The organism is Brevibacterium sp. UCMA 11754, from assembly GCF_021532275.1.
Lineage (GTDB): Bacteria > Actinomycetota > Actinomycetes > Actinomycetales > Brevibacteriaceae > Brevibacterium.
Window position 1 is genome coordinate 400600 of sequence record NZ_JACBOT010000001.1, and the last position, 57671, is coordinate 458270.

At 62.8% G+C, this 57671-nt stretch carries 47 protein-coding genes, 1 pseudogene and 1 riboswitch; of the genes and pseudogenes, 23 read left to right on the plus strand and 25 right to left on the minus strand.

Features of this window, described 5'->3' with window-relative positions; translation table 11 throughout:
- Positions 1–51: 51 nt before the first annotated feature.
- Complete coding sequence (locus HX613_RS01820) at positions 52–2085, plus strand: MFS transporter (protein ID WP_235343791.1); 2034 nt, start codon at positions 52–54, stop codon at positions 2083–2085.
- Between the two features lie 248 nt (positions 2086–2333).
- Complete coding sequence (locus HX613_RS01825; RefSeq protein WP_235343792.1) at positions 2334–2630, plus strand: hypothetical protein; 297 nt, start codon at positions 2334–2336, stop codon at positions 2628–2630.
- Positions 2631–2669: 39 nt separating this feature from the next.
- Here the strand turns inward: HX613_RS01825 and HX613_RS01830 are convergent, their stop codons facing one another.
- Positions 2670–4445 carry an FAD-dependent oxidoreductase gene (locus HX613_RS01830; protein ID WP_235343793.1) on the minus strand — a complete coding sequence of 592 codons (1776 nt, stop codon included), beginning with the start codon at positions 4443–4445 and terminating at the stop codon, positions 2670–2672.
- Between the two features lie 77 nt (positions 4446–4522).
- Here HX613_RS01830 and HX613_RS01835 point away from each other — a divergent pair, with 77 nt between their 5' ends.
- Positions 4523–5512, plus strand: a complete 990-nt coding sequence (locus HX613_RS01835) for a LysR family transcriptional regulator (protein ID WP_235343794.1) — start codon at positions 4523–4525, stop codon at positions 5510–5512.
- Between the two features lie 19 nt (positions 5513–5531).
- Here HX613_RS01835 and HX613_RS01840 read toward each other — a convergent pair whose 3' ends face one another.
- The 5 genes from HX613_RS01840 to HX613_RS01860 all read right to left on the minus strand — a co-directional run bounded on the left by HX613_RS01840 (position 5532) and on the right by HX613_RS01860 (position 8689).
- Positions 5532–5843 carry a hypothetical protein gene (locus tag HX613_RS01840; RefSeq protein WP_235343795.1) on the minus strand — a complete coding sequence of 104 codons (312 nt, stop codon included), beginning with the start codon at positions 5841–5843 and terminating at the stop codon, positions 5532–5534.
- A 91-nt stretch (positions 5844–5934) separates the two neighbouring features.
- Positions 5935–6318 carry a MerR family transcriptional regulator gene (locus HX613_RS01845; RefSeq protein WP_235343796.1) on the minus strand — a complete coding sequence of 128 codons (384 nt, stop codon included), beginning with the start codon at positions 6316–6318 and terminating at the stop codon, positions 5935–5937.
- A gap of 16 nt (positions 6319–6334) precedes the next feature.
- A complete protein-coding gene (locus tag HX613_RS01850) occupies positions 6335–7318 on the minus strand; it encodes an LLM class flavin-dependent oxidoreductase (RefSeq protein WP_235343798.1) in 984 nt (327 codons plus the stop codon).
- Positions 7319–7492: 174 nt separating this feature from the next.
- The gene (locus HX613_RS01855; RefSeq protein ID WP_235343800.1) at positions 7493–8143 is read right to left on the minus strand and encodes a copper resistance CopC family protein; all 651 of its coding nucleotides are present in this window, start codon (positions 8141–8143) and stop codon (positions 7493–7495) included.
- A 33-nt stretch (positions 8144–8176) separates the two neighbouring features.
- Positions 8177–8689, minus strand: coding sequence for a low molecular weight protein-tyrosine-phosphatase (locus tag HX613_RS01860; RefSeq protein WP_235343802.1), 513 nt, complete (start codon positions 8687–8689; stop codon positions 8177–8179).
- A gap of 109 nt (positions 8690–8798) precedes the next feature.
- Between HX613_RS01860 and HX613_RS01865 the strand changes: the two genes are divergently transcribed.
- Entirely contained in the window at positions 8799–10745 is a 1947-nt protein-coding gene (locus HX613_RS01865) for a M13 family metallopeptidase (protein ID WP_235343804.1), read from the plus strand.
- A gap of 184 nt (positions 10746–10929) precedes the next feature.
- Here the strand turns inward: HX613_RS01865 and HX613_RS01870 are convergent, their stop codons facing one another.
- Positions 10930–12444: a DUF1684 domain-containing protein gene (locus HX613_RS01870; protein ID WP_235343805.1), complete on the minus strand. Its 1515-nt coding sequence runs from the start codon at positions 12442–12444 to the stop codon at positions 10930–10932.
- 218 nt (positions 12445–12662) lie between these two features.
- On the opposite strand from HX613_RS01870, the gene HX613_RS01875 reads away from it, so the two are divergent.
- Entirely contained in the window at positions 12663–14027 is a 1365-nt protein-coding gene (locus HX613_RS01875; protein WP_235343806.1) for a M18 family aminopeptidase, read from the plus strand.
- 77 nt (positions 14028–14104) lie between these two features.
- Positions 14105–14626: a GNAT family N-acetyltransferase gene (locus tag HX613_RS01880; RefSeq protein WP_235343807.1), complete on the plus strand. Its 522-nt coding sequence runs from the start codon at positions 14105–14107 to the stop codon at positions 14624–14626.
- Positions 14627–14859: 233 nt separating this feature from the next.
- On the opposite strand, the gene HX613_RS01885 is transcribed toward HX613_RS01880, so the two are convergent.
- The 3 genes and pseudogenes from HX613_RS01885 to HX613_RS22440 all read right to left on the minus strand — a co-directional run.
- The gene (locus HX613_RS01885; RefSeq protein WP_235343808.1) at positions 14860–15852 is read right to left on the minus strand and encodes a TAXI family TRAP transporter solute-binding subunit; all 993 of its coding nucleotides are present in this window, start codon (positions 15850–15852) and stop codon (positions 14860–14862) included.
- A gap of 16 nt (positions 15853–15868) precedes the next feature.
- On the minus strand, positions 15869–16633 hold the full coding sequence (locus tag HX613_RS21960; RefSeq protein ID WP_328284880.1) for a TRAP transporter large permease subunit: 765 nt from the start codon (positions 16631–16633) through the stop codon (positions 15869–15871).
- Positions 16634–16841: 208 nt separating this feature from the next.
- Positions 16842–18095 (minus strand): annotated as a pseudogene (locus tag HX613_RS22440) (TRAP transporter permease); the annotation flags it as partial.
- A gap of 334 nt (positions 18096–18429) precedes the next feature.
- Between HX613_RS22440 and HX613_RS01895 the strand changes: the two are divergent.
- A complete protein-coding gene (locus HX613_RS01895) occupies positions 18430–19200 on the plus strand; it encodes an amidohydrolase family protein (protein WP_235343809.1) in 771 nt (256 codons plus the stop codon).
- Between the two features lie 105 nt (positions 19201–19305).
- Positions 19306–20982, plus strand: coding sequence for an ABC-ATPase domain-containing protein (locus HX613_RS01900; protein ID WP_235343810.1), 1677 nt, complete (start codon positions 19306–19308; stop codon positions 20980–20982).
- A gap of 47 nt (positions 20983–21029) precedes the next feature.
- Here HX613_RS01900 and HX613_RS01905 read toward each other — a convergent pair whose 3' ends face one another.
- Positions 21030–22508 (minus strand): MFS transporter, encoded by a 1479-nt coding sequence (locus HX613_RS01905; RefSeq protein ID WP_235343812.1) that lies wholly within the window; start codon positions 22506–22508, stop codon positions 21030–21032.
- A gap of 294 nt (positions 22509–22802) precedes the next feature.
- Here HX613_RS01905 and HX613_RS01910 point away from each other — a divergent pair, with 294 nt between their 5' ends.
- Complete coding sequence (locus HX613_RS01910) at positions 22803–23543, plus strand: TetR/AcrR family transcriptional regulator (protein WP_235343814.1); 741 nt, start codon at positions 22803–22805, stop codon at positions 23541–23543.
- A gap of 18 nt (positions 23544–23561) precedes the next feature.
- Here the strand turns inward: HX613_RS01910 and HX613_RS01915 are convergent, their stop codons facing one another.
- Entirely contained in the window at positions 23562–25856 is a 2295-nt protein-coding gene (locus HX613_RS01915; RefSeq protein WP_235343815.1) for a thioredoxin domain-containing protein, read from the minus strand.
- A 149-nt stretch (positions 25857–26005) separates the two neighbouring features.
- Here HX613_RS01915 and HX613_RS01920 point away from each other — a divergent pair, with 149 nt between their 5' ends.
- Positions 26006–26899, plus strand: a complete 894-nt coding sequence (locus tag HX613_RS01920; protein ID WP_235343817.1) for a hypothetical protein — start codon at positions 26006–26008, stop codon at positions 26897–26899.
- Positions 26900–26975: 76 nt separating this feature from the next.
- On the opposite strand, the gene HX613_RS01925 is transcribed toward HX613_RS01920, so the two are convergent.
- Complete coding sequence (locus HX613_RS01925) at positions 26976–27791, minus strand: glycerophosphodiester phosphodiesterase (protein ID WP_235343818.1); 816 nt, start codon at positions 27789–27791, stop codon at positions 26976–26978.
- Positions 27792–28091: 300 nt separating this feature from the next.
- Between HX613_RS01925 and HX613_RS01930 the strand changes: the two genes are divergently transcribed.
- The 7 genes from HX613_RS01930 (at position 28092) to HX613_RS01960 (ending at position 35804) form a co-directional block, all read left to right on the plus strand.
- Positions 28092–29123 (plus strand): Lrp/AsnC family transcriptional regulator, encoded by a 1032-nt coding sequence (locus HX613_RS01930; protein ID WP_235343819.1) that lies wholly within the window; start codon positions 28092–28094, stop codon positions 29121–29123.
- Positions 29124–29210: 87 nt separating this feature from the next.
- On the plus strand, positions 29211–30155 hold the full coding sequence (locus HX613_RS01935; protein ID WP_235343820.1) for a polysaccharide deacetylase family protein: 945 nt from the start codon (positions 29211–29213) through the stop codon (positions 30153–30155).
- Between the two features lie 109 nt (positions 30156–30264).
- The gene (locus HX613_RS01940; protein ID WP_235343821.1) at positions 30265–31578 is read left to right on the plus strand and encodes an MFS transporter; all 1314 of its coding nucleotides are present in this window, start codon (positions 30265–30267) and stop codon (positions 31576–31578) included.
- Entirely contained in the window at positions 31575–32429 is an 855-nt protein-coding gene (locus HX613_RS01945; RefSeq protein ID WP_235343822.1) for an SDR family NAD(P)-dependent oxidoreductase, read from the plus strand. The genes HX613_RS01940 and HX613_RS01945 overlap by 4 nt, the downstream gene beginning before the upstream one ends.
- Positions 32426–33451 carry a ketopantoate reductase family protein gene (locus tag HX613_RS01950; protein WP_235343823.1) on the plus strand — a complete coding sequence of 342 codons (1026 nt, stop codon included), beginning with the start codon at positions 32426–32428 and terminating at the stop codon, positions 33449–33451. Before HX613_RS01945 ends, HX613_RS01950 begins: the two co-directional genes overlap by 4 nt.
- A gap of 462 nt (positions 33452–33913) precedes the next feature.
- Positions 33914–35407, plus strand: coding sequence for an alanine/glycine:cation symporter family protein (locus HX613_RS01955; protein WP_235343824.1), 1494 nt, complete (start codon positions 33914–33916; stop codon positions 35405–35407).
- Positions 35408–35504: 97 nt separating this feature from the next.
- The gene (locus HX613_RS01960) at positions 35505–35804 is read left to right on the plus strand and encodes a hypothetical protein (protein ID WP_235343825.1); all 300 of its coding nucleotides are present in this window, start codon (positions 35505–35507) and stop codon (positions 35802–35804) included.
- A 37-nt stretch (positions 35805–35841) separates the two neighbouring features.
- Here the strand turns inward: HX613_RS01960 and HX613_RS01965 are convergent, their stop codons facing one another.
- Positions 35842–36561: a hypothetical protein gene (locus HX613_RS01965; protein ID WP_235343826.1), complete on the minus strand. Its 720-nt coding sequence runs from the start codon at positions 36559–36561 to the stop codon at positions 35842–35844.
- 124 nt (positions 36562–36685) lie between these two features.
- Complete coding sequence (locus HX613_RS01970; protein WP_235343827.1) at positions 36686–37999, minus strand: APC family permease; 1314 nt, start codon at positions 37997–37999, stop codon at positions 36686–36688.
- Positions 38000–38052: 53 nt separating this feature from the next.
- On the opposite strand from HX613_RS01970, the gene HX613_RS01975 reads away from it, so the two are divergent.
- Positions 38053–39039: a GlxA family transcriptional regulator gene (locus tag HX613_RS01975; protein ID WP_235343828.1), complete on the plus strand. Its 987-nt coding sequence runs from the start codon at positions 38053–38055 to the stop codon at positions 39037–39039.
- Positions 39040–39233: 194 nt separating this feature from the next.
- Here the strand turns inward: HX613_RS01975 and HX613_RS01980 are convergent, their stop codons facing one another.
- From HX613_RS01980 to HX613_RS02015, 8 genes are all read right to left on the minus strand, one after another.
- Positions 39234–39626 carry an ectoine synthase gene (locus tag HX613_RS01980; RefSeq protein ID WP_101573238.1) on the minus strand — a complete coding sequence of 131 codons (393 nt, stop codon included), beginning with the start codon at positions 39624–39626 and terminating at the stop codon, positions 39234–39236.
- 155 nt (positions 39627–39781) lie between these two features.
- A complete protein-coding gene (gene ectB, locus HX613_RS01985) occupies positions 39782–41074 on the minus strand; it encodes a diaminobutyrate--2-oxoglutarate transaminase (protein ID WP_235343829.1) in 1293 nt (430 codons plus the stop codon).
- A 166-nt stretch (positions 41075–41240) separates the two neighbouring features.
- Positions 41241–41681: a diaminobutyrate acetyltransferase gene (gene ectA / locus HX613_RS01990; RefSeq protein ID WP_186293117.1), complete on the minus strand. Its 441-nt coding sequence runs from the start codon at positions 41679–41681 to the stop codon at positions 41241–41243.
- A gap of 661 nt (positions 41682–42342) precedes the next feature.
- A complete protein-coding gene (locus HX613_RS01995) occupies positions 42343–43854 on the minus strand; it encodes an L-serine ammonia-lyase (RefSeq protein WP_235343831.1) in 1512 nt (503 codons plus the stop codon).
- A gap of 115 nt (positions 43855–43969) precedes the next feature.
- Positions 43970–44368, minus strand: coding sequence for a glycine cleavage system protein GcvH (gene gcvH, locus HX613_RS02000; RefSeq protein WP_235343832.1), 399 nt, complete (start codon positions 44366–44368; stop codon positions 43970–43972).
- A gap of 93 nt (positions 44369–44461) precedes the next feature.
- Positions 44462–45745: an aminomethyltransferase family protein gene (locus tag HX613_RS02005; protein WP_235343833.1), complete on the minus strand. Its 1284-nt coding sequence runs from the start codon at positions 45743–45745 to the stop codon at positions 44462–44464.
- Positions 45745–48696: an aminomethyl-transferring glycine dehydrogenase gene (gene gcvP / locus HX613_RS02010; RefSeq protein WP_235343834.1), complete on the minus strand. Its 2952-nt coding sequence runs from the start codon at positions 48694–48696 to the stop codon at positions 45745–45747. The genes HX613_RS02005 and gcvP overlap by 1 nt, the downstream gene beginning before the upstream one ends.
- Positions 48697–48869: 173 nt before the next feature.
- A riboswitch (glycine riboswitch) is annotated at positions 48870–48991 on the minus strand.
- A gap of 252 nt (positions 48992–49243) precedes the next feature.
- A complete protein-coding gene (locus HX613_RS02015; RefSeq protein WP_235343836.1) occupies positions 49244–50044 on the minus strand; it encodes an SDR family oxidoreductase in 801 nt (266 codons plus the stop codon).
- 120 nt (positions 50045–50164) lie between these two features.
- On the opposite strand from HX613_RS02015, the gene HX613_RS02020 reads away from it, so the two are divergent.
- Both HX613_RS02020 and HX613_RS02025 read left to right on the plus strand, forming a co-directional pair.
- On the plus strand, positions 50165–50662 hold the full coding sequence (locus HX613_RS02020; protein ID WP_235343837.1) for a DUF1990 family protein: 498 nt from the start codon (positions 50165–50167) through the stop codon (positions 50660–50662).
- A complete protein-coding gene (locus HX613_RS02025; protein ID WP_235343838.1) occupies positions 50655–51476 on the plus strand; it encodes a phosphotransferase family protein in 822 nt (273 codons plus the stop codon). The genes HX613_RS02020 and HX613_RS02025 overlap by 8 nt, the downstream gene beginning before the upstream one ends.
- 28 nt (positions 51477–51504) lie before the next feature.
- Here the strand turns inward: HX613_RS02025 and HX613_RS02030 are convergent, their stop codons facing one another.
- A complete protein-coding gene (locus HX613_RS02030) occupies positions 51505–52404 on the minus strand; it encodes a LysR substrate-binding domain-containing protein (protein WP_235343839.1) in 900 nt (299 codons plus the stop codon).
- 162 nt (positions 52405–52566) lie between these two features.
- On the opposite strand from HX613_RS02030, the gene HX613_RS02035 reads away from it, so the two are divergent.
- The 3 genes from HX613_RS02035 to fabG all read left to right on the plus strand — a co-directional run bounded on the left by HX613_RS02035 (position 52567) and on the right by fabG (position 55906).
- Positions 52567–53808, plus strand: coding sequence for a CaiB/BaiF CoA transferase family protein (locus HX613_RS02035; RefSeq protein WP_235343840.1), 1242 nt, complete (start codon positions 52567–52569; stop codon positions 53806–53808).
- Positions 53809–53893: 85 nt separating this feature from the next.
- Positions 53894–55057 carry an acyl-CoA dehydrogenase family protein gene (locus tag HX613_RS02040; RefSeq protein ID WP_235343842.1) on the plus strand — a complete coding sequence of 388 codons (1164 nt, stop codon included), beginning with the start codon at positions 53894–53896 and terminating at the stop codon, positions 55055–55057.
- 51 nt (positions 55058–55108) lie between these two features.
- A complete protein-coding gene (fabG, locus tag HX613_RS02045; RefSeq protein WP_235343844.1) occupies positions 55109–55906 on the plus strand; it encodes a 3-oxoacyl-ACP reductase FabG in 798 nt (265 codons plus the stop codon).
- Positions 55907–55980: 74 nt separating this feature from the next.
- On the opposite strand, the gene HX613_RS02050 is transcribed toward fabG, so the two are convergent.
- Entirely contained in the window at positions 55981–57450 is a 1470-nt protein-coding gene (locus HX613_RS02050) for a serine hydrolase domain-containing protein (RefSeq protein WP_235343846.1), read from the minus strand.
- Positions 57451–57671: the final 221 nt, after the last annotated feature.

Sequence of the window (57671 nt, forward strand, 5' to 3'; positions counted from 1 at the left end):
CTGACACGGCACGGTCGAGCAACAATCCCCGTCGACATGTCAGGAGAACTGATGACTTCATCTGTCCAATCCCGCCCGCGTTCCACAGGACGCGCAGGCTGGATGATCGCAGTCGCGGCAGCCGCCGCGTTCCTCGCCACCTTCAACGAGACGTTCCTCAACGTCGCATTCACGCCGATCATGTCCGACTTCGGCGTCGACGTGAGCACGGTCCAGTGGCTGACCACCGCCTATCTGCTCGTTGCTGCGGTCTTCGTGCCCGTCGCCAATGTCCTCTATCACCGCTTCCACACGCGCACACTCTTCATCAGCGTGGTCGCGATCATGGTCATCGGCTCGATCGTGGGCGCACTCGCTCCAAGCTTCAGCGTCCTCCTCATCGGCCGCCTGCTGCAGGCCATCGGCACCGGTCTCCTCACGCCCATCGGCATGAACATCACTCTGGCGGTTTCGCCGCGCGAGAAGCTCGGCATGAACATGGGCATCATGGCCGCGATGACCACGCTTGGACCGTCACTTGCCATCGTGCTCTCCGGCGCGCTGCTCACCATCGCTCCGTGGACGACCCTGATGTGGGTCTTCGGTGCCCTCTGCGTCGTCGTACTCATCGCCGGCGCCGTCTTCCTGCGCACCGTCGCCGAGCTCGGCCGCCCCGTCCTCGACGTCCTCTCGTTCCTGCTCGTGGCCGTCGCTCTGATCGGCATCCTCTACGGCGTCACCGCGGCATTCGGCGGTTCTGCTCTGGTGGCCGTCGGCTCCTTCGTCGTCGGGCTCATCGCCCTGTGGCTGTTCATCGTCCGCCAGCGTCGCATCGAGGATCCCCTGCTCGACCTGCGTCCGTTCTCCAGCAGGCCCTTTGTGCTCGGAGTGATCATGACGATGCTCGGCCTGCTGTTCGTCTTCGCCATGAACGTCGTCATCCCGCTCTTCCTCCAGGCCGCACGCGGCATGGAACCCATGGGAGCCTCGATCACCCTGGCACCAGGAATCCTGCTGACCGTGATCCTCGGCCCCGTCGCCGGTCGCATGTTCGATCGCCACGGCGGCAAGTGGTCGATCCCGCTCGGCTTCCTCGTCATGGCCGTCTTCGTCACTCTGGTCGGCGTTGCAGCCGGCGGCACGTCCATCCTGCTCTTCGGAATCCTCTACATTCCGGCCGTGCTGGCCACCGCGTTCGTCATCGGACCGGCACAGACCTTCGCGCTGTCCCATCTCGACCGTGAGACCAGCCCGCACGGCGTAACCGTCGTCTCGACGAGCTTCCAGATCGCTGGTTGTGTCGGCACCTCCCTGGCCGCCGGAATCTACGGCGCGCTCAGCGGTGCTCGTATGAGTTCAGGTGCCAGTGAGATCGACTCGCTGCTCACCGGTTTCCATGGATCAGTCGGACTCGTCGTGCTCACCTCGGTCATTGGCATCGTGCTGGCGATCGCCGCCTACCGGTCCGTGCGTGGACGTTCGGCTGCGGACGCCGCGGATGCATCCGCCGTCGACGCTTCGAAGGCCGGCGCCGAGGCGGTTCAGAGCTCCGAGCACACCATGACCTCTGAGAATACCGTCGCCTCGATCATGAAGTCCGAAGTGTTCGCTCTGTCTTCGGACCAGACGGTCCTCGAGGCTCTGCAGATGTTCACCGAACGCGGCATCTCCGGCGCACCGATCCTGGCTGAGGACGGTTCGCTCGCGGGCTTCCTCTCCGACGGTGACGTCATGCGCAATCTATCGGCGGCCCACCCGTCATCGACGTCGATCTACTCGTTTGCGATCGGAGCCGAGAACGATCTGGAGCACGCGCTGGCCGATCTCTCGAAGCTCAATGTCATGCGTCTGGCCACGCGGGACGTCATAACGATCGACGCCGGCGCTTCGGTCGCCGACGCGGTGGCTGCATTGTCGGATGCCAACTTGAAGAAGGTTCCGGTCATCGACGGCGAGAATGCTCGTGTCGTCGGCATCGTCAGTCGCTCGGCGATCAACCGTCTGGCCATCGGCAGCTACCTGCATTCGCGGGCCTCAGCGCCAGCCGACGCACGGGCGAGAGCTCGGACAACCTCGGCGTCGTCGGAGGGCATGACCACCGTCTGATCGTCACGAGCTGATCACACGACACTGCAGGCCGGGTTCTTTTGGACCCGGCCTGCAGTGTCATCAGCGTTCTTCGGGCAGGACCGGCAACGTTGCACTGGTGGGAGAATTGCCGGCGCTGCACACAGCGCGATCGAAACACACGGCAACACCTACTGTATTCAACGTTCCTTGTCAGTTATTGTAGTCCTCGGCGCTAACCCGCGCTCGATGTCGAGCACAACTACAGAGGAGATTCCCGGGCACCCATGAGTTGGGCATTCGGTGGTGTGATCAACGTGGAATCAGTTATCTGGAGCGCCATCACCCTCAGCTTCATCACCGGAATGCTGTCGAAGGCTTTGCCTCGAGTTCCGGGCGCGGTCGTGGGAACCGTGTGGGGAGCCACTGCACTGGCGGTGACCGGAGTTCTTCTAGTCAGAGACACCGCCGACACCAACCTTGAGATCGTTGGGCTCGGACTTTTAGCCACTTTCCCGGCCTTCCTCACAGGTTTCACCCTGATCAGCCTCGTCGGGGATTGGAAGCGCGAGCTCACCGCCTGACAGTTCTGGCGGTGAGTTCGCGGTTTGAGGAATGCTTCCTCACTCCACGAGCTTGCCGACCTGACTGATCTCCTCGTGGCGCATGAGTTCGGCGACCTCGGGATCGACAGCCGAAATGTCCTCCTTCACAACCCCGGTCGAGGGCGACCACACGAGGTTGACCTGCAGGTTCTCATCCTGCTCGGGGTAGTCGCTGCGGTTGTGGCAGCCGCGGGTCTCCCTGCGTTCGAGCGCGCATTCGAGCGTCGCTCGAGCAGCCAGCACCGAAGACTTGAGGTCGAAGGCGTGCGAAAGGTCGGAGAATCCGGCGATGTCGGGGTGGATGCCCACCTCGCTCATGCGTGCTTCGATCGACGCGAGCTTCTCAAGCCCTTCGGCCAATCCAGCCTCATCGCGGACGACTCCGGCATGCTCGGTCATGAGGTTGCGGATCTCGCGCTGCAGCGCCCTGACGTTCTCCGTTCCCTCGGAGGACAGGAGATCATCGATCTCAGCCCTCGCCTCGGCGATGGCAGACTGCGACCGCACCTGCGCACCCAGCTCAGACGAATACGCGATGGCGGACTGACCGACGATGCGGCCGAAGACGAGGAGTTCGATGAGCGAATTGCCGCCGAGGCGATTCGCCCCGTGCAGCCCGGACGAGGCCTCGCCGATGGCCCACAGGCCCTCGACGTCGGTGCTGTGCTCGACCGGGTCGACCCACACCCCGCCCATCGAGTAGTGCGCGGTCGGGGCGATCTCGATCGGTGACTGGGTGATGTCGAGCATCTGCGTCTCCATCATCGTCTGGAACACGCGGGGCAGACGGTTCATGATGGTCTCGCGCGGCAGATGCGAGACGTCGAGCCAGATGCCGCCGTTCTCCGTGCCGCGGCCCTCGGCGATCTCGGTGTAGGCGGCCAGGGCCACACGGTCGCGAGTGGAGAGTTCCATGCGTTCGGGGTCGTAACGTTCCATGAACCGCTCCCTCAGTCCGTTGCGTAGGATTCCGCCCTCACCACGTGCGGCTTCGGAGACGAGTGTGCCGGCAGCGTTCTCTGGTTCGATGATGCCTGAGGGGTGGAACTGGACGAGCTCGGCGTCGCGCAGGCATGCTCCTGCCTCGACGGCCAGGCGGAAGGAGTCGCCGGTGTTCTCATCACGGCGGGAGGAGGTGCGGCGCCAGATCCGATTGTGGCCACCGGCTGCGAGGATGACCGCGTCGGCATGGATCCGGTAGCGGGAACCGTCGACGATGTCGAAGCCGAAAGCGCCGAAGATGCGACCGTCGGCGACGAGGAGTTTGGTGATGTAGACGCGGTCGAGGATGGGGACGTTCAGGGCCTCGGCACGATGAATGAGGGTGCGCTGGATTTCGAGTCCCGTGTAGTCGCCGGCGAAAGCGGTGCGACGCCAGGTGTGGGCGCCGAAGAAGCGCTGCGAGATCCGACCGTCGTCCTCCTTCGCGAAGTCCATTCCGTATCGCTCCAGGTCAGCGATTCCCTGCTCGGCTCCCTGGGTGACGATTTCGACGGTGCGGGGGTTGGCGAGGTCATAGGATTCCTTGATCGTGTCGGCCGCGTGCTGCTGCCAGGTGTCGTCGGGGTCCATGGTGGCCAGGGCCGCGTTGATGCCGCCGGCGGCCAGCGAGGTGTGCGCGTCGTCCTTGGGTCGCTTGCCGACGGCGAGGACGTCGGTGCCGGATTCGGCAACCTCGATCGCGGCGCGCAGGCCGGATCCGCCGGTTCCGATGACCAGCACCGAGGTGGAGATCATGTGTTCGTGCGCGTGGACATTTCCCTGTGTGGTGTTCGGTCCCTGTGTGGAGTTCATGTCTTCCACGCTAGGTTCGGCCACCTCATGCGTCCAATGTATTGTTTCGCTTGAGTCGATAGCGATACGCTATAGACATGAATCTGGAACAGCTCGCGAGTTTCGTTGAGGTCGCCAACACCGGTCATTTCACCAAGGCCGCTGCCACTCTTCACCTGGCCCAACCGTCACTGAGTCGGCAGATTTCGACGCTGGAGAAGGAGCTCGGCTCCGAACTCTTCCATCGCGCCCATGGACACATCAGTCTCACCGCTGCAGGCGATACGCTTCTGCCGACCGCTCGACGAATGCTCGCCGACGCCGAGGCGGTCCGCCGTGACATGGATGAGCTCGCCGGGCTGCGCAAGGGTCGAATTCGCCTGGGCGCGACGCCGACACTGTGTGTCAGCCTCGTCGCCGAGGCGATCAGCAGCTTCCATCAGGAGCACCCCGGAGTCGAGCTCGAGCTCGTCGAGAAGGGGTCGCGGGAGCTTATTGAGGCGCTGGGTGCAGGCGAGCTGGATCTTGCACTCATCACGCGGACGTTGAGTCCGAGTGCGCAGATGCCGAGGCGGCGGATGCGGGAGGTGCTCAGTGAGGACCTGGTGGTGATTGCGGGGGCGGACCGCCGTTCGGGCGGCAGCACCTCATGGTCAAGCGCCAGCCGCAGCGAGGCCTCACTTCTGCCCGGCGACACGGTCACTTTGGCGGAGGTCGCGGCACTCCCCCAGGTTCTGTTTCATCACGGATACGATCTGCGCGAAGCCACCTCGGCGGCCTTCGATGCGGCCGAGTTGGCGCCGAACATCGTCGTCGAGGGAGCCGAGATGGACGCAGTGCTGCGCTTCGTCGAGCGCGGTCTCGGCGTCGCCATTGTCCCGGCCATGGTCCTCGTCGATCGGCCGCGCCTGACCTCGGCACAGCTGCTGGAACCGAGCCTGTCGCGAACGGTCAGCCTCGCCACCCGAGCGGACGTACGGCCAACCAGGGCCACCTCGGCGCTGGAGAAGACGATCCTCTCGACTGCGAGGGCACTGGCTGAGGAAGATGCAGGGTTGGCGGCGTATGTGCGGTTGGTGGACCGATGACGCCCTCGGTGGGGCGTTCCTACATGAACTCGCTCACCCTTTTCATTGCCGCGTCGAAATCTGCAATCTGGTCACGGTCTTCGTGGTAGCTGCCGATGTCCTCGCGTGTGGTCTGCTTCAGTCCGGCGCGCATCTCATCGGCAGTCATGTCCTTGCAGTAGATGGGTGTTCCGGACTGCAGTCGCCATGATTGCGCAAGGTCGCCACCGTCTACGGGGTCGAACCCGAGCTGGACGATGAGCTCAGATACCTTCTGCTTGTCCTCTCCAGACGGCCCAGCGACAGTGAGGGCCAACCGCTGGCCCTCGTCATCCGTTCCTTTGTATTTCAAACTGGGGGCGACAATATTATTGAATGCCTTGAAAACTGGACGCCCAAGGACAATGTCAACGTCAGGGACTGAGCGACATCCCTCGAGAGGATCAGGTCAGCGAGATTTCATCCGCACTGGCTCGATCCATCGCTGCGATGTACCGATCGAGGGCATCAAGATTCTGCTCGAGGAACGCGATGCGACTTTCCATCTTCTCGCGCTGCTCGAACAACAACGCACGCAATTCGGGGTCGGGATCCGCCACTATGGTCTCGCGCGTATCGTTGAGACATGGAAGCATGTCGCCGATGATCCGTGTCGGGATTCCCGAGTCAAGGAGCCCACGGACCTTGAGCACGCGCTCCACCAAGTAGTCGTCATACTCGCGGTACCCGTTGTCGAGGCGACGTGGCGCAATGAGGCCCTGTTCCTCGTAGTAACGCAGCATTCGAGTGGGCACCTCGGTCTTCTTGGAAAGTTCCCCGATTCGCATTTTGGAACTCCTGGAATCAGAACCAGGCGTCGGCGAGCAGCTTCAGGGAACGCTCCGCGACAGCAGGGTCATAGGCGTAAGTGACGGTGATGAGCTCGTCTGCCCCGGTGCGCTCGACGAACTCCGACATCTGACGGGTCGCAGTCTCGGGTGAACCAACGGCGCTGATCTGGAGCATCGGGTTCTCACCGCCGCCGGCCAGCTCGCTCGGGTCGACCGGTGGTTGCAGCTGACGGCGGCGACCGCGGCCGATGTCGGCGAACATCTGCTTGACCGACGTGAACTCGCGCTCAGCCTCTGCGTCAGTCTCTGCCACCATCACGTTGATGCCGGCCATGACGTAGGGCTTGTCGATCTGAGCGGTGGGCGCTTCGGTGGTGAAGGATTCACGGTAGACGCGGATTGCCGCATCGATCTGATCCGGAGCGAAGTGGGAGGCCAATGAGAACGGCAACCCCAATTGACCGGCGATCGCGGCGCCGTTCGTCGTCGAGCCCAGCACCCAGATGGGGACTTCGGTGTTGGCTGAGACAGCGGATTCGATCGGCATCGTATGCGCCTTGCCCTCGGAGCTGAACCAACCCTGCATGTCATAGATGTTCTGAGCAAAGGACTGCGGCTCAGCCGAGGAACGGCTGAGCGCCTGCGCTGTCATTCCATCGGTGCCCGGCGCACGTCCCAACCCCAGATCGATGCGATCGCCATGTATGTTGGCCAGCGTTCCATACTGCTCGGCGACCATGAGCGGAGCATGGTTGGGCAGCATCACTCCGCCTGAGCCCACACGGATCTTCTCGGTCACCGAGGCGGCCTGGGAGATGAGCAGTGACGTGGCACTCGCGGCCAGCCCCATGGTGTTGTGGTGCTCTGCGAACCACAGCCGCCGATAGCCCAGCTCATCAGCAACACGTGCCGCGCTCATCGAGGCATCGATGGCCTCACGAGCGGTGGATCCGTCACGGATGGGGACGAGATCGAGAATATTCAGTGGAATGGACAAAGTAGTGAGGTCCTTCGGACGAGGGTGTAATAGATCAGTCGTTAAGGACAACAGCCACCGCGCGAGGTTCTATTCCGCAATCGCGTCCGGACGCAGTGAGGCCCCGAGCACATATGCGCTCGGGGCCTCACCGTCAGATCAGTGCTGATCGCTTATGTCAGCGTCAAATCAGTCTCACTCGTTCTTCGGACCATCGCCGGAGTCATCACTATTGGTGGTCCCGGGCAGGCCCTGGGCCTTGCGGCGCATGAGGAGGACGACGATGACGATGATGGCCAGGCCACCAACGCCCAGCAGAACGATCATCGGGGTCGACATGCCGGAATCGCTTCCGGTGGATTCTCCGATCTCGCCGCGCTCTTCGGTGTCCTTGCCCGGTTCGTCGACGACGCCGCCGCCGAGTCCGGCCTGCGAGGACTGCTCAACGGAGCCGCCTGCGCCCTCGGCGTCGGCGATTTTGAAGTCGAAGTCACCGGAGATCGGGTGACCGTCGGAGGACACAACGCGCCAGGTGACCTTGTAGTCGCCGGGCTTGAGGTTGTCGGGCAATGCAACGGTGAGCTTCTTGCCGTCAACAGCGAGTTCACCTGCGGAGACGTTCTTGCCGTCGATGACGACCTTGACCTCGGAGCCGACCTCCTGAACTTCGCCGGAGAAGGTCATCTCGATCCATTCCGGCTGCTGGTCGACCGTCGTTCCGTCCTCGGGATTCGAGGAGACGAGCTGGTCATGAGCACTGGCCGGGGCAAAAGCAAATACACTCAAGGCAGCCACCAGCAGGGCAGCGAAGCCAAGCTTGAGAGCGGACCACTGTGTTCGAGTCATGTCAGTTTTCTCCTTCAAAAATTACCTTCAGTATCACCGAGTCTGCTCGGCCACAGAGTGCAGATAATCCGTGAGTCCCGGCACGGACACTTCTATTATCTCAAGAGTTTCTTCGAAATGCTTTAATTGCCCCGCCCACGGGTCGGGAACATCCGGTGCGGGAGCATCGACAGCCTTCTCCGCAGCCACCCGCGGATCGAATTCGCGCAGCATACGCAGCTGCGGGCGCACCTCGGCGGGGAGGTCTGCGATGAGGTTCTGCAGAGCTCGGTAGTGCCTGCGGGTCATCGCGATGGCCACGTCACGTTCGGCCAACCATTCGGAGGTGATTTGGCGCGCCACGTGATCCTCGGTCCGGTAGCCGGCGGTCTTCAGCACCCGCGCCTGAGTGGGGTCGATAGGGTTGCCGGCCTCTTCATCGCTGATGCCGGCGGAGTCCACGACCGCCTCGGCGCCGCTTCGTTCCAGGTGGCTCTGGAGCACGCGTTCGGCCGTGACCGAACGACAGATATTGCCCGTGCACACGAACACCACGGATGCCGCCATTGTGCGTTCCTCCTCATCGACCCGATACCCACAGCTGCGGTGGGCCACCAGCGCATGCGCATCGGAAAATCCTGACCATTGTCCTTGTTGATCACGATACTGTTGCACCATGACATCTGTTACATCGAACGCTTCGGCGCGCCCTCAGGACGATCTGTTCCGCTACATCAACGGCGAATGGATCGACTCGTTCACCATCCCCGACGACCGTGCCGGCGACGGCGCGATGCGCGAACTCTTCGACACCGCAGAGACCAAGGTCCGCGACATCATCACCGCCGTCTCCGACGCCCCGCAGGAGCCGGGCAGCGAAGGCCAGAAGGTCGCGGACGTGTTTTCCTCGTTCATGGATCTCGACCAGATCAACTCGCTCGGAGTCACTCCCCTCGATTCCTCCTTCGCCGCCATCGACGCGGCCGAGGACAAATCCGAGCTGGCGAATCTGCTCGGCCGCCTCGAGACCGAAGGCGTCGGCGGTGTCCTCGGCGGCTACGTCACCGCCGATGCGAAGGACTCCGACATCTACGCCCTCTACCTCGTTCAGGCCGGCATCTCCCTGCCCGACGAGGACTACTACTTCAACGATGACCACGCCGAGGTGCGTGTGAAGTTCGTCGAGCACGTGAAGAAGATGTCCGCCCTCGGCGGGATCGGTGCCAAGAGCGGAATCTCCGACACCGAGGTGGCCGCCAAGGTGATGGCGTTCGAAACCGCCCTTGCCCGCCACCACTGGGACCGGGTCGCCTGCCGTGAGGCGGAGAAGACCTACAACAAGCTCACCCTCGATGAGCTGCGCAAGCTGGGCCCCGGCTTCGACTTCGACTCCTGGTTCTCTTCGCTGGCCGCCGACGTCGACGGTGAACTGACCTACCTGGTCATCGGCCAGCCCTCCTTCGTCACCGGCATGGCCGAGGTGTGGGAGCGCACCGACATCGAGACGATCAAGACCTGGCTGCGCTTCTCCGTCCTCTCGGACACGGCCTCGCTGCTGACCGATGAGATCGTCGAGGAGAACTTCGACTTCAACGCCCGCACCCTCTCGGGCACCCCTGCTCTGCGGGAGCGCTGGAAGCGCGGTGTCGGACTGGTGCAGGGCCTCCTCGGCGAGGCTGTGGGCAAACTCTATGTCGCACAGGAATTCCCACCGGCTGCCAAGGACGCGATCGACCACCTCGTCGAGATGCTCATCAAGGCCTATGACAAGTCGATCAACGAGCTCGATTGGATGAGCGCGGAGACGAAGAAGAAGGCCCTGGTCAAGCTCTCGAAGTTCACGCCGAAGGTCGGCTACCCCGAGGTGTGGCGCGAATACCCGGCCGCGATCGACTCCTCGGACCTGGTCGGCAATGTACGTCGCTGCTCCCGCGCGGAGCACGTGCGCCAGATCAAGCGCATCGGCAAGGAGATCGACCGGACTGAGTGGCTGATGACGCCGCAGACCGTCAACGCCTACTACCACCCGGTGATGAACGAGATCGTCTTCCCGGCCGCGATCCTGCAGCCGCCGTTCTTCGACGCCTCCGGTGATGTGGCGGCGAACTTCGGTGCCATCGGCGCGGTCATCGGCCACGAGATCGGCCACGGCTTCGACGACCAGGGTTCGCGCTACGACGGCGACGGCAACCTCGTCGACTGGTGGACGGCCGAGGATCGGGAGCGCTTCGAGGAGCGCACCAACGCCCTCATCGCCCAGTACGAGGCCCTGGTTCCGGCCGGCCTCGAATCATCACAGCATGTCAACGGCGCGCTGACCGTGGGTGAGAACATCGGCGACCTGGGCGGACTGTCCATCGGCTGGAAGGCACTCGAGCTGGAGTTGGGTCGGGTGCCGTCTTCCGACGAGGCCGCGACGTTCTTCGAAGCCTGGGCCAAGGCCTGGCGGGCGAAGATGCGCACCGAGGAGCGCGTGCGACGGCTGAGCATCGACCCCCACGCACCGGAGGAATTCCGCTGCAACCAGGTCGTGAAGAACATGACCGCCTTCCACGACACCTACGGCGTGGGCGAGTCGGAAGGCATGTACCTGGCCCCTGAGGAGCGCGTCACCATCTGGTGAGCAGGTTGCCCTGCCAGGCAGGCGAGCTGGACTTACTGGCCGGGTTTGCCCACTAAAACTACCTGACGGCGGCCCAGATACCTTGTGCGAGGTATCTGGGCCGCCGTCAGGTAGTTGTGGGAGAGTATCGGCGCTCAGCGGCGCTGCGCGTTCAGTGGTGGTGCGCTTTCAGTGGTGGTGTTGCTCAGCGGTGCTGGCGGATGAGGCAGACCATGCGGTAGTCGAACTCTTCCCAGCTGGCGATCGGGGCGTTCGACTCCATGGCCGCCTCGAACTCTTCGATCTCCTCGAAGTCCGACTCCAGCGGGATATCGTAGGACATCTCGATGTAGATGAGTCCGCTCGCATCGGTGTGCGCAACGTCGAATCCGGCGTTCTGCGGCGTCAGCTCATTATTCATCACGATGAGCAGCTTGCCGTCGGTACCCGCGTACTCTTCCTCGATGCCGTCGACGTACCCCTCGGATTCGCGCAGTTCGCGCTGGGCTCGGATGACGAACTCGGCATACGCGCCGATGCCGATCACGGGGATGCGGGAGGTCAGGGCCTCGGTCGCGACCTTGATCAGGCGCGACCTCGCCTTGCGCGTCAGCGGCGCGACATCGCCTCCGGACATGGCGACGCCGTCGAAGCCGACCAGCGATTGAGCGCTGTGTTCGTGGTTCGGGTTGAGCAGCGTGGTGTCGAGTCCGAAGCGGGCGTACCACGGCCGGGTCACCTCGGCGCTCTTTTCGTCCCACCACACGTAGAACAGGAACGGCACGTTGATGCCGGCTTCCGAGAAGTAGAACGGCGGGGTACGCTCCCCCGCGGTGACCTCGAAGGGAACGATGTTGCCCTCGATCGGCGCCGGGCAGGTGGCGAAGGCAGTGAACGCGAACGGGTAGTTGACGGCTCGGTTGAAGTCGACGACCAGTGAGCCGTCATGGTTCGGCACACCCAGGTCGAGGGTCCTCCACGCGGGTGTGGAGACGCCATTCGTGGAGTCGTGGAAGTCGAGCTGCAGCCCGCTGGCGGGGTTGCCTGTGGCCAAGAGCTTCACCTCGCCTGCCTCACTTGTGAAGGAGACGGTGCCTACTGCCGGAGTCAGCACGTTCAGGTCGTCCTGCGCCGTGTTGATCTCGTGCACTTCAGGTTTCTCGAAGGGAGTGAACTTGGCGAGGAACACGAAGCTGGGATTCGGGTCGAAGACGGGAACTTCGAAGAACTTGCCCAGCAGCGGCGACTTGGAATCGCGCACCCGGATTCCGATGCGTCCGGCACGGTCGATGAGTTCGTAGAGCACATTGCCGACTGTGAACCATTGGAGGGACCCACCAGTCGGCAGCTTCGCGCTGAATCCGTTCTCTTCGACCCGCACCTCGGGCCCTGCGATCTCGGTAATCTTCGGCAGAATCGTGGTGTCGCTCGGCACCGAAGCCGAGCTGGAAGGAGACGCAGCATTGGTGTTCGGGCCCGCCTCGGCGGACTTGCTCATGAGGTCGAAGGTCGCGGCAGCGGGACCGGCTTTGATCCCAGGCTCAAGGGCCACACTGACCCACCCGTCATCGTCGACGGTGAAGGTGCCGGGAGCGTCGGGCCAGGTCGTCGTGTCTTCGAGCCAGTGCAGACCGGACACGCTCAGCCAGCCGAAGGGAGTCGCAAGTGCCGAGTTCCTCGAATCCCGCCAGGTGTTCCATTCGGTCACGAACTGGTTCACTTCGAACACTCCTTGCATTGCATTGTTTCTTGGCGCTGGTTCACGGCGCTGGTTCACGGCGCTGGTTCTCGGGTGATGGTCGGCGCAGCCCGAGCGGTCGATGGCTCCTGAGGCACCAGCCCCCTCACCCGCTGACGTGTCGACGCGGCCTCGAAAACCAATGCCCTTGTGGCCAAAGCTACCGCAAACGATAGGCTGTGAAAATGAGTGCATCGCCCGTGAGACCACGTACGAAAACCCAGGTCGCAGCCGATCTGGCAGACTTCATCAGTTCTTCTCCCAGTTCCTATCATGCCACCGCGACGGCGGCTGCACGATTTGAGGCCGCAGGTTTCCTCCGACTCGATGAGCGCGAGAAATGGTCTCTCGAGCCTGGCCAGAGCCACTATGTCATTCGTGACGGTGCGATCATCGCATGGCGGACTCCGGCAAGCAAAGTCGGTGCCTCCGCCGCCGGCGCGGATGAAGCGTCCAGCGATTCGAGTGAACTTTTCAGCAACTCGGGTGGACTGCCCGGCACGGTTCCCGGCTTTCGCGTGTTCGGTTCTCACACGGACTCCCCAGCCTTCAAGCTCAAGCCGGGCGAGGAGTTCACCGCTGAGGGAACTCGCCAGATCGGCGTCGAGATCTACGGCGGGCCGCTGCTCAACTCGTGGCTCGACCGGGAGCTCGCGCTGGCTGGGCAGCTCAGCCTCGCCGACGGTTCCGCCGTCCTCGCGCAGACCCCGCCCATCGCGCGCATCCCACAGCTGGCCATCCACCTCGACCGCCAGGTCAATGACGGCCTGACGCTGGACAAGCAGCGCCACACGACCCCCATCATCGGCTTGGCAGGTCTGGCTGAAGCCGAAGTCATCGAGATTCTCGCCGCCTTCGCCGAGGTGGATCCGGAGCAGGTCGTGGGACACGACGTCTACACGATCCCCGTTCAGTCCCCCGGGCTCTTCGGTGCCCAGGAGGAGTTCTTCGCCGCGCCGAGGTTGGACAACCTGTTGTCTGTCCACGCAGGTGTCTCCGCGTTGGTCGAGGTCGATGCTGCGTCGCTGGATTCCGTCGCGCTCTTCGCCGGGTTCGACCATGAGGAGATCGGGTCGAGTTCACGCTCCGGTGCCTGCGGGCCCTTCCTCGCCGACGTCACCGAGCGCATCATCGCCTCCCTGGTCCCAGGGTCGACGCGCAGCGACTACTTGGCTGCACTGGCCTCGTCGATCTGTGTGTCCTCCGACGCGGGGCATGCGGCCCACCCGAACTATCCGGAACGTCACGACCCTCATGTCCGCCCCCGCCTCGGCGGCGGTCCGCTGCTGAAGCTCAACGCCCAACAGCGCTACGCCACGGACGCGGTGGGCACCGCCGCCTGGTCGCAGGCATGTGCGGCGGCCGGTGTCGAGTACCAGAACTTCGTGTCGAACAACGCGATGCCCTGCGGGTCGACGATCGGCCCGCTGACCGCAACCCGCCTCGGCATGACCACCGTCGATGTGGGCCCGGCACTGTATTCGATGCACTCGGCCCGCGAAATGGTCGCCATCGAGGATGTCGTGGCGCTGGGTGCGGCTGCGAAGGCGTTCCTGCAGGGGTGAGCGCGGAGCCGCGAGGGTGAGCTGAGTCGTTCTTGCGGGGCAGTCCGGGGAGTTTCCGCGAAGCGTAACCTGGATTGATGTTGCCGCATGAGCTGCCGGTGTCGCCGGGAGAATGGCCCCGCAGCGTGGGCTCTCTCACGCTGTCTCTGCCTGATCCCGAGGGCGTCGATGCCGTATTGCGTTGGCGCAATGATCCAGCGGTGACGGAATGGCTGATCCAAACGCGCATCAACCCCGACTCATTGAAGAAGGAATGGCTGAGCAGCCTCACCAATCCTCTGCAGCATGTTGTCATCGCGTGGCTCGGTGATGAGGTGGTCGCCTCAGGGTCGCTGTGGATCGTCGACGGCATGGGCCAGACCCATGGGGATCCCGAGGCCTACAGCAGCCGCGAGGCAGGCATCGACTATCTGGTCGATCCTCGCCACCGCGGTCGAGGGTTCGCCAGTCGAATCGCAGGAGTGATGCTTGGTCTGGCTTTCGACGAATTCCATCTGCGACGAGTGACTGCGGGCTGCTTCGCCGACAACCATGCCTCCCGACGCGTACTCGAGAAGTCGGGCATGCGGCTCGAACAGTACGGAGTCCGCGACTCGTGACACGCCGACCACGGTTGGCTCGACGGCTGCACCTACGCGATACTCGCCGAGGAATGGACCTCGCCGAAGCTTTAGGTGCAGCACCTCGGTGGACGTCGCGCCCGCCACACTCAAATGAACAGGTTGCGGAGCAGTACACGGGTTGCAACTTGTGTACTGCTCCGCAGCCTGAGGCGGTCACTGGGAACTACCGCCGGAGCCCTCCCAGTGAACTTCCGATTCAGCCCACCTGTCTACTTGTTCAGTTCTTCCAAGGCCTTCTTCGAGCCCGGATGGAGTTTGATCGGGTCAGGTGTCTCGGCGTTTTCGAGCTTGATGTCCTTGGCCGCTGCGTGGACCTTCTCCAGGTCGGCCTTCTTGTCATAGATCAGCTTCGTCAGAGCGCACGCGGTGCCTTCGTCCATGTCGTTGCGGACCATGAGGACGTTGGGGGTGACGATGGTCTTGACGGCCTTCACTCCCTTGTATGTGTCGGCGGGGATCTCGTCGACCTCGTAAACCGGGTTGATCTCCTTCATCGGGTCCTCGAGCTTGGAGATGTCGATGAATTCGACGTCCTTGCCGTTCGAGGTGAAGAGGTCGGTGACGCCGGCCGTCGGCAACCCGCCGGACCACACCATGCCGTCGATCGTGCCGTCCTTCATTCCGTCAACGGTCTTGGTCAGGTCGAGGCGCTGAGTTGTCACATCGTCCTTCTTGAGTCCTGCCGTTTCGATGAGGCGGTTGGCGATGACCTCGGTGCCGGACTTCGGCGAGCCGGTGGAGATCGTCTTGCCCTTGAAGTCCTTGACGGATTTGATGCCTGCGTCCTTGCGCACGACCACGTGCGTGAAGTTCGAGTAGATGCGCGTCAGTGCCGAGATGTCCTCCGGCTTCTTGAAGTCCGCGTCACCGTTGACCGCATCGGCCGCTGTATCGGCGAGTGAGAATGCAACGTCGTAGTCCCCGGATGACAGCTGCTGCAGGTTCTGCACGGAGGCACCGGTCTCGGCTGCGGTGGCCTTCAGATCGGAGTTGTCGGAGATGATCTGCGCCAGTCCGCCGCCGAGGACGTAGTACACGCCTGTCGAGTTTCCGGTGGCGACGGTGATCTGCCCGGAGGCCGCGGTGCAGTCGCCGCCGCCCTCGCCTGCCGGTTTGGCTTCCTGCTTACCGCCGCATGAGCTCAACGCCAGCACCGCGGCAACGGCTGACGCCGTGATTGTGAACATCCTTGTTCGCTTCATGGACTTCGTCCCTTTCTCAGTTGGACTCGGCCGGAGATCCGGTCGAGTGTGATTCGGTGGATCCGATATCGCTGGTAGTCGCCGAGGTGAGCTTCGGTTTGCGACGCAGCAGCAGGTGAACGATGACGCCGAGGATGAGGGCAGAGAACCCGATCATCATCGACATGGGCTGGAGGTAGAGCAGGGCTCCTGCGGCGATGAAGCACAGGATGCGCTCCGGCCAGCCTGCACGGCGGATGATCCAGCCACCGGCACCGGCGGCGAGTGCTGCCACGGCGAATGCGGAGACGAGCCCGGTCCATACCGCGCCGATGAATCCGCCCTGGGCCACAAGGCTCGCGCCCTCGGGTGTAAAGGTGAAGGCCAGCGGGACCAGGAACGCAGGTATTGCATACTTGCATGCCTGCCACATCGTTGCGATGACCCGGCCGCCGGTGATCGCCGAGGACGCGACGGCCGCCAGAGCCGTCGGGGGTGAGACCTCGGACAGGACGGCGTAGTAGAAGATGAACATCGCAGCGGCTGCCTCTGGGACACCGAGTGAGATCAGTGCCGGGCCTACGATGACCCAGCTGATGATGAACGAGGCCGTCACGGGCACCGCCAGGCCGAGGATGGTCACGGCCACGGCGGCGAAGATGCAGGTGAAGATGAGGACCGCGGTCGGGTCTGTCGACAATGCCTGCGCGCCCTTGATGAGGATGTCGGAGATGACCTGGCCGAGGCCGGTCTTCGTGATCGTCGAGACGATGATGCCTGCGGCCGCGCAGACGCTGGTCACCGGCAGGACCGAGCGGATGCCCGAGGACAGTGCCCCGTAGAAGACGTCCCAGATCGCGAGGAGAATCGTCTTCGGTTCGCCGAGGCTTCGATGATCCCGAAGCCGATGCCCACCAGTGTGGCGTAGACAACCGCCTTGAGGGTGCCATGCCCATGGAGAGGAAGACGACGATGATGCTCAACGAGATGAAGTGGTAGAAGCCCCTCTTCAGGATGGGCCACGCGCGCAAGCCAGGAGGCGGCGTGTAGTCGACCTCGATCTTGCGGGAGTCGATTTCGATGGCGAGGAAGATGCCCAGGTAGTACAGAAGGGTCGGGACCACTGCCCACAGCAGGACGAGCCCGTAGGAGACGTTGAGCAGCTCCGCGATGATGAAGGCGGCAGCACCAAGGGTCGGAGGTGAGAGGATCGCACCGATACCGGAGGCGGCGAGCATTCCACCCGCGTTCTCCTTCGGGTAGCCGGCCTTCTTCAGCACAGGCCAGGTCACGGCACCGAGTGAGACTGCAGTGGCGGTGCCGGAGCCGGAGACCGTGCCCAGGAGGAAGCCGGAGAGAGCGACGGTGCGTCCCGGTGCGGCCTTCGACTTCTTGAATAGTGAGAAGCTCAGGTCGATGAAGAAGCTTGCCGCCCCGGTCTTGTCGAGGACGGCTCCGTAGATCGTGAAGAGGACGATGTAGGTGGCCGCGACGTCGAGGGGGATGCCGTAGAAGCCGGAAGCATCGTTGTACAGGGCGTTGACGATCTGGTCGAAGTTCTGGCCGGCGTGGGATCCTGGCCAGCTGATCGGAATGTAGGCGCCGTAGTAGCTGTAAAGGAAGAAGACGATGCAGAAGATCGGCAGGATCAGACCGGTGGTTCTGCGCGTCGCCTCAAGGACAAGCAGGAGGAGAACACCGCCCATGATGACGTCGAGCGAGGTCAGCGAGCCCTGCCGGTTGAGGAACTCGTTGAAGCCGCCGGAGAAGAAGGGCAGCACCGGGTAGGCGCAGGTGAGGAAGGTGAGAACGACGAGCGCCCAGTCGATGATCGTCGGATTGTCGTTCGACCGACGCTTTGCCTTCGTGCGTGGTTTCGCGGTGGAGTCAGCAGCCGCACCGCTGCCAGTGCCGACGTCGCTGCCGGCAGCGACATCGCTGTCGACAGCCTCGGCGACGTCCAGGGCCTGGTCGGCGACATCGCTCTTGCGGCCGAAACCTGGCCGGTAGCAGATGAAGACCAGTGGCAGAACGAACGCCAGGAACCACATGAGGTAGTACTGATTGCCTTGAGTCAGCGGGAAGAACACCTGTTTGAGAACGAACAGTGACACGACGAAACACACGATCCCCACGCCGAGGTCGAGCCTGCGTGTCAGGGTGCGCTGAGGAAGCTCCTCATCGTACTGCGCGATCAGTTCGTCGACGTTCGTCTGCGGTATCGGGTTCGCAGGCGGCGCCTCGGAAGGACGTGCGGACATCATTGTCCTTTCGGATGCTGGGTCATAATGCTCAAGCCATGTTGCTCTGGGGCTGTTGTGAACCACCTCACAATATACCGAGCGTCCGCTCACCTGCCTCTCCCGTGTCCCGACCAGCGGTCATATTGTCGAGATCGTTACTCGCAGTGCCGATAGGTGGGACTGGGACATCGGTCTCACGGCAGTGCGCACCCACCTCGTCGCAGTGCGTCCCCACCTCGCCGCAGGGCACCCCAACACACGACAGGGCTCAACAGTTCAGGTTCCGCATTCGCCGACCGGGCGGTCGGCCTCTGCGATGAAACACACCTTGCCGAATACGGGGTAGATTGGGGCCATGAATTCTCCGACCCCGGTCTTCGACTCACACCTGCACATCATCGACCCCAAGCATCCTCTCGTCGAGAACAACGGCTACCTGCCGGACCCCTTCGCGGTCGAGGATTATCTGATGCGCATCAGTGGTCTGGGCATTGCCGGCGGAGCAGTGGTCGCCGGGTCATTCCAAGGGTTCGACCAGTGCTACCTTGTCGATGCCTTGAGCACTCTTGGCCCCGATTTCGTCGGCGTCACTCAACTTCCCGTCGACACGTCCGACGATCGCATCCTGGAGCTCGACCGCGACGGAATCAAGGCCCTGCGCTTCAACGTCGCCCGTGGAGGCTCAGCAGTCTTGGACGACATGGAACATATGGCTCGTCGGGTCCATGACCTCGCCGGGTGGCACTCGGAACTGTACATCGATGCCCGCAGCATCGATGAGGATCTCAGCGACCGCATCGCCGGACTGCCCGCCGTGAGCATCGACCATTTCGGCATGCACAGCGACGGACTGCCCGCGCTGCTGAAACTGGTCGAACGTGGCGTCAAGGTGAAGGCGACAGGCTTCGGCCGGGTCGAACTCGACCCTGCCGCCACGATGCGAGCGATCGTCGACGTTGACCCCTCGGCACTCATGGTAGGCACGGATCTGCCGTCGACCAGGGCCCCTCGACCGTTCGAGAACACAGATTTCGACATCATCCGTGACGCCCTGTCGCCTGAAGAGCTCACCGCTGTGTGCTGGGACAACGCCGCAGAGTTCTATCTGGGACGCACGCGCGACTGATTGTGAGGCTACCGAGAGCCTGATCGCGAAGCACTGGGCAAAGTCCTGGCGAAGCACGGGGCTCGTCTTGGCCCGCGTTGACCTCAATCAAGTAGCATTCCACGGATGAACTCCCCACGATCGAATCTCGCATCCACCCTGCACAACCTCGATGGCCGCAGCTACGGAAACTACAAGCAGATCCGTGGCAGCTACGAGTTCGGGCCGGTCACCGTGTTCATCGACCGGGTCCAGGTCGATCCCTTCGCCTCACCGTCGAAGGTCCGGATCAGGATCAACCGCGCCGAGGCGGGGTTCCCCACTGAATTCACCACCGAACGCGCAGATCGCATCGCGGCCGCCGACTTCCTCTTCCGCGTCGGCAACACACGGCTCAAGCGATCCGATCGGAGCGCGATCCTCCTTGGCCGCCCCGGTCAGGAGGTGCTCGAGCGCAGCAACGTCGTCATCGACGACTCCGGGTTCGAAGCCCGACTGCTCGTCAACCTCCCAGCCCGCGGCAGGCGGATTCTCGGCCACCAGGCCGCCGATATCCTCACCCGCGATGTGCCGGCCCTGGCCGAGGCGATGTTCATCGGCTCGAATCTCAACGCCGGTGATCTGCGCGATCATGTCCAGCTCCACCGGGATCAGCTGGAACTGCAGAACCACCTCGGCGAGGAAGGTCTTCTCGCGTTCATCGGCAATGGCGCGATCCTGCCGAGGCGAACCGGGGATTCTGACATGCCGATGGATTCTCACGCCGTTCCTTTCACCAGCCCGAGTTCACTCGAGCACACATTCACGCTCTCGAGCGGACGCAGGCTCACCGGCATGGCAATCCCGCGTGGTGTCACGGTCATCGTCGGCGGCGGCTATCACGGCAAGTCGACGATTCTGCGAGCCCTCGAACGCGGCGTCTACCCCCACATCGCCGGCGACGGGCGTGAGTGGGTCATCACGGAACCCAGTGCCACCTCCATCCGGGCCGAGGACGGTCGCGCCGTGACCGGCGACGACATCTCGCCCTTCATCAACAATCTGCCATCCGGCACTGACACGAGAGCCTTCACCACAACGAATGCGAGCGGGTCCACGTCGCAGGCGGCCAACCTCGTGGAGGCTGTGGAGGTCGGTGCACGCACGCTGCTCATCGACGAGGACACCTCGGCGACGAACTTCATGATCCGCGATGATCGGATGCGGGCGCTGATTCCAGCCGACCGCGAGCCCATCACGCCGTTCGTCGACCGTATCCGCCCGTTGTTCACCCGCCGAGGTGTGTCCACGGTGCTGGTCGCCGGCGGATCGAGCGCATTCTTCGAGGTCGCCGACCATGTCATCGCCCTCGACGCCTACGTGCCGCAGGAAGTCACCGAGAAGGCACACGAACTCGTGGGGGTGAAATCAGCCGATGACAGCGACGACGCGTTCTCCATCCCACAACCTCGAATCCCGACCGCGAAGGCGCTGCGCCCCAGCTCGAAGACGAAGTCGGCGAAGGCGAAAGGACTTGGCCAGGTCCAGTTCGGCAAGGCCTTCATCGATCTGACCGCGGTGTCCCAGCTCGTCGACCCGCAGCAGACGACAGGCATCGCCGAGGCGCTCGAGTACATGGCCGAGATCTTCGACGACCAGACCTCACTCACCGAGGCTCTGGCCGAGGTCGAGGACATGCTCGATGCACAGGGGGTCGACGGCCTGACCGGCAACCGCGATCATCCGGGACATGTCGCCCGCCCCCGTGCACAGGAGATCGCGGCGGCGCTCAATCGTTTCCGGGGGCTGCACCTCGTCGACTGAGCTCGGGTGCGAAACGGACTCCCGGGCACCTGCACTCGAGCACCTGCTCAGTGCTCCTCGCTCTCGGTCGAATCGGTCAGCGTGCGAATGCCGAAGACCGACATCACCAACACGATCCCGGCGAGGACTGTGAACGAAATCTGCTGCGAGTGCACGAAGCCGGCAACCGTCGCCGAATCCCACGCCCCCTGCGGCATTGTGCTGCCGAGAGCCGTGGCCATAATCGTGCCGACTATCGCAACGCCGACTGCATTGCCGAGCTCTTGAGCGGTGTCGTTGAGTGCCGATCCGATCGATGTGTGCGTCTCCGGCAGTGCGCCGAGGAGTGCGACGGCACCGGTCGTCATGATCGTCCGCATCCCCATAGTCATGATGAGCATGCCGATCGCACACCAAATGTACCCGTGAGAGAGGGCATAGATCCAGATCACGAGACTGCTGAGGACGAGGGCGATACCGCCGATCGAAGTCTTGCGGTGACCGTAACGGGCAACAGCGCGATCGACGAACGGGCCGGCGAGCAGCATTCCGGCAACGAACGGCAGGTTCGCCAATCCGGCTTGGAGTGCTGACCAACCCCAAGCGAACTGGTAGAGCTGGGTCGAGACGAACATGACGCCGACCATGGCGATCATCGTCGCAGTCTGGAGAATCGCGGAGCCGCTCACGGTCGGCAGCGTGAGCAGTTTGAGATCGAGCATCGGGTCCTTGGCGGTCTTCTCGCGCCAGATGAATCCGCCGAGAGAGACGGTTCCGACAGCAAAGACGGTGATTGTCAGCGGTGCGCTCCAACCATTTTCGACCCCGGCGGTGAAGCCGTAGAGGAGGAATCCGAGGGAGGTCACGGAGAGGATGCCGCCGAGGATGTCCGCACCGCCTTCACGCCGGTCGGCCGGGTCGTCTTTGGCGATCCCGAAGCGCACGCCGAGCCACGCGATGGCCGCGACCGGTGCATTGACAACCAGAAGTGCCTGCCAGGGCCAGCTGCTGATTGCGAGTCCGGCAAGTGTGGGGCCGACGGCGAAACCGATCATCGAAACGACCACGATGAGGCCGATTGCCTTCGTGCGCAGATCGTCGCGGTCGAAGAGGCGGAAGATCAGGGACATGGTCAGCGGGGCGATGAACGCGGCAAAGACTCCCGACACTGCCCGCACTGCGATGAGCTGGGCCGGTGTGGTGACGAGCAGCACCGAGAGTCCGGTGAGGCCGAAAAGAACGAGCCCGAAGAGGAGGGTACGGCGGCGGCCGAGTTTGTCGCCCATTGTGCCGCCGACCATGAGCAGGCCGCCAAAGGTCAGTGAGTAGGCGCCGACAATCCACTGCAGGTCCGTCGGAGCGGCGTTGAGGTCACGTCCGATCGTGGGCAGGGCGATGTTGAGGATCGAGTTGTCGACCATCTCAACGAGCATGGTCAGGCACAGTGCGACGAGCGCGGGCCAAGCCGCGCGGAGACTCTGCGGTTTGCGTTTCTGAGTCTCGGCGAGTGAGGAGTCGGACGAGGTCGAGGGGGTGGAGGAGGACATGTACGTCCTTTCGCGGGTAGGTCGAAAGGTCGGCTGGAGAGCCGGCGAGTGAAGGACATTGCGATCGAACAATGTTCGCCAATGGAACGACGTTCGATACATCGAACTGTGTTCGAGAATAGAACGGTGTTTGATTGAATGCAAGTCTCTCGGTAGATTCAAGGCATGGCACCTGAGACTCCCCCGCGTCCGCGAGGCGATCAAAACGCGAATTCACGCAGACACGGTCCTCGTGATCCATCGAATGACGCTCAACGCAGAAGCAGCCCTCCCCGACGCCGAGGTGGTCGTGGGGTGGCGCGCACACGTACGTCCCTCTCGCTGGAGCAGATCATCGAGGCCGCGATCACCACGCTCGACGCCGTTGGGGCCGAGAAGATGACCTTGCGCGGGCTGGCCGCACAGCTCGACAGCGGCGTGGCCAGTCTCTACTGGTACGCCTCAGGCAAGGACCAGCTCATGGCCATCGTCGCTGATGAGCTTCTGGGACGCGCATTGGACGAGGCCGAGGAACTCGAACTCGCCGGTCAGCCGCATCCGGAGCAATTCGCGAAATATCCGCTGCCTGTGCCCGATGAGCGCACGAGTGCCGCCACAGCCGAAGCTCTGGTTCGGATTCGGCGACTTGCGCTGTGTCTGTTCGTCCAGATGCTCGACCACCCGTGGCTGGCCTTTCAACTCATCAAAGCGGGCCCCGATGAGCAGAATTCGCTGAGCTACTGGGAATTGGTCGGTCAGGCATTGCAGAAGACGGAACTGGACCTGACCAGACAGCTCCAGGCGTCTATGGTCGTCGCCAACTATGCCTCGGGCATGGGCGCAGAGGTCTCACAGCGGGCGATCGACCGCGAAGCACTGAAAGACCCCGAAGCCCAATACACCGCTCAGATCGACCACTGGGCAAGTTTCAGTGAAGAAGACTTCCCCTTCGTGCACTCCGTGCTCGGCGAGTTCGACAAACTCGACGAGGCATCGGATTTCGTCATGGGCCTCGACCTCGTCCTGTCAGGACTCGAACGCCTGACCTGGAGCTGACGCGGCTGAAGTTTGAGGCTACCCGTCGAGCTGCTCGGCGAGTTCATCCGCTGTGCGCACCGGCAATGAACACTGCATTCCGCGGCAGACGATAGCGGTGCCCTCGGGCACGTCGACCTCTGATCCTTCCTCGTCGGGGACTCCGGTCGAATCAGTCAGCAGCGTGACCGCTGGATGTCGGGCGGCGATGCCGCTCAGCTCAGCATCACGAGTGGCGACCCGTACCGGGTTGAGCGTCCGCTCGGACTGCCACAGCGCGTGACCGCAGCCGCGCGGAGCACGTCCGGCGAGCGCCCGATAGACGCCGAGAAGCCTGTCTCGCAGGTCCAAGAGCTGACCGGTACTCAGTGGACCTTCCGGACCGTTTCCAGCACTGCTGTCGACACCGAGCTCTGCGAGCAGAAGCGCCACCTCTGCTGCGGCAGACCTGCCGGAGGGCACCGTGTTATCCACCGGATCGGAGGCTCTCACACTCAGGATCTCGTCGCCCATTGAGTCGAAGATCTCGAGCGTCTCCCCTTCAGCAGTGAAGTCCGTGAACATCGTCGCACTCAACGACACCAGGTCACTCACCTGCACGGACGCCCCCGGCAGCTGTCGAACTGTGATGCCGGCAGTGATGAACTGTGCCCAGTCAGCGAGTCCGGCCTGGCCTGGTCCCGGCGTGTCACCGGTGAAGCTGCGTCGGACGTTGAGCCTCGAATCGGTACCGGAATCGGCGCTCACGTCTGAGTCGCGGTCAATGCCTGCACCGGAGTCGCCGAAGCGCGCCAGCATCGCGTCCCACAGATGGACTGCCGCACTCCCCCAGCTCACCGACGCGTCCGTGCCTGCGGAAGCCCCGGCAACTCTCGTCCCGTCCGTGCCGTCTGTGGCACGGGTGTACAGCGCCGCTTCGGCCAGAGCCGTGACTGCCAGTGAATTCCATTCGGTGATCGTCTTCTCATCCCGTGCGGGCTGGGACCGCTGCTCCAGCAATTCTCTGAGCCCGGATCGTTGCGCGGCCGTCGCCGAGGTGGCCCACGGCGCGGGATGCTTCTTGTCGAAGGGGACGTCGTCCATGCCCAACCAGTCGATGATGCGAATGGCGGCGACGACGGAACCGGAGAGCTCTGCGGCGGCCGGCGAATCGACGAGTTGGAACAGCCCCTCCTGCCCCACCTCGGCGAACTCCTCGGGTGTCACGACGTAGGCGGACCCCTCTTCCAGCACGCCGTCAGCGTTGAGGGAGTCCGCGTCGAGCGCGGCGATGAATCGGTCCCCGTCGGACATGTCTGTGTTGAGGAAATTCGCGGTGTCGGTGACCTCACGTTCGGCGAGCGCCAGCCACTTCGAATCCGGGTTGAGCGCGCGTTCGACCTTCGCCCATTGGACGGCGGCGCGCAGGTAGAGCGCATTGTCGTAGAGCATCTTCTCGAAGTGCGGCACGAACCACTGCCGGTCGACGCTGTAGCGGGCAATGCCGCCGCGCACCTGATCACGCATGCCGCCGCTCGCGATCCGTGCGAAGGTGCTGCGCACCGCGATGAGGCAGTCGAGGACGAGCTCGCCCTCGAGATGGCCATCGGCTCCCACCCTGTCGACCTTTCCAGGAGCAAGAGCCCCATCCCTCGCCGAGGCGGTCCCACCCAAGCGCACGAACGTGGCCAAGAGCTGCATGAGGTTCATCAGCGGCGGGAACTTCGGCGCCTTGCCGAACCCACCCCACGCGGGGTCATAGGAGTCGAGCAGGGACTCGGCTGCCGAGTCGAGTTCCTCGGCACTGAGCAGTTCCGAGGCGGCTTCGGCGGGCAACGCGTCAGAGACTGCACTGGCCATATCGGCGAGCCCACGATCCATGCGCTTGGTCATCTCGGTCACCTCGGCGCGGCGTTCCGTCCACGACTGTGACACGGCCGCGAGCACCTGTGTGAACGCGGGCAGGTTCCCCCGCGGTGCCGGCGGGAAGTACGTCCCGGCGTAGAAGGGACTGCCTTTGGGCGTGGCGAAGATCGTCATCGGCCAGCCGCCCTGGCCGCGCATCGCCTGGAGGGCGTTCATGTAATAGGAGTCGATGTCCGGGAGTTCTTCCCGGTCGATCTTGATCGGCAGGAAGTTCTCGTTGATGATGGCCGCGATGGCCTCGTCCTCGAAGGATTCGTGGGCCATGACGTGGCACCAGTGGCACGTGGAGTACCCGATCGAGATGAGCAGCGGCACGTCACGACGGGCCGCCTCGGCGAGGTTGCCCTTCGTCCACATCCGCCAGTCGACGGGATTGTCGGCGTGGGCGCGAAGGTAGGGACTGGTGGACGACGTGAGTTCATTGGCCATGGACCCAGCGTCTCATTCGGAGGCCCGACCTGAGAACCGGCGTCTCATTCCACCGGCCCTGACCGTGGCGTCGACCACTGATCGGAGCCGTCCTCTTATCGACAAGCCAAGTGGTTAAATACCATGTGGTTCTATGGGATGATTCCACCATGGATGAGGAGACGTATTCGCAGACGAAAAGTCCTGGGACAGCTGCCGCCGAGGACCAGAATCCTGCACTCAGCGGCGGCCCGTCCCCGATGCGCTTCACGGTGGTCGCACTCGCGTTCGTCGTTCACTTCGTCGCCTGGATCGGCTACTGCGCACTCATGGTCGCCTCATCCAACTACTACTTCGCCCAGAGCCTGCCCACCGGAATCGCCATGTTCGTCCTGGCCTGTGTGGCCGGCGCCGCCGCCATCGTCGTCGCGCGCGAGCTCTCGCCGATCCCGCGCAGCATCGTCACCGTGCTCAGCATTGCAATCTTCGGAATCTCCGGCATCGCCGAGGTGGTCGGACGCGTCGAACGACCGATGCCGGAACTGATGGTTCTGACCTTCGGAGAAGTTGTCACACTCATCGGCATGTTCGTGTTCCCCTTCGTCATCGCGGGGGTCCTCGTCGCAGTGGTACGCAAGCCTGAGGTGGCGGGCCGCCCGACAGCCGGCGCAGTTGCCGTGCTTCTTGTCTGTGTGGTGATCGCAGTCTGCTGCCTCCTGCCGAAGTTCGGAGTCCTCGATCCGACTGCACTGCCCTCATGGTTCCGGACGGAGTTACCGATCGCCCTGAGCTCCGGAATCGGCATGGTCGCCGCAGTGTTCCTGCTTGGGCGTGTGCAGTTCCACGCCTTATCGTTCGGCTGGTCTCTGGTCATCCGAGTCTTCGGCTTCGTCACCCTGGCTTGCGGAATGCATCTGTGCAACCTCTCGACAGGTCTGCTCGTGGGCTTCTATCCTCTTGGCGACGGCGGCAGGATGTTCTGGACGGGAGCCACGTTGGGGTTCCCCATCGGCGCAGTGGCTCTGCTCGTCTCTGTGGCAGCGGCGAGACGTCGGCTGTCTTGAGACACACTCTGCCTTCCCTCGGATCCGTTCTTTCCCGAGTCATCCCGGACCTGGTGCTCGCCTCGGCGCGCTGACCTCAGAGGTCTTCGACGACCGCGACGAGCCGGTCGGGCCTGTTGGTGATGATGCCATCGGCACCGAGGTCGACAGCCTTCTCCATGTCTTCGACGCTGTCGACGGTCCACACCAGGCTCGACATCCCCAGCTCGTGGACATGGCCGAGGAAGGTGGCATCGGCCGCGATGTACTGGGGATTGACCTGATCGACCCAGGTGGCGAAGTCGCGCAGTTCGTCCGGGCAGGGCCGCCCCAGAACCCCGACGGGGATCTCCGGTGCCAGCGCGTGGAACTCACGGATGAAGGCCCAGTCACCGGACTGGACGACGAGCATCCCCGCCGCCAATGCCCGGTCCAGATAGTCGGGGGATGCGGTCAGAGATTCAACGAGCGCCTGGGCGAATCCCGGGTATCGGGTGGGGTGTTTGACTTCGAGGAGCAGCCCGGTGCGGGTCACGTGCACCAGATCGAGCACCTCGGCGAGGTGAGGGACCCGGACGCCGGCGAACGATTCAGACTTCCAGCTGCCCGCGTCGAGGCTGGCGATCTCTGCTGTGGTCATGGACTTCACGCTGTAGTCCGTGCGGTCAGGATGGGCGACGCGGGCATCCGTCGTCCGTTCCACGGTGACGTCGTGGATGACGACGAGTTCTCCGTCAGCATTCATGTGCACGTCGATCTCGAGCATGTCGGTGCCCTGGTCGATGGCGGCGACGAAGGCCGGGATCGTGTTCTCCGGATAGTCGGCTGACGCGCCACGATGCGCGATGACCAGAGGCGGAACCCGGGTGTGGGTGACGGCCTCGGAGGTGTGGTTTGCGAGGGTGATTGGCATGGCGGGGACTCCTCAGAGTTGGCGACTCGGTGCAGGCTCGAGCGGCCGATGGTGCAGTGTATTGCGGACAACCCTAAGCAACCCGAGCAATGAACGGATGATGTCTGGGTAGACGCGACGTGAATGCTAGATGGGTACAGCGTCAGCGTCGCCGACGTTCAGTTGAACCAACCAGCACCCACTAAGAATGTGTGCACCCTTCAAGCATCAGCCGCGGGATCTCGAAATCTGCCACATGGATATGTCTTTTTGAAGGAAACAATCTATTGACTTTGCATATTTGGCGAATATGATCAGATTGTGAATCAAAACACACGATCAGTCGGCGTTCTGGATCCGATCGACAGAGCCATCGTCGATGTCCTTCATCGCGATGGCCGCGCACCATGGGCAAGGGTTGCAGATCAAGTCGGAATGTCAGCGGCAACCGTTCGCCGACGCTACGAAACCATGCACAATCAGGGCGTAATTCGAGTGATTGGAGCAACCGACGTTGCTCGGCTCGGTTTGGGAACGCCGATCTACATGCGCATCTCCAACGCCCACAGAGACCTGGACGTACTCATTCCCCGGCTCAAGTCACGGAAGGAAGTTCGATCCCTCAACACACTTCTCGGGTCCGTCGACATTGCGGCAGAAATGGTACTTCCTTCAAATGCAGACCACAGCATGCTCGTAGCAGAAATCACCGAGGGAACTGCAGCGACAGTAGAGACGCTCCTCCTCACTCACGCGTTCGCCTCCGGTCAAGACTGGGCGCCGCCGCGCGAGACGGACGAGCCTACGCGATTGGCTTCGGTGAAGACTGAACCAGCTCCACCAATCGAGCTGTCCCAATCTGAAGCGAAGGTTCTGGGAATGCTCATGCACGACGGCCGGACTTCGCTGGGCGACCTCGCCAAGGCGATTGGCAAATCTGAGAACACTGCAACTCGGACCATTGATCAACTCCAAGAAAATGGCCTCCTCGACTTTCGGATACTCGTGGAACCGGAACGATTGGGCTTCGCCACCGAGTTTCTCCTGTGGCTGGAAGTCGAGCCTCAGCATCTCACCGAAACAGCGATCGCTCTATCGGAACACTCATCCACGAAATACCTCACCGCAACAACCGGAAGTTTCAGCCTAGCCGGACAGTTCATCGTTCGTGACCGCACCGAGCTGTTCCACTATTCCACAAAGGTTCTCGGCTCCCTGCCCGGAATCCGCAGCGCGGAATTCTCTATCCAAACCACTACTCATAAGCGTGTTTGGACGGCGATCGAATCGGGAGTCTACGCAACCGCAGGCCTGCCGTTGGATCCAATTGAATACCTCCAGCCACATACGTGACAAACCGATAACGTCCACTCAGCCTCGGCAAGGTCGCACGGAATGGCCCGCACGTCCTTGCCGAGGCAACACCACAAAGGAGAATCGATGTCCTTACAAAACCCTTCATCCACGGGCCCCAATACTGAGCCGTGGCAGTGGCCTGAGGAGCAGTGGCGCTCTGAAGTCAACCGCGTACGTGCCGGACGCAGCTTGGTCGACACAGACGTCTCGCGGCGTTGGCCGGAGGAAGCTCAATGTGCCGTTCTCATTGCCTACGATTCCGATCATGAGACCCCCTATCTGCGAGACGGACAAACCTCGCCAGGCTCCCTGGCGCAGGGCGAATATGGCAGTCGGTCAGCCGTACCGAGAATTCTCGACATGCTTGCCCGTCACGAGGTGCCCACCAGCTTCTACGTGCCTGCAGTGTCGGCCCTCCTTCACCCCCAGGACATCGAAGGATATGTTGCCGGCGGCCACGAGGTTGCCGTGCACGGGTGGATTCACGAGCGCAACACCGCCTTGCCCTATGAAGCGGAACTCGACCTCATCAGCCGGGCCGCCGACGTACTCGAAAAGCTCAGCGGCACTCGTCCGAGCGGTATACGCACACCGTCGTGGGATTTCTCGCAGTCCACGTTAAAAGTCATCAAAGAGCTAGGTTTCAGCTACGACTCATCGCTCATGGCCGATGACGAGCCCTATGAGCTCAACGCTGATGGCGCACCGACGGGAATCATTGAGATCCCCGTCGAATGGATCAGGGACGACGCACCCTATTTCATGATGGATCGCTTCGGCGGCCTCCGTCCCCATCTCTCCCCCTACGATGTTGAGCGAATCTGGGTCGACGAATTCGAAGCTGCGCATGCCGCCGGCGGTGTATTCGAGCTGACCCTGCACCCGCACATCAGCGGACACAGATCTCGTCTCGCAATGGTCGACCGGCTGCTTTCACACATCCGCACTTTCGACAATGTCTGGTTCGGCACGCATGCCCAGCTCGCAGACCATCTGCGAACCAAATTCATCCTGACAACTCAAGGCTGACTACCAAACGCCTCAGACCTTAACGCTCATCACGGACCATCTGATCCGCATCTTTGGCGTCTCCGGAAACTCCGGAGCTCCCCGCATATTTTGAAAGCGCGGACACAACATGTCTACTGAAACACCACAGCCCCAACCGCCGCATGACACAAAACTGTCGAAAAAGGGCCGCAAGGCACTGTTGGCCGGCGCCGTCGGCAACACCGTCGAGTGGGTCGACTGGGCGATTTACACCACGTTCTCGTCGGTCTTTGCTGTCCACTTCTTTCCAGGTGGTGACCCTGCCGCCGCACTTCTGGCTACGCTGGCCGTCTTTGCCGTCGGTTTCATCATGCGTCCCATCGGAGCAGCAGTGCTCGGCAATTACGCCGACCGCCATGGTCGCAAAAAGGGCATGGCTCTGACAATCGGCCTGATGGCCGGAGCTTCCCTCATCATCGCGATCACTCCCGACTATTCGATGATCGGCATCTTCGCTCCGATCGTGCTCGTGTTGGCTCGCATGCTGCAGGGGTTCTCTGCAGGTGGTGAGTTCGGAGCGTCGTCGGCGTTCATGGTTGAGGCAGCAGCACCGAAACGCCGCGCCTTTGCCGGATCCTGGCAACAGGTGTCGGTGGGAGCCGGCGGCCTCATCGCTGCCGGCATCGGAGCGGTCATCACATCAGCACTCGATTCGGAGGCTCTCGACTCTTGGGGTTGGCGGCTTGCTTTTGCCCTCGGTGCACTACTCGGCCTGTTCGGTCTGTGGCTGCGCACAAACGTCGCTGAATCCGAATCGTTTGAAGCCACCAAGGCGGCCCGAGACGCCGAGCCTAAGCAGAAGAGCTCCTATCTCACCATGTTCGTTAAGTACCCGGGCGCAGTGGCTCGTGTCTTCGGCATTACGATTGCCGGCACCTTGCTCTACTACATCTGGGTCTCCTACCTCCCGACTTACGCCCACGTCGCCACGGGCCTCCCCCTCAACTTGGCGCTGACTGCGAATTTCATCGCGATCGCGTTTTTCATCTGCATGCTTCCATTCGCTGGGGTCCTTTCGGACAAGATCGGCCGTAAGCCGACGATGTCAGCATTTGCTGCAGGGTTCCTGATTCTGGCATTTCCGTTGCTCAATATTCTCGAGAACAACTTCTGGATCTTCCTTGCTGTGGAAATTGTGGGAATGACACTGTTGCTCGGGTATTCAGCCAACTGTGCGGTAATCATGGCCGAGCAATTTCCGCCCGAGGTGCGCGCCACTGGCATTGGACTTCCCTATGCTCTGGCCGTCGCCATCTTCGGTGGAACTGCGCCTTATGTCATCACTTGGATGAACGATGCCGGAATCGGAGACAAGGTGTGGATCTATTGTGCGGCCGCGGCCGCAGTTGGCTTGGCCGTCTACCTCACAATGCCCGAGACGAAAGGAAAGAAGCTCGCATGAACGAGACATTCAAGCCTCACGTCCTCATCACAGGTGCTGCGAGCGGAATCGGCAAGGAAATCGCCCATCAGTACGCCGAACAGGGCGCTCGTCTGACTGTCGTGGACTTCGATGCCGAGGCACTCCGTTCGGCTGCAGAGGATCTTCGCCGAGATGGCACCGAGATCAATACCATCACCGCGGATCTGCGTGAGCCCCAGGCTCCAGCCTCGGTGATCGAATCCGCTTTTGCCTTCGGTCAAGTTCACGTCCTTATCAATTCCGCCGGGGTCTATCCCGCGGTACCACTTCTCAACATCACTGCTGAGATCTGGGATGCAGTCCAATCAATCAATGTTCGAGCGCCGCAACTGCTGACAGTTGAGTTCGCGAAGAGGATGGGCAATCTCGGCGACAGGCTTCCCATCGGATACCCCGCGGTCGTCAACATATCTTCGGGTGCTGCCCTCCGGGCGCGACCGGGAGCCGCTCCTTATACAACGTCGAAAGCTGCCTTGGAGATGGTCACCAAGTCGTGCGCACTGGAACTTGGTCCTGTGGGCATCCGAGTCAATGCTGTTGCCCCGGGTTTCGTCGTCGTTGACAGCGAACTCAACCGTCTCACCGATGAGTATGTATCCAAGGTATCGGCCAATCCGCTCGGGAGGAAGGGGCGGCCCGATGACATTGCTAGAGCTGTCCTCTGGCTTGCGTCCCCCGCCGCGGAATGGATCACTGGTGAGATTCTGCGTGTCGACGGAGGATCGGCGGCGGGAGCGCTCGAGCTCCCCGTGCACTGGCCGGAGACACGCACCGAGATCGATGGCGAACCAACAACAAGGTCTGCGACGAAAGCGAGCACCAACGAATGACCACTGCACCTTCCACCCGGGAAGCTATCTACACCGTTGTCGGCGGAGGTGCCATCGGTGGCACACTTGCCACGCACCTGGCTCTGGCTGGCAGGCCCGTGCAGATTGTGGATACGGACAGTGCCCATATTGCTGCCATTCACCAGAAGGGCATGAGGATCGAAAGCCCTTCCGGTGTCCTCGAAACTCGTATCCCAGCTTTCGAGCTCGCGGATGCTCCTAGCGAGTTGGGTCCGGTGCTTCTGGCGGTCAAGTCACAAGCAACCGGGTCCGCAATGGAGTGGATTGCTCCGCGCCTTCGAAACGACGGCTATGTGGCCTCCCTGCAAAATGGTCTCAATGAGGCCACGATCGCCAAACACATCGGAGCCGACCGCACGGTGATTGCTTTCGTGGACCTGTTCGCCGATCTGCTTGAGCCCGGTGTAATCCAGGACGGCGGCATCGGAACTATTGCCTTAGGTGAATTTGCCGGAGGCAGGAGCACTCGTGTTGATCGACTTGCAGAGGATCTCGCCCATTGGGGCTCACCGATCGTCAGTGGCAATGTCAGCGGTTTTCTGTGGTCGAAGTTGGCGTTTGGCGCCATGCTCACTGCAAGTTCATTCATCGACGAAGATATGTCGAAAGTAATCAGCGAGAATCGCTCCCCGATGCTCGGATTGGCTCGCGAAATTTTCGCGGTTTCAGACGCGCTCGGTCTTCGGTTGGAAGGTTTCGACGCGTTCGCACCTGATAACTACCGCGTCAACTCGTCGGATCGCACAATCAATGGGGCATTCGATTTGCTCTCAGAATGGTTAGCCGGCCAAACGAAGACTCGTTCAGGGATTTGGCGCGACATCAATGTGCGAAAGCGACCGACAGAAGTGCCGTCCCACTACAAGCCTGTATTCACAGTTGCCGATGAGCAAGGGGTCGAGACCCCGAAACTTCGTGCAATGGTCGAAGTGATCGGAGAATTGGAACGCGATGAATCGTCTATGGGAGCCTCACTGATGCAGCGGGTCGATAAGGCTTAATTCGCGGGTTGCTTGCACGGCCAGATTCTGAAGCCGTCTTAACGGGGAACAACGTGGCCTAAGGAAATAGGGACCTCGGGTCGCGATTTAGTCTTGAACACTTACATCATTGCGCTCAGGGCCCCACTTCTTGTGATGCTTGAGGTAGCTACCGCACCGCCCTATTTGTGAAGAACCGCACTACTGCGACTGATATCTATACGCGCGGTCGTGAGACTCGTGGCCACGGAACTTCGACCAACCCCGCAGATTGCGCTGACTCTTCAGCCTCTGAGCCACAATTCCAGGAACCCGCAAGCAGGAAGGCGCAGAAGCGATCGATCACCGATTGGCTCCAATCGCCCTCACACCTGCGCACTACAGGAGCGGCTTGGTGGCAGACTGAGGACATACACAGCGGAAGTTCAGGCTTTCATCCGCCCGAACGTCTGATCGCATGATTGCCGAAGGAGGCTCAGTTCCATGGAGATGTTGCAGACCGCACTTGACGGCATCGATTCCGTATCGGCCTACGTTCTTGTTGCAGTGCTGATTCCCACTGGTTTGTATTTCACAATCCGCACTGGAGTAATCCAAGTACGAATGCTCCCCGAAATGTTCCGCACGCTCGTCGAGCCCGGCGGACGAGACTCTGAGGGCAATAGGAACATCTCGCCGTTCCGGGCGTTCTCCATCTCTGCCGCCTCACGCGTGGGCACGGCCAACATTGCCGGCGTGGCCTTGGCCATCTCGTTGGGTGGCCCCGGTGCGATGTTCTGGATGTGGCTGACTGCCATCGTCGGCGGTGCCACCGCTTTCGCTGAGTCCGCACTCGGACAGCTCTACAAGATGAAGGATGGCCCGAACTTCCGAGGCGGCCCGGCCTACTACATTCGGCACGGAATGAACATGAAATGGCTCGGCCTGGTCTTCGCGGTCATCGTCGCGATCACCTACGGCATCGTGTTCAACACGGTGCAGTCGAACTCGATCGTTGACGCTGTCGGAACTTCGTTCAACGTTGACGATTCGAACTTCGCATTCACAGCCATCGCCGGTGTGGTCATCGCCCTCGGCGCCTACGCGATCTTCGCTGGTGGAGCCAAGCGCATCTCGAACGTCTCCGCATACCTGGTGCCGATCATGGCCGGTCTCTACCTGATCGTCGGGCTCATCGTCGTGGCGCTCAACCTTGGCGCCGTCCCCGACATGATCGTCACTATCTTCACCGATGCGTTCAGCATGGACTCCATCGCCGGCGGATCGCTTGGATCGATCATGCTCATTGGCGTTCAGCGCGGCCTGTTCTCCAATGAGGCCGGCATCGGTTCCGTTCCGAATGCCGCGGCAACGGCCTCGGCATCTCACCCGGCCAAGCAGGGATTCGTGCAGGCCCTGGGCGTGTACTTCGACACGATCCTCGTCTGCTCGATCACCGCTTTCATCATTCTGCTGTCGAACCCCAAGTACGGCAGCTCCGGAGAGGGAATCCAGCTGACGCAGACCGCCTTGAGCGGGCAGCTCGGACAGTGGGCGATCCACTTCCTCACCTTCGCGATCTTCCTCTTCGCCTTCTCCTCAATTCTCGGCAACTACTACTACGGCGAAGCCAATATCGAGCACCTGACCACCAGCAAGGCCGCCCTGCGGGTATACCAGCTGATCGTGATGGTGTCGGTGTTCATCGGAGCAATTGCGGCGCTGGACATCGTCTGGACCGCGGCAAACATCTTCATGGCGATCATGGCGCTGATCAACCTGTTCGCACTGCTGATGCTCTCGCCTCTGGTGTTCAACCTGCTGAAGAACTACCAGGAGCAACGTCGACAGGGCCTGGAGCCGATCTTCCGCCGCGGCGACCTGCCCACCTTCAAACGCATCAACACCGATGTCGACGCCTGGGACGGCACGGACGAAGTCACCACGGCGAAGTTCTGGCAGGACCGTGGCAAGAAGGTACGCCCGGACGACGAGTGATGCTGCCGGCACAGTGATCGTGAAACCACACCGGGCGCACCCTTTGCTGAGAGCGCCCGATGTGGTTTTCATGTTCTCCACCTAGGAGGAAGTTCCCATGACTGTGGATCGCAGAGAATTGGCCGAATCCCTCGCCGAGGCGACCGGATGGTCGGTCACGGCCGATTCCCATCGAGTGACGTTCACCAATGATGATCCACCGCAGGTGGTCATCTGGACGGTCACCGATGCGGATCTCGGGCGCCTCCGTTACAACGAGAACCTCCGCGCATCAGGATACGGAGGCCGTCAGACAGCCGAGCTCGGCGTATTGGGGCTGCCTCTCGGCGAAGCGTTAGGTCCTTTTGAAGGGCCCCGCGGATATATGCACGGGGCAGACCTGACAATCCGCGAGTGACCTCGGTCATCGCTTGACCGCCCTCATTCGCGGAAGGTCAGCGCTTGACCGACTTCGAGGTGGCGCCGGTTGCCCAGCTCACCTGGCCGAAGGTCACGCGGTAGGACTTCTTGCTCTTCGTCTTGACCTTGTACGTGGCTTTGCCCTTCTTGGCAGTCACGGTCTTGAGGGTCTTCCACTTGCTCCCCGACTTGACCTGGAACTTCACCTTCGGGTTGTAGTTGACCTTGCCGTAGTGCTCAGGGTTGTAGACCTTCGTCTTCGACGTCAGGGTGACGGTCTTGCCGCTGCGCTTGGTCGACAGGGAGGCGTACGTCTTGCCGCGGACGTAGAAGTAGCCTTTGGTGTAGTCGGCGCGCTCGACTTCGCCGTAGTCGTTGTAGCTGGCACCGCCGTAGTAGTAGTAGTAGGCCCTGATTTCAGACGGACCGATCGTGTACTTCCCGAGCCCGTCTGAAGATGGACAGAACATGATCCGGTCCTTCTTCGAACTGCTGTAGTCCGAGAACCAAGCCGTATCTGTCCAGCCGTGACGGCCCTTGATATCAGTGTCGACGTCCCAATCGTCGACCTTTGACTTCTTGTGCTTCATGTAGACGTTTGTCCACTTGCAGTTCCAATCGGAGACGACAACGCTGTCGCCCGACAACTTGGTCACGTCGAAGGATGTACTCGCCGCTTCGGCTGAAACAGCGGGACCGACTACAAGTGCCACAGCAGCAAGGGCAGAGACAAGAGCACGCCTGATGAACTTCATGATGACTCCAAAGAGAAGAGGATGAGAACTGGGAATGCCAGAGTTGGAGTCTTGGGATGTGCTGTCGGCAGCGTCAGGTTTCGAAACTTGAAAGTTGTATGACCGAACGTTATCACAGATGAAGTCAGGCCTGCTCCTGCTGGGCGACGCTCACACCGGTGCGCCCACTCACACTCCGGCTCACCCTCCTGAGCACGAGACGCATCGTCAGAGCAACGCCGATCACAATGAGTGGAATGATCACATAGCCCTTCGACGAGGGCACCACTACAGCAATGAGTACGGCTGAGACTATTGCAACGGCACGACCCCTGCCGCTGAGCAGTTTGACCCCTGCGACGGCGGCCGCCAGATAGACGAAGACGACCAGAGTCGAAGGAATGACAACCAAAGCCTCGGTGCCCCAAGAGCACAGCCAGGCCAGGCCGAGTCCGACGAAGGCCACCAGCGCCACAGCCAGCACCCCGCCGACAGGAACAGAAGCGGAAACGTGCCCCGCCGGACGGGGCAGCCACCCCTCCTTCGCCAGGGAGTAACCGAGTCGGGATACACCAGCAATGAACGCATTTGCCGTGCCCAGGCTGATGACGACGGCAATGACGGCCGCAGCAAGGGCAGCATGTCCGCCGAATGCTCCACGCAGCAGCAATCCGATCGAGATGTGATCGGCTTCCGGTGAACCGTACGTTCCCGTGAGGACGACGGCCACGGCGATTCCAAGGTAGAGGACGGTGACGATGACGATCGTGATGCCGACCGCCCGTGGAACATCGCGACGAGGGTCTCGGAACTCTCCGACGAGATGGGCCACTGCCTCCCACCCGGCGAAGGCGAAGAACAGCACGATGACCCCGCTGCCGATCGGGGGCAGTCCGTGCGGAGCGAAGGGAGTCAGCCGATCCGAATCCATTCGCGGTATCGCCACAATGATGGTCGTCAGCAGCGCCAGAGCCACGGTCAGCGCCAGGCCCAGCCGTGCTCCCGTGCTGACCTTCGCACCGACAAGATTGGCGCCGACGGCCACAGCCAGGATCCCCGCCGCCGTGAGGTACGCGAAGGCGCTGCTGAGGGAGAACGCCTCCGCGACGTAGTATCCGCCGGTCAGAGGCACGACGATCTGCCCGATGGCGCCGGCGCTGAAATACATCCACCCTGCCAAACCGCCCGCAGTCGCACCATAGGCCTGGCCGACATAGGTGGCGATCCCACCGGCTCCGGGTAATCTGCGTGCAAGTGACACGAACAGCAAAGCCAGCATCGCACCGATCGCACAGGCCAAGACCCACGACAGCAGCGACGCGGGCCCGGCCGAACTCGCTATCTGACCAGGCAGCACCAGCACCCCAGCCCCGAGGATCGCACTGACGTACAGCGCGACCCCCTGCCCCAATCCGATGTGTGCCGTCAGCTTGCCTGTGTTTGCACTCTTCGTGTCCATATCTCAAGAGTTGTCCATTGACCGCACCGAATGTCAGTGGCAAACTCGTCGCTATGCGCAAGAAATCGGACAGATGCCGGGTCGTCCTCGTTGCCACCCCCGGAGTACCGCTCTTCGAGCTGGCGGGTGCCGCTGAGATCTTCGGGATCGATCGGAGTGATCTCACCCCGGATTGGTACGACTTCGAACTCGTGGGCACATCAGAAGAGACCACGGTCGGCTTCGGGATGCGAGTGCCCGACGGTCGTGGACTGGACGCACTGAAGGACGCGGACACGATCATCGTCCCGGCCTGTGCGAACATCCATGACGGGGCTCCCGCTGCGCTTCTGGAGGCACTGGTTGCCGAGCACGCCCGGGGTGCTCGGATCGTTTCGCTGTGCTCCGGTGCGTTCGTGCTCGCCGAAGCCGGGCTTCTCGATGGGCGACGTGCCACGACGCATTGGATGCACGCCGAGGACCTGGCTCGGCTCTATCCGAACGTGACCGTCGACCCGGGTGTTCTCTACGTCCATGACGACGTATGGTCCTCTGCCGGCAGTGCGGCCGCCATCGACCTCAGCCTCGAGCTGGTGCGCAGGGACTTCGGGGCCGCGATCGCCAACGAGGTGGCCCGTCGCGTAGTGATTCCCCCGCACCGAGACGGAGGCCAGTCGCAGTATATCCGCTACCGGCCGCCCACCGCTGCCGCCAAGGACGACGATGTCGAGCACTGGGCCCGCCGACACCTCGCCGAGGTGACCGTGACAGCCATGGCACGATACGCCGGAATCAGCGTCCGATCCTTGAACCGACAGTTCCGAAGCCGTGCCAATCTCTCACCGCAGGAATGGCTCCGGCGAGAGAAGCTACAAACCACCCAGGAGCTCCTCGAGAGCACCGATCTGACCGTCGAGACCATCGCGCTGCGGGTCGGACTCGGCACCGCGGCCAATCTGCGCACCCACTTCGCCGTCGAATACGGTGTCCCGCCCGGTGCCTACCGGCGCACCTTCAGTTCCCACAGTGCGAGTGCCACCGCGTCAGCGGACACCCCGTAAGCTTCCTGAGATCGGCAAAAGGTGGCCACGGCACCGAGGTCGAGCCCCGCGCAATGCGGGCCTCACTCGGCTCCGTGGCCACCTTTCACGACGTCCTTCGGCGCATCAGCACCGAATCTGAACACCGCTTGCGTCAGTGACCGACTCAACGATCGGCCACCTCGGCGAGGGAGCTTCTCAGCTCACGAGATGACTCAATCCTCTTCGACGATGAGCGGGTAGACACCGTTCTCGTCGTGGGTCTCACGGCCGGTGACCGGCGGGTTGAACACGCAGGCCATGCGCAGCTCTTCGTCTGCCACGACGGTGTGCTTCTCGTGTCCGTCCAGCAGATACATGGTGCCATCGGAGAGTGGGTAGGTCTCGCCGGTCTCCTGGTCGGTCAGGGTGCCCTTGCCCTGCACGCAGTACACGGCTTCGACATGGTTCTGGTAGTGGAAGGTCGAGGTCGTCCCGGCGTAGATCACGGTGTCGTGGAGCGAGAATCCGACGCGCTCCTTGCCCAGCACCATGCGGCGGCTGCGCCAGGTCTCTGACTTGATGTCGCGGTCTGTGTCGTTGAGGTCATCGCGGTTGACTACGTACATTCGTGGTCCTCTCGTTTGGTATATCAGACGGGTTGCCGATGTCTCAGTCGAAATGTCGACCGATCCACCGGCAACGCGTCATTCAAGTTTCATGGTTGAGTCTCGGCGAACCGAAGCTCAGTTTTTCAGGCTCTCGCGCTCAGCTGGGAGCTGACTCAGACCGCCGCAGGTTCTGCGGCCGGAGCGAACTTCAGCACAGCAGCCTCGATGATGTCGAGGCCCTGCTCCAGATCGTGCGAGGAGATGGTCAGCGGAGGCATGATCTTCGTGACCTCATCCTTGGGACCGGAGGTCTCGAGGAGCAGGCCGTTGTCGAAGGCCTCTGCTGCCACCTTGCCGGCGACCTCGTCGTCCTCGAAGTGCAGTCCGGCGAGGAGTCCGCGTCCACGGATGGATGCTCCCTCTGCCTTCTCCACAATCGAGTCGAGGCGCTGGTGCAGTGCGGCGATCGTGTCGGCCAATTCGTTCTGGAACGTGTTGTCGGCCCAGAAGTTCTTGATCGCGGCGGTCGCCGTGACGAATGCGGGGTTGTTTCCGCGGAAGGTTCCGTTGTGCTCGCCTGGCTCCCAGACGTCAAGCTCGGGACGGAAGAGAGTCAGTGCCATCGGCAGGCCCGAACCGGAGATCGACTTCGACAGGCACACGATGTCAGGTTCGATGCCGGCCTCTTCGAAGCTGAAGAATGATCCGGTACGGCCACAGCCGGCCTGGACGTCGTCGACGATGAGCAGGATGTCGTGCTTCTTGGTCAGCTCGGACAGAGCACGAAGCCATTCGGCGCGAGCGGCGCGGAGGCCACCTTCGCCCTGCACGGTCTCAACGATGACAGCGGCTGGCTTGTCGACGCCGGAGCCGGAGTCTTCGAGGACCTTCTCAAGCCACAGGAAGTCAGGGATCTCGCCGTCGAAGTAGTCGTCATAAGGAATCTTCGAGCTGTTGGTCAGCGGGATGCCTGCGCCTTCGCGCTTCATCGAGTTGCCGGTCACCGACAGCGATCCCAGGGTCATGCCGTGGAATGCGTTGGTGAAGGACAGCATGTGCTGACGGCCGGTGACCTTACGAGCCAGCTTGAGGGCAGCCTCGACGGTATTGGTCCCCGTTGGTCCGGGGAACATCACGGTGTAGTCGAGTCCGCGCGGCTTGAGGATGAGGTCCTGGAATGTCTCGAGGAACTCGCGCTTGGCCGGGGTCTTCATATCCAGCGAGTGCAGAACAGCACCTGACTGGAGGTACTCGACCAGAGGGTTCATCACGACGGGGTTGTTGTGCCCGTAGTTGAGAGCTCCGGCGCCGGAGAAGAAATCGATGAATTCCTTGCCGTCTTCGCCCCACTGCTTCGCGCCATGTGCCTTGGCGAAGGTGGCGGGCCAGGAGCGCGAGTATCCTCGCACGGCTGATTCGCGAGTTTCGAAGATATCGGGAGTTGTGGTCTTAGAGGTTTCGGTCATCACTTGAGTCCTTTCGACTTCTGGATTACGCGCTTGCCTCGTGAGCAAGCGGCTAGGCGGTGGCCGCGACCGATCAGTTTCGGGTACGGCGCTCGCCTGTCGGCGTCCTCAGACGGGATCAGCTGACCCCAGGGCGCCTGGTGGCACCACGCTTCTCAGCGGTGCATCACAGTGGTGCGATTTCGTACAGGTACTCGGTGTCGTGGCCATCCGGGTACAGATCCGGAGTGATCAGCGCACGTCGTTCGCAGTTTGCGTCACGCTGCTCAGCGAATGACTGGAACAGACGGTTTGACGCGTCGTTGTCATCGGTGATCGTCGTCTCCAGGCGGAGCGCATTGGTGCGATCAGCCAGCTCGTTGAGCATGGTCTTCGCCAATCCGTGTCCGCGGAAGTCCGACGAAACTGCGACCTGCCAGATCATCAGCGTGTTGGGCCGATCCGGGCGAGTGTAACCGGTGACGAACCCGGCGGGCTCTCCGCCGATTCGCGCGATGGTCGAGGTTGCCGAGAAATCACGACACCAGAGGATGTACGAGTACGAAGAGTTGAGGTCGAGAACGGCCGAATCTTTAGCCAGTCTCCACATGTGTTGTCCGTCCTCCATAGTTGGAGTACGGACATCGGTTTCTGTTTGAGGTTCAGCGACTGCGTTTCTCACGCCCCCAAACCTAACGACCTGAGAATGAGCGTCAACTCCGAAATCGGCGATTCACGCCACATTCAGGGGTGATTCCCGCGCGTGTCCCCCAAGTCATGAACCGGGGCTTCCCCATGGCATCTCTGGGATGCGCCAGGGCGCTCCTGCGCGCTCATTCCGGGGCAGAGCTTCGTTATCGTTTCGTTACATTCCAAGGGGTTTGGAACAACGGTTCCACGGTTGTTCCACGTTTCGATGTCGCCTCTGAGCATGACTTCGGGGTGACTTTTCAGGGTGTGGGGCTCCAGCCTTGGGCGATGCAGGAATAGTCAGCCAGGGGAGGCTCCTGACCGATACATCGCCGGAGCTTCCAGACTCCGGTGCACACAGCGGTGTATCGGATCGCAGGCGCGGTCTCGATGGCGGCACAGCCTCTGACCGGGACTTCCCGGCTGGCAGCCGTGGTCCCGAGGAGAGCTGGCAGCAGAACAGTCGGGCCTCGGCCACACAGGCAGGCAGTGCAGTGGGCCGGCCCACTGCCTCGCGAAGCTGCCTCGCGAAGCTGCCTCGCGAAGCTGCCTCATGGCTGCCACGTGAGGCCTGCCTCATGGCCGCCTCGCGGGTTACTTCAGCACTCGACGACGTTGACGGCGAGACCGCCCTGCGCTGTCTCCTTGTACTTCGAGCTCATGTCCGCGCCTGTCTGGCGCATCGTCTCGATCACCTCGTCGAGGCTGACTCTGTGCTGGCCATCGCCCCACAGGGCCATCCTCGAGGCGTTGATGGCCTTGCCGGCGGCGATCGCGTTGCGTTCGATGCACGGGACCTGCACGAGCCCGGAGATCGGGTCGCAGGTCAGGCCCAGGTTGTGCTCCATGGCGATCTCGGCGGCGTTCTCGACCTGCTCGGGAGTTCCGCCCATGATGGCGGCCAGTCCCCCGGCAGCCATCGACGACGCGGATCCGACCTCGCCCTGACAACCCACCTCGGCGCCGGAGATAGATGCCCTCTCCTTGTACAGGACACCCACCGCCGCCGAGGTGAGCAGGAAGTCCACGATCGCCGTGTGCTTGGCGGCCTCGCCGCCCTTGACGACGGAGTCCACGTAGTTCAGCGCATAGTGGAGGACGGCAGGGATGATGCCGGCGGCACCGTTCGTCGGCGCGGTGACCACGCGCCCGCCCGAGGCGTTCTCCTCGTTGACGGCCATGGCGATGAGGTTGACCCATTCCAGGTAGTAGCCGGGATCGCGATCGGGATCCTCGGCCTTGAGCTTGAGGTACCAGTCGTGGGCGCGCCGGCGCACCTTGAGCCCGCCGGGCAGATAACCGGAGCGATCAAGGGACGCCGAGGCGCACTCCTCCATCACGGAGTAGATGTGGAGGAGTCCGTGGCGGATCTCGTCCTCATCGCGCATCGACTTCTCGTTGACGAGCATGATCTCAGCGACGGACATGCCCGTCTCCTTGCATCGCTGCAGGAGTTCAACGGCAGAGTGGAACGGGTAGGGCAGCTCTTCGCTGTAGGACTGCAGCTCGGCGTCGACGACCGAATCGGCAACGGCGAACTCGCTGGCGTCGGCTGCTCCCGACTCGGCAACAGCCTCGGCGGCCAGCTCCTTCTCACGGAACTCGGTCTCGGAGGTGACGAAGCCGCCGCCCACGGAGTAGTAGGTCTCTTCGGCCAGAGTCTGACCTTCGGCGTCGAAGGCGGCGATGGTCATGGCGTTCGTGTGGCGGGGCTGGATAGTCAGGGGACGCTTGACCATATCGTCTTCGGTGAAGGCGATCTCGACGCCGCCTCCAGCAGAGTCCGCGCCGTCGGCACCAGAGCCACCGGCAGCGTCGCCGAGGAGGATGGTGCCCGTCTCGGACATGCGAGTCCGGCGGGCGGTGAGTTCATTGGCTTCGACGCGATCGGGGGCGCAGCCTTCAAGGCCGATCAGGATGGCGTCGAAGGTGCCGTGTCCGGCACCGGTGGCGGCGAGGGATCCGAACACATCGACCTTGATGCTGGAGACGGATCCGAGCTTGTCGCCCAGAAGTGTGAGGAAGCTCGATGCCGCTCGCATCGGGCCGACGGTGTGGGAACTCGACGGGCCGATGCCGACGGTAAAGAGATCGAAGACGCTCAGTGGCATGGAAGATACTCCGATTCTTTTCGGGTGATCGATGGGACCGGCCACGGCCGGAAGTTCCAGCCCGGTCGGACTGCGTCGTTCCAGCCGTAGCCGGTCCCATCGGTCGGAGGGTGTGTCAGAGGGAATTGGCCTCTGCGTAGCCTGCTGCGTCCATCACTTCGCCCAGCTCGGTGACTGTGACTTCGAACAGCCAGCCGTCGCCGTAGGGGTCGGAGTTGAGCAGCCCTGGGTTGTCCGTGGCTGCCTCGTTGATGGAGGTGACTTCACCGGTCACGGGGCAGTACAGGTCAGAGACCGACTTGGTCGATTCGACCTCACCGCAGGTCTCGCCTGCGGTGACGGTGTCGCCGATCTCGGGGAGGTCCACGTAGACGACCTCGCCGAGGGCGTCGGAGGCGACTGCGGTGATGCCGATCTTCACCGTGTTGCCGACGATGGCGTCAGCGGTGGCGTTGATCCACTCGTGTTCGGCGGAGTAGGTGAAGTTCTCTGGAAGTGGGGGCAATTGCGCCATGATAGTCCTTTTCTGCTTGATTGACAGCTGTGTGGGTGAGCAGGTGCCCCCAGTGTACGAGTCACCGGGGGCATCAGCACCAGGTGCAACGGATCAGTTCTCGCCGCGTTTGTAGAACGGCAACTCGGTCACTGAGAATTCATGCGCCTTGCCGCGGATGTCGACGAATACGGGCGTGCCGGGATCGGCGAGTCCGCGGTCGAGGAACGCCAGGGCGATGGGGTGCCCGAGCGTCGGCGAAGGCTGTCCGGAGGTGATGGTCCCGACGGCTGTTCCACCTTCGGCACCGACCTCGTCCGCCGAGGCGAAGACGCTCGCTCCCGAGCGTGCAGCGCGACGGCCCGCCGAGGTGAGTCCGACGAGCACGCGGGCCGGTTCGGTCTCTCCCAGCTTCGCCAGTGCCTCACGTGCGGCGAAGTTCTCCTTCGTTGTGAACCCGATCATGCGGCCGAGTCCGACGTCGAAGGGCGAGGTCTCGAGGCTGAGTTCGTTGCCGTAGAGCGGCATGCCCGCTTCCAGGCGCAGCGAATCACGTGAGGCCAGACCGCAGGGCACGAGGCCGTAGTCGACGCCGGCCGTCGTCAGGGTCTCCCACAGGCGCTCGGCGGCGACGTTGGGAACGTAGAGTTCGAAGCCGTCTTCGCCGGTGTAGCCGGTGCGCGCGAGCATCAGGTCGATGCCCGCGATCGTCAACGGCATCCACGCGTAGTACTTCAGCTCCCGAACCGCCTCGCCGACGGTGATCCCGGTCGAGTTGACCGAGGAATCATCGGCGGCGCCGTCGACGGCTGCATCGTTGGCCGCTGATCCGTCCGCAGCAGTGGTCGCGGGCCCGAATTCCCCATGTGCACCCTCGTCGAGGGCGCGCAGGATGATGGCCTCGGAGTTCGGTCCCTGCACGGCGATGAGCGCCGTGCCCTCGGACTCATCGAAGAGTTTGGCATCGGCTCCTGGGGACTCGTCCCGCAGGAAGTTCTGCAGTCGTTCCTTCAGGGTCGCGACGACGGTCGGGGTGTTCGAGGCGTTGGGGACGATGAGGAACTCTTCGTCGCCGATCCGGTAGGTGATGAGGTCATCGAGGAGGTAGCCCGCCTCATTGACCAGCACACCGTACTTGGCCTTGCCGATCTTCATCTTCGAGTACTTCGCCACCAGCGCGTAGTCGAGGAACGCGGCGGCATCGGAGCCGGTGAGGCGGACTTCGCCCATGTGGGAGAGGTCGAAGATTCCCGCGGCCTCACGCACGGCACGGTGCTCGGCCAGCTCGGAGCCGTACTTCAGCGGCATGTCCCAGCCGCCGAAGTCGGTGAAGGATGCGCCGAGCTTGTCGTGGGTTGAGTGCAGCGGGGTCTCGCGCGTCGAGTTCTCAGTACTCATCAGTCGTCCTCTTCATCGTTGACTTCGAAGGCCTCTGGCGGCGGGCAGGTGCACACCAGGTTGCGGTCGCCGTAGGCACCGTCGATGCGGCTGACCGGCGGGAAGTACTTGGTTGCCTTCAGTCCCTTGACCGGGAACACGGCAGTCTCGCGGGAGTACTTGGCATCCCAGTCGTCCATCACCACGGTCGCCGGGTGCGGGGCACCGGCCAGTGGGGATTCCTCGTAGGTGTACTGATCGCCGATCGAATCGATCTCTGCGCGGATGACGCGCATGGCTTCGATGAAGCGGTCGAGTTCGTCCTTGTCCTCGGACTCGGTCGGCTCGACCATCAGGGTGCCCGGGACCGGGAACGCCAGGGTCGGGGCGTGGAAGCCGAAGTCGATGAGACGCTTGGCCACATCCTCGGCGGTGACACCGGACTTTGCGGTGGCCTCGCGCAGGTCGAGGATCGTCTCGTGTCCGACCAGTCCGTGCTCACCCGAGTAGAGGATGGGGAACACGTCGTGGAGCTTGGCCGCCAGGTAGTTCGCACCCAGGAGTGCGGCACGGGAGGCCTCGCGCAGTCCGTCGCCGCCCATGAGTTCGAGGTAGGCGAAGCTGATCGGCAGGACGCCGGCTGAGCCGAACATCGATGCTGAGATCGGCAGCTCGTGCGCGTCCTCATCCCCGGCCACGAGTTCCGCCGAGGTGGGATCGCCGGGCAGGTACGGGGCGAGGTGTTCGCGCACCGCGACCGGTCCGACGCCGGGTCCGCCACCGCCGTGGGGGATGCAGAAGGTCTTATGCAGGTTGAGGTGGGAGACGTCGCCGCCGAATTCGCCGGGCTTGGCCAGACCGACCATGGCGTTGAGGTTCGCACCGTCGACGTAGACCTGACCGCCGGCTGCGTGGATCTTCTCGCAGACCTCGCGGACCTCGGACTCGAAGATGCCGTTGGTCGACGGGTAGGTGATCATGATCGCGGCGAGCTTGTCCGCGTTCTTCTCGATCTTCGCGTCGAGGTCGGCGATGTCGACCGATCCGTCCTCGGCCGTCGCGATGACCTGGACCTTGAGTCCGGCCAGGACCGCGGAGGCGGCGTTCGTGCCGTGAGCCGACTGCGGGATGAGCACGACGTCGCGGTCGGAGTCACCGTTGGCGACGTGGAAGTTGCGGATTGCCAGCAGTCCGGCAAGTTCGCCCTGGGAGCCGGCGTTGGGCTGCAGAGACACCCGGTCATAGCCGGTGACCTCGACGAGCGAATTCTCCAGTCGGGTGATGAGGGTGCGCCATCCGTGCGTCTGCTCGACGGGGGCGAAGGGGTGGATGGAGGCGAACTCGGGCCAGGTGATGGGTTCCATCTCTGCCGCGGCGTTGAGCTTCATCGTGCACGAGCCCAGCGGGATCATCGTCCGGTCCAGCGCCAGGTCCCGGTCGGCCAGGGTGCGCAGGTAGCGCATCATCGAGGTCTCGGAGCCATGTGCGCTGAAGATCGGGTGGGTGAGGAACTCGGTCGTGCGGTGGAAGCTCTCGGCGAAGGCCGGGGTCGGCACGTGGTTGGCTCCGAATGTCCCCGCCGAGGCGGCTTCGAAGTTCGCTTCATCGACCCGGGCGATGATGCCCAGTGCGTCGAGCAGTCCGTTGGCATCGGCGACCGAGTGGGATTCGCCGAAGGAGACGCCGATGGTGTCGGCATCGATGACGCGGACGTTGTAGCCGCCGCGCTCTGCGACGACTCGGGCTGCTTCTGCGTCGGCAACGCGGATGGCAACGGTGTCGAAGAACTCACGGCTGAGAACCTCGGCGCCGGGTGCGGTGTTCACGGCGGTCGCGAAGGCCTGGGCCAGGCGGTGGATGCGGGAGGCGATGCGGGTCAGGCCGACGGGGCCGTGATAGACGGCGTACATCGAGGCGACGTTGGCCAGCAGGGCCTGGGCGGTGCAGATGTTGGACGTCGCCTTCTGGCGACGGATGTGCTGTTCACGGGTCTGCAGGGCCAGACGGTAACCGGGCTTGCCCTGGGCGTCCTTGGAGACGCCGACGAGGCGGCCGGGCAGCTGGCGCTGGAGGCCGGACTTCACGGCCATGAACCCGGCGTGGGGTCCGCCGAAGAACAGGGGGACGCCGAAGCGCTGGGCCGAGCCGACGGAGATGTCGGCACCCTGGGAGGCGGGATCCTTGAGCAGGGTCAGGGCCAGGAGGTCGGCGTCGAAGGTCACGAGTGCGCCGCGGTCATGGGCGCCGTCGACGGCCTCGGCGAAGTCGCGGATGACGCCGGTGGTGCCGGGCTGGGCGCAGACGATGCCGAAGATGTCCTCGCCGGCGAGACCCTCGGCCAGGTCGGCGACAGTGACGCGGAAGTCCATGGCCTTCGCACGGGCGCGGACGACGGCGATGGTCTGCGGGTGGAGTTCGGAGTCGAGGACGACGGTTGTCCCCTTCTTCACCGCTCGACGCATGAGAAGGACAGCCTCGGCGACGGCGGTGGCCTCATCGAGGAGTGAGGCGTTGGCGATGTCGAGACCGGTGAGGTCCTGGACGACCTGCTGGAAGTTGAGCAGCGCTTCGAGGCGGCCCTGGGAGATCTCCGGCTGGTAGGGGGTGTATGCGGTGTACCAGGCGGGATTCTCGACCAGGTTGCGGCGGATGACGGCCGGGGTGATCGTGTCGTAGTAGCCCTGGCCGATCATCTGCTTGCGCATGATGTTCTGGCCCGCGATCGCGCGGAGGTCATCGAGGACCTCGGCTTCGGAGCGGCCCGTGGGCAGGTCGAGTCCGTCGATCTGAATGGATTCTGGGACGGCCGCGGCCGACAGTGCTTCAAGGGAGTCGTAGCCGAGTTCGGCCAGCATGGCCGCGGTGTCATCAGCGCGAGGGCCGATGTGCCGGTCGGAGAAGGGGCGTTCGGTGTCTCCGGTGGGCGCCGTGGTGTGCGCGAGTGAACTTGTGTGGGCGAGTGAACTGGTCAATTGCCGTCCTTGGGTCGGTGTCGCGCCCGCCTATGGAGGACGCACTGAGCAGTGGCGGTCCTCCCCGATCTGTCGGACGCGATCCTCCGTTCCGCTGTGCGCACTGTGGCACGTGCGTGAACACGTGCGCCAGGCGTCGCGCATCGGGCCGGAGTCGGCTCCTTCAGATATGCCTGCAATCGGTGGTACTGGGCCTGAGAGTTTCCCGGGGAGGGAATTGCACCTACGGCGCTGCTTAGCACTGTTCGGGCAACCGGTGGTTGCGACAGTTGAGCAGCTCTCCCACGTCATGTCTTAACGGCAGTATTCAATTGTGTGGTTTTGCGTGTTGCTGCTGTGGCTATATTCCTATAGCTGGTGTGGCTATGAACTTATGGGGCCAAGTCTAGTGTCTGCGATCACGGCGGACAAACACCGTGATGGAGCGCGGTTACCCGTGAGTCGGCCGTTCCGATCGGTGAGTCGGCTGTTCCGTTCGTGGTTGTGGGCTCGCGTGCGATTCTGTCGAGGAAATCGCACGCGAGCCCACACTGACGGAGTCAGCAGATCAGGCTCTGCCGCCGGCGGTGATGACTCCACCGTCGGCGGTGAGCACCTGCGCGGTGATCCAATCGGCGTCGGATGAGGCCAAGTAGGCCACTGCACCGGCGATGTCCTCGGGCGTGCCGAGCCGCTTGGCCGGATAAGAGGAAGCGACCTCCTCTTCCCTGCCTTCGTAGAGAGCAGTGGCGAAGTTCGTCTTCACCACGGCAGGAGCGACTGCGTTGACCCGGATGTCGGGTCCGAGTTCGACTGCCAGTGACTTCGTCAGGTGCGAGACTGCGGCCTTTGAGATGCCGTAGAAGGAGATTCCGGGGCTGGGCACCTGACCGGCCACCGAGGAGATGCTCACGACCCGTCCCTTGTTCTCACGGAAGCCCAGCTTCTCGTGATGGACTGCCTCCTGCACCCAGGCGAGCGTGCCGATGACGTTGACGTCGAGGATCTTGCGAGCGGCATCGAGGTCAAGGTCGATGAGCGGACCGTAGACCGGGTTGATTCCCACGTTCGTGACCAGCACATCGAGTCGACCGAACTTCTCCGCGATCGTGTCATAGACCTCCGCGCGGTGCTTGGGGTCGTCGGACTTCCCCGCAATGGCCAGGGCAGTGCCTTCGGGCAACTGCGCGACCGCCTCGGCGAGGGCCTCGGGTTTGCGGGCGGTGAGGACGACGGTGGCACCTTCGGCCTGCAGTCGCTTGGCGATGCCGAGTCCGATTCCACGACTGGCACCGGTGATGAGTACGACCTGACCGGCGAATCGCTTGCCGAAATGGGCCTGGTCTTGGGTGCTGGCGTGTTCTGTCATGCGTGAACTCCATCGTCCGTCGAGTTAACCGAGCGTTCGCTCAGTGCTGTGTTTGTATCGTAGGCAGGAGCGACCGACAATCACAAGGACGAGTTGGCCGGCAGCATCAGGAGATGACGGATGAGCCGATTAGAGCAGACCCTCGACCTGGGCCCGGCCGAGCTGTTCCCGATGGCACGGGAGGCGATCCTGACGTGGAAGCTGCAGGAGTCTGCCGGTGTCATCGCGCGTCCTTCGCGCCGCGTGCATCCCGGCCAGATCATCGACCTGTGGCTCAACCCGGTCTGGCCATCGGCGCCGAGGCGGTGGCGCGGCCGGGATCTGGTGCTGCCGGTCGGATCCTGCGAAGTCATCGAGGTCATCGACGCAGAATCTGCGGCGGGCTTCGTCTACCGCACTCTGCCCGGGCACCTCGAGTCGGGGGAGCAGACGTACCTCGTGTCCCTCGGATCAGACGGTCGCCTCGGCGTCTCCATCACTTCGGAATCCGTTCCCGGACACCCGCTGCTGAGAGCCTTCGCTCCGATGTCCGTTGCAGCGCAGGGGATGATGGCCCGGCGATACGCCGCTGGACTGAAGCGGATGCTCGCCCCTCGATACCATGGCGATCATGACTGAAGCTCAGCTACGTGCGATGAGATCGGCCTCCTCACTGCTGGGGCGAGAGCTGACGTTCCTTGAAGAGTTCACCGGCGGTCAGCACGCGACCACCATCCTCACTACAGACGGTGAGAACGAACTGGTGGTTCGAGCCTTTCCGGCACACCACGATGCGGCCGTCCGGGAAGCCGAGATCTCAGAGAGACTATCCGCACTTGGCGTCTGGGTCCCTCACCTGGTCGCGGCCAGCACCGAACTCGAGAATCCCCTCATCGTCACCTCACGGGTTGTCGGCAGTACGCCGCCTCCTGGCCTCTCGCCGATGACGATGGCCACGGAAATGGCGGCTGCACTCGTGCACATTCACGAAATCGATGGCACCGGACTGCGACCGACTCCAGCAGAACCTCCTCGTGGGCATGCTCCGATCATCAAGCGAGCCCAACGGGAATGGGACCGCCTGGGCATGAACGAGGCTGTGCTCACCCATTCAGATTTCTGGTGCGGAAATGCGCTTTGGGAGGGGGCTCGCCTCACCGGAGTGGTCGATTGGTCAGGCGCCAGATGCGGCCCACCCGGTGTCGACGTCGCCTGGTGCCGACAAGATCTCGTCCTCCTCGGCTCCCCCGAGGCGGCTGAACTCTTTCTCGCAGAGTACGAACGACTCCTGGGCCGCCCGATCAGCGATATCAACGCCTGGGATGTGCAAGCCGCCGCTCGGGCACACGACCGCGTTGAGACCTGGCTGCCGAACTATCACGGGATCGGACGGACCGACATCACTGCGAAGCTGCTGCGCGAGCGCCTCGATGCCTGGAACGCGACGTTGTGATCCGCGGGGCGAGCACGTCCGGAGTGGTTTAGCCCACTGTCGGCAAGACCTCCTCGGCGAGGTCGATCACTACGTCCAGGGCGGCCTTGCCATGATCGGTCCGGTGCGCCAGGTACAGAGTCGAGGGATCCTGCTCGATGTCGAGGGGCACGGCCACGGTTCCCGCCTCACGCGTATTCGCCGAGACCGAGTCGAAGGTGATCGAGATACCCAGTCCTGCTGCAACAAGGGCTCCGATCGTCTGCGAATCCGGCGCCGCCTGAGCCAGGCGAGGCGTGAAGCCGGCCTCGTGGCATAGTCGTAGGGTGTTCTCTCGCAGCGTCGAGCTGGGATGGGCAGGCAGGGTGATGAAGTCTTCGTCAGCAAGTTCGTCCACGCGCAGGGAGGAACGTCTTGCCAGCCGGTGACCTTCGGGCAGGGCGGCGCACAGGCGCTCGATCATGACCGGTCGCCCCGTCACCCCCGGCGGCTGCTTGTCCCATCTGACCAAGGCGAGATCGAGGGTTCCGTCGACCAGCCCGGCCAGGCCCTCCTCGGCGAAGACATTGGACTCGAGGCTGAAGACGATGCCCGGACTCCGTCCTCGCGAGGCTGTCACCAGGGCAGCTGCCAGAGCCCGCGAGGAAGACCTGGCGAAACCGAAGCTGATGCGCCCGGTCTCCCCCGCTGCCGCCCGCTGGACGGAATCGACCGCAAGACCCTGGTATTCGAGCATTTTTCTCGCAGGTTCGATCAGCGCCTCACCCTCCGGCGAGAGTCTCACATTCCGGGTCGTGCGCTGAAACAGGGAGACCCCGAGCTCGTCCTCGAGAGCACGGATCGTGCGACTCAGCGGAGGTTGGAGCACACCCAGCCGCGCAGCGGCACGGCCGAAGTGCAGCTCCTCGGCGACGGCGAGAAAGGCACGCACCTGCTGAATCTCCATCATGTTCTGCTCTCCATCTACCTACGACCGCACACAGATCCTGCATCCGTTTAAATACCATTAAAGATAACAATCACTTCTCATTATTACTCACATTGCTATATTGTGGGGTGAAACACTCTGAGGAACCTCAGAGTCGAGCAGAATCACCGGGAGCGTTCATCGATGAATGGCGAGACAGCCACGAGCCAGGCACCAGCGGACCACGGGACGACTGCGAGAGATCAGGCCGAATCCATCGCCGAGTTCCTCCCTCGCGCCGGCAACGGTCCTCTCTCGGGCCAAGTCGTCGTTGATTTCTCCCGTGTCCTCGCCGGCCCCTATTCCACGATGATGCTCGCCGACCTCGGCGCCACGGTCATCAAGGTCGAAGGCCCAGGTGGTGACGACACGAGGAACTGGAGCCCACCGGTCCGCGATGACGATGCCACCTACTATCTGTCGATCAATCGCAATAAGTACGACATCGTGCTCGACTTCTCCGATGCCGATGAACTTTCCGTGGCGCAGAAGCTCGCGGCCCGTGCCGACATCATCGTCGAGAATTTCAAACCGGGAGGTCTGAAGAAGTTCGGCCTCGACTACGACTCGGTCTCCACCTCTAACCCCGTGCCCAACGCAGAGGTCATCTATGCCTCTGTCACCGGCTTCGGCGCCCACAATGCGCTGCCCGGCTACGATCTGCTCGTCCAGGCCATGTCCGGGTTCATGAGCGTCACCGGCAGCCCCGACGGCTCCCCCTACCGTGCCGGCGTCGCGGTCTTCGACGTCATCACCGGTCTGCACACGACGATCGGGATCATGGCCGCAATCCAGCACAAGAACCTCACCGGCGAGGGCCAGCTGGTCGAAACCAACCTCATGTCCTCCGCGATGTCGGGCCTGGCGAACCAGTCCGGAGCCTATGCCGCCGCAGGTGTGACACCGACGCGCATGGGCAACGCCCACCCCAGCCTCTACCCGTACCAGCCGATGGCCACGAAGGACGGCGAACTCATCGTCGCCGCAGCCAACGACGGCCAGTTCGCCGCCCTCGCCACAGCCCTCGGGCGACCAGACTGGGCCGAAGACGAACGCTTCGCAAAGGCCAAGACCCGCAACGCCAACCGTGACGAACTCGAACCCGAACTTCTCGAAGCCCTGCAGCAGCACACGGCCCAGGAATGGTTTGAGAAGCTCACGGCCGTGGGCCTGCCCTGCGCCCCGATCAACTCGATCTCCCAAGGAGTCGAGCGCGCCCGGGATCTCGGCCTCGACCCGATCGTCGAGACCGGTCAAGGCGAGCGCATCATTCCCACGATCCGCAACCCGATCCGGCTGGCGAAGTCCGAGGTCTCCTACGACCTCGCACCACCGGAACTCGGGGCCGACTCCGATCAGGTCCGCGCCTGGATCGACAGCCTCTAGCCCCACCTCGGCGACAAAGGGCACCGCCCCCACCTCGGCGACAGCACCACCACCTCACCACCTCACCACACAAGGAGAGCGAAGCATGGATACTTCGGAACTGGATGACGTCCTCTCGATCGTCCGCGAATTCGTCCGCGAGAAGGTCGTCCCCATCGAACTCGAAATCGAGGCCGACGACGCCATCCCGGAGTCGATCATCAAGGAATCCGCCGAGATGGGTCTCTTCGGCTGGGCGCTGCCCGAGGAGTACGGCGGGCTGGGCATGAATGCTGAACAGGACGCGCAGCTGGCAATGGAGCTCGGCTATACGACACCGGCGTTCCGGTCCGTCTTCGGCACGAACAACGGCATCGCCGGGCAGGTCCTTGTCAACTACGGCACCGACGAGCAGAAGAGTCAGTGGCTGCCGCAGCTGACCTCGGGCGATGTCGTCGCCTCCTTCGCTCTGACCGAGTCCGAGGCCGGATCCGACCCCTCGGGCATGCGCACCAGAGCCGTGCGCGATGGCGACGACTACGTCATCAACGGCAGCAAGCGCTTCATCACCAACGCCGAGTCCTCCGACGTGCTCATGGTCTTCGCCCGCACCGACCCGAACGCGCGGGGTTCGAAGGGCATCTCCGTCTTCCTCGTCCCGACGAAGACGGCCGGCGTCACGGTCGGAACCCATGACAACAAGATGGGCCAAGCCGGTGCCTGGACCTCGGAGATCTTCTTCGACGACGTCCGTGTGCCCGCCGCCAACCTCATCGGCGGTGAGGAGGAGAAGGGCTTCTACGCCGCGATGGCCTCGCTGAACAAGGGCCGCCTGCACATCGCCGCGATCTGCGTCGGCCAGGCCACCCGCATCCTCGACGAGTCCGTGAGCTATGCCGCCGAGGCGAAACAGGGTGGAGAGCCCATCGCCCGGTTCCAGCTGATCCAGGCCATGCTCGCCGACATCTACACCGAGGTTGCCGCCGCCAAGGCTCTCGTACTCGCCGCTGCGAAACGCTGGGATGCCGATGAGGACCGGAAGCTCGGACCCAGCTCTGCAAAGCTCTTCGCCTCCGAGGCTCTGGGTCGCATTGCCGACAAGGGTGTGCAGATCCAGGGTGGAACGGGCTACATGCGTGAGTCCGCCGTCGAACGCTTCTACCGCCATGCTCGCCTGTTCCGCATCTATGAGGGCACCTCGGAAGTCCAGCGCGTCGTCGTTGCCCGGCAGCTGCTCAAGGGCGCCCACAAACCCCAGTTCAACCTGTAACTCGCCTCCACGCTGAGAAGACACATCCACACGCAAAGAAAGAAGGACCTGATGACCGACGCACCAGCCACCACCGCCTCCACCGCCCAGGGCATCTCCGAGATCCCCGGCCTGCTCACCGGCAAGGTCGCCGTGGTCACCGGCGGCGCCCAGGGCCTCGGCCTGGCCATGGCCCGCAGCCTCGTCAACTCCGGAGCCAAGGTCGTCCTCGGCGATATGAATGAGGAGAGCCTGCAGTCGGCCGTGACCGAACTCGGCGGATCCGACTCTGCCGCCGGGGTCGAGTGCAATGTGGCTTCCCTGGAGAACACACAGAAGCTCGCCGATGCGGCAACGACGATCTTCGGCGGCGTCGACATCTGGGTCAACAATGCCGGCATCACCCGTGACGCGACGATTCGGAAGATGAGCGAGAAGGAGTTCGACGACGTCATCTCCGTCCACCTGCGCGGGACCTGGAACGGGCTCAAGGTCGCCACCGGCCTCATGCGCGAACAGGACCGCGGCGGTGCGATCGTCAACGTCTCCTCCATCAGCGGCAAGGTCGGCATGCTCGGCCAGTCGAACTACTCGGCGGCGAAGGCCGGCATCGTCGGCATGACCAAGGCGGTGGCCAAGGAGGTCGCGTTCAAGGGCATCCGCATCAATGCGATCCAGCCCGGCTTCATCAACACCGCGATGACCGCGGCCATGCCCCAGCACGCGATCGATTCGAAGCTCGCCGAGATCCCGCTGGGCCGTCCCGGAGAGCCCGAAGAGGTTGCCTCGGTGGTGCTGTTCCTCGCCTCCGGCCTGTCCAGCTACCTCACCGGAACCGTCACGGAAATCTCCGGGGGACGCCACATCTGAGTGCTTTCCATCGAGCTGATCATTTGCGATTGGAAAGCATCGGCCGCTGGTGAGTAGGCACACGGTCGCCGGAACTATCTACAGCTTTCGGCAGGAGCTGAGGAGTCGTCGCCCTTTGGTCCAGTGCTAGTCGAATCCAACCGTTCCGACCGGACGTAACTGACAATACGTACGGCGACCAGCGCACCGCAGACGATCGCCCATGTGAAGAACCAGATCAAAGCCACGGGGCTGACGTGGAACAGCAGTGAGTATGGTGCTGTACGCCCGGTCAGCAACAGTTGCAGGCTGGGCAGGGCGAGTACCCAGGCTATCGGGATCAGCGGTGGGATCAGCCGCAGAATGGTCCAGATCTTGCTTCTGCCGGCTCGGCGCTGGCCCCAGCGCCGAGCACGCACCAGCCCAACAACGGCAAGAGCCACAGTGATCAGGCCCAGCCCGGTCAAGATCAAATCCGTCCACACTCCGTTGGAGAAGGCTTGCAGAGCGGGAATTTCGGGGTTGAGGTCGTGCAGCAGGTTCTGGGCCAGCACGCCCGGGTCCGGTGATGTGATGCCTGTACCGGAGTTGATCATGACGACGATGCTGTCTCCTGACTCTGTGAAGATCCCCTGGTAAGCACCAAACCCTGCACCGGCACCGCTGTGCGAGATACGCACCGGTGGCCCTTCCGCGGACTCGGCGTTGTACCAGCCGAAACCGTAGCCATTGCTGGCCTTGGACCCCGGTGTGTGCATAAGGTCGATGGCCTCTTGACTGACCAGGCGTGTGCCGTCAGGTGTGCGACCCCCGCTGCTCTGCATCTGCAGCCACTTCGACATGTCGTTCGCCGTGCTGACCACACCACCGGAGCCTTCGCTGAAATACCCAGATCCGTCAGAGTCGAAGGCCTTGCCGTATACGATCGAGTGCCCGCGTGCCATTGCGGGTACTCGGTCCGTGGACTGCTGAGTGTCCTTCGTCGACGTCATATTCAATGGTTTGAAGACGTGCTGTGAGAGGTAGTAATCGAACTGTTCGCCGCTGATGACCTCGACCATCCTGGCCAAGACATGATAGTTCGGGTTGTGGTAATTGAAGGCGGCCCCTGGGTCAGCGGCCAAGGTAGCGGTCTTCAGGTGGGCGACAGATTGCTTGAGCGTTGTGATACCGCCGTCGTAGAGATTTGGTGCCGTGGCGTCAGTCATCCCCGACGTCTGGTTGAGCAGTTGGCGCACGGTGATGCCTCCACCGCGAGGATCGTCGATGGTGAACTCGGGCAGATAAGTTCGCACCTGTTTGTCGAGATCAATCTTGTCGTGCTCCTCGAGCTGCATCACCGCCATGGCGGTGAACGACTTCGACAACGATTCGATCCGAAGCGGAGTGTCAGCCGTCATCGGTCGGTCATCTTCCGCTTCGCCTGCTGCCGAGGTCTGGGCGACTTCGTTATCGCGCATCACCGACACAGCTATGCCAGGTACTCCGGAATCGACGACCTTGGCCAAATAGTCATCAACTGTGTACCCGGCATCAGCGTGGGCCGGTGGTGAAGGGACTGCCATCGCCAGGAGACATACCAGCACGGCGATTGAGGTTAACACCACCCGAGGGCGTGAGCGCGAATGATAGCAATCTGAGAACGTCGTCATGTATTCGAGGCTACTCAGCGTCAACAGCAGATACTGTCATGATGGCCCTTCACTCTGGCTGAGGAAACCTGTACATCCCAGCCCCAAATCGCGACCGTGCTTCGCCGAGAAGCCACCACGGGGGACCGGAATAG

Excerpts from the sequence above, each read along its gene's own strand:
- HX613_RS01820 (WP_235343791.1), top strand. The coding sequence starts at position 52 with ATGACTTCATCTGTCCAATCCCGCCCGCGTTCCACAGGACGCGCAGGC.
- HX613_RS01825 (WP_235343792.1), top strand. The coding sequence starts at position 2,334 with ATGAGTTGGGCATTCGGTGGTGTGATCAACGTGGAATCAGTTATCTGG.
- HX613_RS01830 (WP_235343793.1), bottom strand. The coding sequence starts at position 4,445 with ATGAACTCCACACAGGGACCGAACACCACACAGGGAAATGTCCACGCG.
- HX613_RS01835 (WP_235343794.1), top strand. The coding sequence starts at position 4,523 with ATGAATCTGGAACAGCTCGCGAGTTTCGTTGAGGTCGCCAACACCGGT.
- HX613_RS01845 (WP_235343796.1), bottom strand. The coding sequence starts at position 6,318 with ATGCGAATCGGGGAACTTTCCAAGAAGACCGAGGTGCCCACTCGAATG.
- HX613_RS01855 (WP_235343800.1), bottom strand. The coding sequence starts at position 8,143 with ATGACTCGAACACAGTGGTCCGCTCTCAAGCTTGGCTTCGCTGCCCTG.
- HX613_RS01860 (WP_235343802.1), bottom strand. The coding sequence starts at position 8,689 with ATGGCGGCATCCGTGGTGTTCGTGTGCACGGGCAATATCTGTCGTTCG.
- HX613_RS01865 (WP_235343804.1), top strand. The coding sequence starts at position 8,799 with ATGACATCTGTTACATCGAACGCTTCGGCGCGCCCTCAGGACGATCTG.
- HX613_RS01880 (WP_235343807.1), top strand. The coding sequence starts at position 14,105 with ATGTTGCCGCATGAGCTGCCGGTGTCGCCGGGAGAATGGCCCCGCAGC.
- HX613_RS01885 (WP_235343808.1), bottom strand. The coding sequence starts at position 15,852 with ATGAAGCGAACAAGGATGTTCACAATCACGGCGTCAGCCGTTGCCGCG.
- HX613_RS01895 (WP_235343809.1), top strand. The coding sequence starts at position 18,430 with ATGAATTCTCCGACCCCGGTCTTCGACTCACACCTGCACATCATCGAC.
- HX613_RS01900 (WP_235343810.1), top strand. The coding sequence starts at position 19,306 with ATGAACTCCCCACGATCGAATCTCGCATCCACCCTGCACAACCTCGAT.
- HX613_RS01905 (WP_235343812.1), bottom strand. The coding sequence starts at position 22,508 with ATGTCCTCCTCCACCCCCTCGACCTCGTCCGACTCCTCACTCGCCGAG.
- HX613_RS01915 (WP_235343815.1), bottom strand. The coding sequence starts at position 25,856 with ATGGCCAATGAACTCACGTCGTCCACCAGTCCCTACCTTCGCGCCCAC.
- HX613_RS01920 (WP_235343817.1), top strand. The coding sequence starts at position 26,006 with ATGGATGAGGAGACGTATTCGCAGACGAAAAGTCCTGGGACAGCTGCC.
- HX613_RS01925 (WP_235343818.1), bottom strand. The coding sequence starts at position 27,791 with ATGCCAATCACCCTCGCAAACCACACCTCCGAGGCCGTCACCCACACC.
- HX613_RS01935 (WP_235343820.1), top strand. The coding sequence starts at position 29,211 with ATGTCCTTACAAAACCCTTCATCCACGGGCCCCAATACTGAGCCGTGG.
- HX613_RS01940 (WP_235343821.1), top strand. The coding sequence starts at position 30,265 with ATGTCTACTGAAACACCACAGCCCCAACCGCCGCATGACACAAAACTG.
- HX613_RS01945 (WP_235343822.1), top strand. The coding sequence starts at position 31,575 with ATGAACGAGACATTCAAGCCTCACGTCCTCATCACAGGTGCTGCGAGC.
- HX613_RS01950 (WP_235343823.1), top strand. The coding sequence starts at position 32,426 with ATGACCACTGCACCTTCCACCCGGGAAGCTATCTACACCGTTGTCGGC.
- HX613_RS01955 (WP_235343824.1), top strand. The coding sequence starts at position 33,914 with ATGGAGATGTTGCAGACCGCACTTGACGGCATCGATTCCGTATCGGCC.
- HX613_RS01960 (WP_235343825.1), top strand. The coding sequence starts at position 35,505 with ATGACTGTGGATCGCAGAGAATTGGCCGAATCCCTCGCCGAGGCGACC.
- HX613_RS01965 (WP_235343826.1), bottom strand. The coding sequence starts at position 36,561 with ATGAAGTTCATCAGGCGTGCTCTTGTCTCTGCCCTTGCTGCTGTGGCA.
- HX613_RS01970 (WP_235343827.1), bottom strand. The coding sequence starts at position 37,999 with ATGGACACGAAGAGTGCAAACACAGGCAAGCTGACGGCACACATCGGA.
- HX613_RS01975 (WP_235343828.1), top strand. The coding sequence starts at position 38,053 with ATGCGCAAGAAATCGGACAGATGCCGGGTCGTCCTCGTTGCCACCCCC.
- HX613_RS01980 (WP_101573238.1), bottom strand. The coding sequence starts at position 39,626 with ATGTACGTAGTCAACCGCGATGACCTCAACGACACAGACCGCGACATC.
- ectB (WP_235343829.1), bottom strand. The coding sequence starts at position 41,074 with ATGACCGAAACCTCTAAGACCACAACTCCCGATATCTTCGAAACTCGC.
- ectA (WP_186293117.1), bottom strand. The coding sequence starts at position 41,681 with ATGGAGGACGGACAACACATGTGGAGACTGGCTAAAGATTCGGCCGTT.
- HX613_RS01995 (WP_235343831.1), bottom strand. The coding sequence starts at position 43,854 with ATGCCACTGAGCGTCTTCGATCTCTTTACCGTCGGCATCGGCCCGTCG.
- gcvH (WP_235343832.1), bottom strand. The coding sequence starts at position 44,368 with ATGGCGCAATTGCCCCCACTTCCAGAGAACTTCACCTACTCCGCCGAA.
- HX613_RS02005 (WP_235343833.1), bottom strand. The coding sequence starts at position 45,745 with ATGAGTACTGAGAACTCGACGCGCGAGACCCCGCTGCACTCAACCCAC.
- HX613_RS02015 (WP_235343836.1), bottom strand. The coding sequence starts at position 50,044 with ATGACAGAACACGCCAGCACCCAAGACCAGGCCCATTTCGGCAAGCGA.
- HX613_RS02020 (WP_235343837.1), top strand. The coding sequence starts at position 50,165 with ATGAGCCGATTAGAGCAGACCCTCGACCTGGGCCCGGCCGAGCTGTTC.
- HX613_RS02025 (WP_235343838.1), top strand. The coding sequence starts at position 50,655 with ATGACTGAAGCTCAGCTACGTGCGATGAGATCGGCCTCCTCACTGCTG.
- HX613_RS02030 (WP_235343839.1), bottom strand. The coding sequence starts at position 52,404 with ATGATGGAGATTCAGCAGGTGCGTGCCTTTCTCGCCGTCGCCGAGGAG.
- HX613_RS02035 (WP_235343840.1), top strand. The coding sequence starts at position 52,567 with ATGAATGGCGAGACAGCCACGAGCCAGGCACCAGCGGACCACGGGACG.
- HX613_RS02040 (WP_235343842.1), top strand. The coding sequence starts at position 53,894 with ATGGATACTTCGGAACTGGATGACGTCCTCTCGATCGTCCGCGAATTC.
- fabG (WP_235343844.1), top strand. The coding sequence starts at position 55,109 with ATGACCGACGCACCAGCCACCACCGCCTCCACCGCCCAGGGCATCTCC.
- HX613_RS02050 (WP_235343846.1), bottom strand. The coding sequence starts at position 57,450 with ATGGCAGTCCCTTCACCACCGGCCCACGCTGATGCCGGGTACACAGTT.